General features: G+C 54.1%; 51 protein-coding genes (1 of these 51 running past the window's edge). 13 read left to right on the forward strand and 38 right to left on the reverse strand.

From position 1 onward, the window contains the following. From AC52W5_RS03505 to AC52W5_RS03580, 16 genes are all read right to left on the reverse strand, one after another. The coding region (locus tag AC52W5_RS03505; protein ID WP_495669996.1) for a hypothetical protein at positions 1-186 on the reverse strand (186 nt) is incomplete at its 3' end. Positions 187-305: 119 nt separating this feature from the next. Next, positions 306-1,157, reverse strand: a complete 852-nt coding sequence (locus AC52W5_RS03510; protein WP_107762637.1) for a formate/nitrite transporter family protein — start codon at positions 1,155-1,157, stop codon at positions 306-308. A 37-nt stretch (positions 1,158-1,194) separates the two neighbouring features. After that, positions 1,195-1,818: a hypothetical protein gene (locus tag AC52W5_RS03515; RefSeq protein ID WP_133669655.1), complete on the reverse strand. Its 624-nt coding sequence runs from the start codon at positions 1,816-1,818 to the stop codon at positions 1,195-1,197. Further along, positions 1,815-2,429, reverse strand: a complete 615-nt coding sequence (locus AC52W5_RS03520) for an SCO family protein (RefSeq protein ID WP_495669997.1) — start codon at positions 2,427-2,429, stop codon at positions 1,815-1,817. The genes AC52W5_RS03515 and AC52W5_RS03520 overlap by 4 nt, the downstream gene beginning before the upstream one ends. A gap of 30 nt (positions 2,430-2,459) precedes the next feature. Beyond that, on the reverse strand, positions 2,460-3,947 hold the full coding sequence (locus AC52W5_RS03525; protein WP_113067865.1) for a cbb3-type cytochrome c oxidase subunit I: 1,488 nt from the start codon (positions 3,945-3,947) through the stop codon (positions 2,460-2,462). 12 nt (positions 3,948-3,959) lie between these two features. After that, the gene (locus AC52W5_RS03530; protein WP_081363578.1) at positions 3,960-4,487 is read right to left on the reverse strand and encodes a cupredoxin domain-containing protein; all 528 of its coding nucleotides are present in this window, start codon (positions 4,485-4,487) and stop codon (positions 3,960-3,962) included. Positions 4,488-5,481: 994 nt separating this feature from the next. Continuing rightward, positions 5,482-7,368, reverse strand: a complete 1,887-nt coding sequence (locus tag AC52W5_RS03535) for an asparagine synthetase B family protein (RefSeq protein ID WP_495669998.1) — start codon at positions 7,366-7,368, stop codon at positions 5,482-5,484. Between the two features lie 129 nt (positions 7,369-7,497). Beyond that, positions 7,498-8,730 carry a pyridoxal-dependent decarboxylase, exosortase A system-associated gene (locus tag AC52W5_RS03540; protein WP_495669999.1) on the reverse strand — a complete coding sequence of 411 codons (1,233 nt, stop codon included), beginning with the start codon at positions 8,728-8,730 and terminating at the stop codon, positions 7,498-7,500. Next, positions 8,727-10,322 carry an acyl-CoA ligase (AMP-forming), exosortase A system-associated gene (locus AC52W5_RS03545; RefSeq protein ID WP_495670000.1) on the reverse strand — a complete coding sequence of 532 codons (1,596 nt, stop codon included), beginning with the start codon at positions 10,320-10,322 and terminating at the stop codon, positions 8,727-8,729. The genes AC52W5_RS03540 and AC52W5_RS03545 overlap by 4 nt, the downstream gene beginning before the upstream one ends. A 54-nt stretch (positions 10,323-10,376) precedes the next feature. Then, positions 10,377-11,726, reverse strand: a complete 1,350-nt coding sequence (prsR, locus tag AC52W5_RS03550; protein ID WP_495670001.1) for a PEP-CTERM-box response regulator transcription factor — start codon at positions 11,724-11,726, stop codon at positions 10,377-10,379. Between the two features lie 45 nt (positions 11,727-11,771). Further along, entirely contained in the window at positions 11,772-13,853 is a 2,082-nt protein-coding gene (prsK, locus tag AC52W5_RS03555) for an XrtA/PEP-CTERM system histidine kinase PrsK (RefSeq protein ID WP_495670002.1), read from the reverse strand. A 22-nt stretch (positions 13,854-13,875) separates the two neighbouring features. Then, positions 13,876-15,267, reverse strand: a complete 1,392-nt coding sequence (locus AC52W5_RS03560; RefSeq protein ID WP_495670003.1) for a TIGR03013 family XrtA/PEP-CTERM system glycosyltransferase — start codon at positions 15,265-15,267, stop codon at positions 13,876-13,878. A 528-nt stretch (positions 15,268-15,795) separates the two neighbouring features. After that, positions 15,796-16,461 carry a LuxR C-terminal-related transcriptional regulator gene (locus tag AC52W5_RS03565; protein WP_495670004.1) on the reverse strand — a complete coding sequence of 222 codons (666 nt, stop codon included), beginning with the start codon at positions 16,459-16,461 and terminating at the stop codon, positions 15,796-15,798. A 27-nt stretch (positions 16,462-16,488) separates the two neighbouring features. Next, positions 16,489-16,974: a response regulator gene (locus AC52W5_RS03570; RefSeq protein WP_074975067.1), complete on the reverse strand. Its 486-nt coding sequence runs from the start codon at positions 16,972-16,974 to the stop codon at positions 16,489-16,491. Between the two features lie 78 nt (positions 16,975-17,052). After that, positions 17,053-17,853 carry a S1 family peptidase gene (locus tag AC52W5_RS03575; RefSeq protein ID WP_495670034.1) on the reverse strand — a complete coding sequence of 267 codons (801 nt, stop codon included), beginning with the start codon at positions 17,851-17,853 and terminating at the stop codon, positions 17,053-17,055. A gap of 89 nt (positions 17,854-17,942) precedes the next feature. After that, positions 17,943-18,200 carry a DUF2024 family protein gene (locus AC52W5_RS03580; RefSeq protein WP_074708876.1) on the reverse strand — a complete coding sequence of 86 codons (258 nt, stop codon included), beginning with the start codon at positions 18,198-18,200 and terminating at the stop codon, positions 17,943-17,945. Positions 18,201-18,531: 331 nt separating this feature from the next. Here AC52W5_RS03580 and AC52W5_RS03585 point away from each other — a divergent pair, with 331 nt between their 5' ends. Continuing rightward, positions 18,532-20,211, forward strand: coding sequence for an OprO/OprP family phosphate-selective porin (locus AC52W5_RS03585; protein ID WP_074975066.1), 1,680 nt, complete (start codon positions 18,532-18,534; stop codon positions 20,209-20,211). A 98-nt stretch (positions 20,212-20,309) separates the two neighbouring features. On the opposite strand, the gene AC52W5_RS03590 is transcribed toward AC52W5_RS03585, so the two are convergent. Together AC52W5_RS03590 and AC52W5_RS03595 are read right to left on the reverse strand one after the other, a co-directional pair. Next, positions 20,310-23,522, reverse strand: coding sequence for a DUF748 domain-containing protein (locus AC52W5_RS03590; RefSeq protein ID WP_495670005.1), 3,213 nt, complete (start codon positions 23,520-23,522; stop codon positions 20,310-20,312). Positions 23,523-23,660: 138 nt separating this feature from the next. Then, positions 23,661-24,032: a DUF2784 domain-containing protein gene (locus AC52W5_RS03595; protein WP_495670006.1), complete on the reverse strand. Its 372-nt coding sequence runs from the start codon at positions 24,030-24,032 to the stop codon at positions 23,661-23,663. A 131-nt stretch (positions 24,033-24,163) separates the two neighbouring features. Here AC52W5_RS03595 and AC52W5_RS03600 point away from each other — a divergent pair, with 131 nt between their 5' ends. Then, complete coding sequence (locus tag AC52W5_RS03600; protein WP_074975063.1) at positions 24,164-25,141, forward strand: sulfite exporter TauE/SafE family protein; 978 nt, start codon at positions 24,164-24,166, stop codon at positions 25,139-25,141. A 68-nt stretch (positions 25,142-25,209) separates the two neighbouring features. Here AC52W5_RS03600 and AC52W5_RS03605 read toward each other — a convergent pair whose 3' ends face one another. From AC52W5_RS03605 to AC52W5_RS03620, 4 genes are all read right to left on the reverse strand, one after another. After that, complete coding sequence (locus AC52W5_RS03605) at positions 25,210-25,758, reverse strand: TlpA family protein disulfide reductase (RefSeq protein ID WP_495670007.1); 549 nt, start codon at positions 25,756-25,758, stop codon at positions 25,210-25,212. A 110-nt stretch (positions 25,759-25,868) separates the two neighbouring features. Further along, on the reverse strand, positions 25,869-27,839 hold the full coding sequence (gene dsbD, locus AC52W5_RS03610) for a protein-disulfide reductase DsbD (protein ID WP_495670008.1): 1,971 nt from the start codon (positions 27,837-27,839) through the stop codon (positions 25,869-25,871). Between the two features lie 15 nt (positions 27,840-27,854). After that, complete coding sequence (gene cutA / locus AC52W5_RS03615) at positions 27,855-28,220, reverse strand: divalent-cation tolerance protein CutA (RefSeq protein WP_133669669.1); 366 nt, start codon at positions 28,218-28,220, stop codon at positions 27,855-27,857. A 46-nt stretch (positions 28,221-28,266) separates the two neighbouring features. Further along, positions 28,267-29,163, reverse strand: coding sequence for an SDR family oxidoreductase (locus tag AC52W5_RS03620; protein ID WP_495670009.1), 897 nt, complete (start codon positions 29,161-29,163; stop codon positions 28,267-28,269). A 54-nt stretch (positions 29,164-29,217) separates the two neighbouring features. Here AC52W5_RS03620 and AC52W5_RS03625 point away from each other — a divergent pair, with 54 nt between their 5' ends. Then, complete coding sequence (locus AC52W5_RS03625) at positions 29,218-30,267, forward strand: CDP-6-deoxy-delta-3,4-glucoseen reductase (RefSeq protein WP_495670010.1); 1,050 nt, start codon at positions 29,218-29,220, stop codon at positions 30,265-30,267. Positions 30,268-30,348: 81 nt separating this feature from the next. Here AC52W5_RS03625 and AC52W5_RS03630 read toward each other — a convergent pair whose 3' ends face one another. The 4 genes from AC52W5_RS03630 to hemC form a co-directional block, all read right to left on the reverse strand. Continuing rightward, positions 30,349-31,587: a heme biosynthesis HemY N-terminal domain-containing protein gene (locus AC52W5_RS03630; RefSeq protein ID WP_495670011.1), complete on the reverse strand. Its 1,239-nt coding sequence runs from the start codon at positions 31,585-31,587 to the stop codon at positions 30,349-30,351. Continuing rightward, entirely contained in the window at positions 31,584-32,633 is a 1,050-nt protein-coding gene (locus AC52W5_RS03635; protein WP_495670012.1) for a uroporphyrinogen-III C-methyltransferase, read from the reverse strand. Before AC52W5_RS03635 ends, AC52W5_RS03630 begins: the two co-directional genes overlap by 4 nt. Before the next feature lie 61 nt (positions 32,634-32,694). Further along, the gene (locus AC52W5_RS03640) at positions 32,695-33,477 is read right to left on the reverse strand and encodes a uroporphyrinogen-III synthase (protein ID WP_495670013.1); all 783 of its coding nucleotides are present in this window, start codon (positions 33,475-33,477) and stop codon (positions 32,695-32,697) included. Next, complete coding sequence (gene hemC, locus AC52W5_RS03645; protein ID WP_074975054.1) at positions 33,474-34,439, reverse strand: hydroxymethylbilane synthase; 966 nt, start codon at positions 34,437-34,439, stop codon at positions 33,474-33,476. The genes AC52W5_RS03640 and hemC overlap by 4 nt, the downstream gene beginning before the upstream one ends. Positions 34,440-34,573: 134 nt before the next feature. Here hemC and ppc point away from each other — a divergent pair, with 134 nt between their 5' ends. Both ppc and miaB read left to right on the forward strand, forming a co-directional pair. Continuing rightward, positions 34,574-37,387: a phosphoenolpyruvate carboxylase gene (gene ppc / locus AC52W5_RS03650; RefSeq protein ID WP_495670035.1), complete on the forward strand. Its 2,814-nt coding sequence runs from the start codon at positions 34,574-34,576 to the stop codon at positions 37,385-37,387. Between the two features lie 78 nt (positions 37,388-37,465). Next, positions 37,466-38,818: a tRNA (N6-isopentenyl adenosine(37)-C2)-methylthiotransferase MiaB gene (gene miaB, locus AC52W5_RS03655; RefSeq protein WP_495670014.1), complete on the forward strand. Its 1,353-nt coding sequence runs from the start codon at positions 37,466-37,468 to the stop codon at positions 38,816-38,818. A gap of 45 nt (positions 38,819-38,863) precedes the next feature. On the opposite strand, the gene AC52W5_RS03660 is transcribed toward miaB, so the two are convergent. Together AC52W5_RS03660 and AC52W5_RS03665 are read right to left on the reverse strand one after the other, a co-directional pair. Further along, entirely contained in the window at positions 38,864-39,778 is a 915-nt protein-coding gene (locus tag AC52W5_RS03660; protein ID WP_495670015.1) for a GGDEF domain-containing response regulator, read from the reverse strand. Next, the gene (locus AC52W5_RS03665; protein ID WP_495670016.1) at positions 39,775-43,131 is read right to left on the reverse strand and encodes a response regulator; all 3,357 of its coding nucleotides are present in this window, start codon (positions 43,129-43,131) and stop codon (positions 39,775-39,777) included. The genes AC52W5_RS03660 and AC52W5_RS03665 overlap by 4 nt, the downstream gene beginning before the upstream one ends. A 349-nt stretch (positions 43,132-43,480) precedes the next feature. On the opposite strand from AC52W5_RS03665, the gene AC52W5_RS03670 reads away from it, so the two are divergent. From AC52W5_RS03670 to AC52W5_RS03700, 7 genes are all read left to right on the forward strand, one after another. Continuing rightward, positions 43,481-44,452 carry a PhoH family protein gene (locus tag AC52W5_RS03670; protein ID WP_074975049.1) on the forward strand — a complete coding sequence of 324 codons (972 nt, stop codon included), beginning with the start codon at positions 43,481-43,483 and terminating at the stop codon, positions 44,450-44,452. Next, on the forward strand, positions 44,436-44,996 hold the full coding sequence (gene ybeY / locus AC52W5_RS03675) for an rRNA maturation RNase YbeY (protein WP_495670017.1): 561 nt from the start codon (positions 44,436-44,438) through the stop codon (positions 44,994-44,996). The genes AC52W5_RS03670 and ybeY overlap by 17 nt, the downstream gene beginning before the upstream one ends. Positions 44,997-45,076: 80 nt before the next feature. Then, positions 45,077-45,913 (forward strand): CorC family transporter, encoded by an 837-nt coding sequence (locus tag AC52W5_RS03680; RefSeq protein WP_495670018.1) that lies wholly within the window; start codon positions 45,077-45,079, stop codon positions 45,911-45,913. Between the two features lie 58 nt (positions 45,914-45,971). Beyond that, positions 45,972-46,499, forward strand: a complete 528-nt coding sequence (locus AC52W5_RS03685; RefSeq protein ID WP_495670019.1) for an inorganic diphosphatase — start codon at positions 45,972-45,974, stop codon at positions 46,497-46,499. Positions 46,500-46,599: 100 nt separating this feature from the next. Then, positions 46,600-48,522, forward strand: a complete 1,923-nt coding sequence (locus tag AC52W5_RS03690) for an ATP-binding cassette domain-containing protein (RefSeq protein WP_495670020.1) — start codon at positions 46,600-46,602, stop codon at positions 48,520-48,522. 89 nt (positions 48,523-48,611) lie between these two features. Continuing rightward, on the forward strand, positions 48,612-48,941 hold the full coding sequence (locus AC52W5_RS03695) for a c-type cytochrome (RefSeq protein ID WP_107762605.1): 330 nt from the start codon (positions 48,612-48,614) through the stop codon (positions 48,939-48,941). 28 nt (positions 48,942-48,969) lie between these two features. After that, entirely contained in the window at positions 48,970-49,296 is a 327-nt protein-coding gene (locus AC52W5_RS03700) for a c-type cytochrome (protein ID WP_113067840.1), read from the forward strand. Between the two features lie 192 nt (positions 49,297-49,488). Here AC52W5_RS03700 and AC52W5_RS03705 read toward each other — a convergent pair whose 3' ends face one another. The 4 genes from AC52W5_RS03705 to AC52W5_RS03720 are packed head-to-tail and all read right to left on the reverse strand — an operon-like array spanning position 49,489 to position 52,390. Then, on the reverse strand, positions 49,489-49,917 hold the full coding sequence (locus tag AC52W5_RS03705; protein WP_495670036.1) for a DUF1841 family protein: 429 nt from the start codon (positions 49,915-49,917) through the stop codon (positions 49,489-49,491). Between the two features lie 8 nt (positions 49,918-49,925). Then, on the reverse strand, positions 49,926-50,573 hold the full coding sequence (gene nth / locus AC52W5_RS03710; protein ID WP_495670021.1) for an endonuclease III: 648 nt from the start codon (positions 50,571-50,573) through the stop codon (positions 49,926-49,928). 3 nt (positions 50,574-50,576) lie between these two features. Then, entirely contained in the window at positions 50,577-51,347 is a 771-nt protein-coding gene (rsxB, locus tag AC52W5_RS03715) for an electron transport complex subunit RsxB (RefSeq protein WP_495670022.1), read from the reverse strand. After that, positions 51,344-52,390, reverse strand: a complete 1,047-nt coding sequence (locus AC52W5_RS03720; RefSeq protein WP_495670037.1) for a quinone-dependent dihydroorotate dehydrogenase — start codon at positions 52,388-52,390, stop codon at positions 51,344-51,346. The genes rsxB and AC52W5_RS03720 overlap by 4 nt, the downstream gene beginning before the upstream one ends. Before the next feature lie 158 nt (positions 52,391-52,548). Here AC52W5_RS03720 and AC52W5_RS03725 point away from each other — a divergent pair, with 158 nt between their 5' ends. Further along, positions 52,549-53,484, forward strand: a complete 936-nt coding sequence (locus AC52W5_RS03725) for a tetratricopeptide repeat protein (protein ID WP_495670023.1) — start codon at positions 52,549-52,551, stop codon at positions 53,482-53,484. A 28-nt stretch (positions 53,485-53,512) separates the two neighbouring features. Here the strand turns inward: AC52W5_RS03725 and AC52W5_RS03730 are convergent, their stop codons facing one another. The 6 genes in view from AC52W5_RS03730 to pal are tightly spaced (at most 53 nt apart) and all read right to left on the reverse strand, a layout consistent with a single transcriptional unit that may run on beyond the window. Then, the gene (locus AC52W5_RS03730; protein ID WP_107762600.1) at positions 53,513-54,241 is read right to left on the reverse strand and encodes an arginyltransferase; all 729 of its coding nucleotides are present in this window, start codon (positions 54,239-54,241) and stop codon (positions 53,513-53,515) included. Further along, a complete protein-coding gene (gene aat, locus AC52W5_RS03735; protein WP_495670024.1) occupies positions 54,225-54,923 on the reverse strand; it encodes a leucyl/phenylalanyl-tRNA--protein transferase in 699 nt (232 codons plus the stop codon). The genes AC52W5_RS03730 and aat overlap by 17 nt, the downstream gene beginning before the upstream one ends. A gap of 37 nt (positions 54,924-54,960) precedes the next feature. Beyond that, entirely contained in the window at positions 54,961-55,659 is a 699-nt protein-coding gene (gene queC / locus AC52W5_RS03740; protein WP_495670025.1) for a 7-cyano-7-deazaguanine synthase QueC, read from the reverse strand. 53 nt (positions 55,660-55,712) lie between these two features. Next, positions 55,713-56,417 (reverse strand): 7-carboxy-7-deazaguanine synthase QueE, encoded by a 705-nt coding sequence (gene queE / locus AC52W5_RS03745; RefSeq protein WP_256210477.1) that lies wholly within the window; start codon positions 56,415-56,417, stop codon positions 55,713-55,715. Between the two features lie 46 nt (positions 56,418-56,463). Further along, positions 56,464-57,375, reverse strand: coding sequence for a tol-pal system protein YbgF (gene ybgF, locus AC52W5_RS03750; protein ID WP_495670026.1), 912 nt, complete (start codon positions 57,373-57,375; stop codon positions 56,464-56,466). Between the two features lie 2 nt (positions 57,376-57,377). Beyond that, a protein-coding gene (gene pal / locus AC52W5_RS03755) for a peptidoglycan-associated lipoprotein Pal (RefSeq protein ID WP_074975035.1) crosses the window boundary here: on the reverse strand, positions 57,378-57,671 show its 3' portion. Its footprint extends 231 nt past the window's final position; 294 of the gene's 525 nt are visible here — the last part of the coding sequence; the start codon falls outside the window, past its right edge; the stop codon is at positions 57,378-57,380.

Here is a 57,671-nt window from a genome sequence, read left to right on the forward strand (position 1 = left end):
AAAGTTGGCCCACGTGGCGCCCGCAAACAGCACCCCACACGCAAGCGTAACCAGCCTCAGCCAAGGCTTCATTAACATCTGCTTCTCTCCTTTACTCCGTAATGATGTTGTTGTGTCTGGATACCGCGTCACCGCATCCATTCCGATACGGCCTTCCCTCGCTACATATATCCATGTCTCAGCCAAAATCCCGCGCAATTCCCGGGCCAGACTAAAACAGCGCGTAGCCTAACTGGACAGATACCCTGTGTCAAGGAAATTGAACATCGCGACGCGAGGCGCCGCGATGTTTCAGGGATATTTCTTTAAGGCGCCGTGCGCGTCGCGCCGGTCACCGGCTTTTCTTCTGTGACAGCAGGATAAGGAGCAGACTTGTTGACATAATGCAACACCAAGCCCGTCAATACTGCACCCCCCACGATATTACCGAGCGTTACCGGAATCTGGTTCCAGAACAGCCATTGCCCGACAGTGATGTCAGCGCCGAGGAGAATAGCGGTGGGCATGACAAACATGTTTACGATGGAGTGCTCGAAGGCCAGGGCAAAAAAGGTTGAAACCGGCAACCAGATAGCGACCACCTTACCAGTAGCGGACGTGGAAATCATGCCCAGGATGGTACCCATCGCCACCATCCAGTTGCATAATATGCCTTTCACGAAGGCGGTCACCCAGCCGTTTGCGCCCGCGTGCTCATATACCAGTGTTTTGGAAATGGCCACAGCAATGATCTTTTCCCCAAGTGCACCATGCCCCTCGACAAACGCTTCGGTCAAGGCGATAGCGAGCAAGAAGCCGACAAAAACACAGCCGAAAAAATTCCCGATATATACCCAGGTCCAGTTGCGGAACAATTTATCGAGTGTGGTTTTACCCCGCAGCACGCCGACGGGCAGCACTGCGAAATTGCCTGTGGCAAGCTCCATGCCGAGCAATATGATCATGGCAAAACCGACCGGGAAGACGGCGCCTGAAACGAGTGCACCAACGTTTTCAGGAAGACCGGCGGAAACCTTGAACGCAAGAGCAGTGCCATACGCCAGAAGGGCGCCTGACATGAAGCCTTTGACCAACATCGTACCCACGTCTAGTCCCGCCTTTTTCTTGCTGGCAGCTTCCACCTCTTCCATGAGTTTCAATGGCGGATGATAGTCCATACTTTTCTCTCAATTCTCCTAACGGAATGTTTACGATTTATGCGAATGTTCTGCCTGGTCCGCTTTGATCGGGTTTATCCGGGCCAACACCGCCACCTACTAGCAAAGTCCCGAGCCACCAAAAGAAAAGCAGCACCGAAGCTATGACCATATACCACCCGGCATTCTCCTGATCATTCACCAGGTAACTGTTGCAGACACGCACAGGCGCAACAATATATAACCATCCGAGTACCGCCAGCATACTGAAAAAATTGGTCCAGACAAAGCCCCGGCCAATAAGGGTCAGGCGCCTCCAGGCCAAAACCAGAGGAAAGCCAACGAGAAATGGTAAGCTCAGGAATTTTGCCACTTCGGCCCATGGATCTGTCAGTGCTGCATCCAGCGCCCGAGGAAGCATCCAGTAACTTGAAGCAAACAAGGCCGCTATTACACAAGGCCAGGCGCCCCCGAACCGGATCAGGAGAGAGTCCTGCGTACGCCTAGGTACCAAGCGGGCAGCAATGATTCCGATTACTACAAGCAAAGGCATCTGCACCAGCATATGCCTGCTCATGGAGACTTCCAGCCAGTCTCGTGCAATAGGTGTGGCAAGGAGCAGGTAGAACACTCCAAGCACAAGCGCGCTTCTGCCGGGGTGATGAGATAGGGTTGCGATCATAGCAATGCTACGACTTGCTCGGCGAATGGAACCGCTTTATCGATATCGCTGATCAGCCTGAGTCTTCCATCCCGCCCAACGAGATGGAGAGCGGTGTTATGCTCGAATCCGCCGAACTGGTCCGGTATCACGATAATGCCGAACGCATCCAGCAGCGATTGAAGCTCCGCCTTGTCCTGTACTCTTGCGATACGCCAGATCTGGCCGTCGGCACCATAGGTTTCGCCATATTTCTTCAAATTGGCGGGATCGTCGTGCTCAGGATCAAAGCTGATGCTAAGCAGGGCAAAATCGCGTCCCAACGCCTCCTGCGGTATCAGGTCCCGAATCTGCTTGAAGATCATGCCCATGCTGCGGCACAAGGTGGTGCAGCGCGTGAAGATGAAGTCTACCGCAAGCAACTTGCCCTGGTAATCTTTCAGGTGAAAGATTTTTCCGTTCTGATCTTCAAGTGTAACATCTGGCAGCGCACGCGGGGAACGAAGTATTTCCACGCGCCTTGCCGTTTCGGCCGTAAATGCCGTGAACCCGTCAGTGCCCCACCAAAAAACCCATGTGCCCAGCGAAGTCACTAGCGCTGAAATAAGTACGCTGCGTTTTGCCAGGCTCATGGGTTATGTCACGTCCTTACCATGCAGGTATTATGTAGCCATACTTCGCGCAAGAGAGGCACGTTGATAATCGCGACTTGCCAGCCCCAACCGCGTAAGAAAGCGGAAAATGAATACTAGCACGGAAGCGATCAACAGCATTACGAAATATGAAGCAATTTTGTCGTAAGGCACCCATTCCGGAAGATGCTCCGCGTAACGGCGCGGCGCGCTGATTTTCCCCGAATAGAGGAAGCTCATGGTGAAGCCCATCGTGCCGATAACGAATCCCCAGAAAGCAGCGACGTCAAGGGCGCTATCCGGCGCATTCTCGTTCGGCTTGCCAAGGTAATACATAAACCCGAAGACCATCGCAACCATGCCGAGCAACAGATAGGTATGGAAGTGTCCGGGCACCCACAACGTGTTGTGCATGACATAGTTGACCGTGATGGTGCCGTCGATGAATGCGGGCATGGCTCCGACCGCCCAACCGAAGAGCGACACGAACAGCAGTCGTGAGCACATATCCCAGCGAATGCCCGAGCGGTACACGATCATCATGGCGCCATAACCCGTAACGATCAGAATCGGGAAGGTATTGAGATAACCGATGATGTGACCCATGATCAGGAACCACTTGGGAAAGGCATAATCCATCAAGAGGTGGTGCGGGAAGATGAACATGACCATGATTGTGGAAGCAGTCCAGGAGGCAAGAAACACCTTGTTCGACTTCCACGGGCGTTGCGTATAACGCGGCAAAATCTCGTAGACCGCAATCACCGCCATGTAGATAACTGCATTGATGAATACATGGCCAAAGAAATAGATCATACCCTTGGCCAGTAAGGCATCAATTTCGAAAGTCGGAACATAAAGATTTACCAGCATCATCACCAGAATGCTGGCACCAACCACCAGACCGACCAGGTTAACGATGGTGACCATGGTGCTGGCGACAACCGCTGGCGGAGGTGCATTGCCATCATCGGGGCCGAAAAGCTGGGGCCAGCCAAGTCCGCGACCCAGACCGCCATAGCGGCTGATTATTGCGCGAGCGATATCCAGATGCAGCAGGACGAAGCCAACGCCAATCACGAGTAAACCACCCATGAACAGGGCAGCAGCACCCGGGGTCCACATTCCCATCGAATTTCCAGGCAATGGAAAGAGGAATGTCCAGGCTGCATGAAAATCGCCCAGCAGGACGCTTGCCAGGATCATGACGACACCTGTCAGGAACAGGATCAGGTTAGCCATGAATATACCTGTCGACAGATCGACATATTGGCGCAGAAAATGCCACATGATCGCTGCTCCGGCCAGCGCGACGATACCCACCATTCCAGCGCCGTGCAACGTCATGATTTTATAAAACCAGAGTGCCCCGATTGAGATCATTTGCGCCTGCTCCATCCTCATGAGCAGACCGAAAAGCATCATCAGTAGCAATACTACACAGGAGATGACCAGATAGGCCAGCACCCCCGCCTTTGCTCCCTGATCGGGAACTGGGGTATAAGTATAAGTTGCCATGCTTATTCCTCTCTAAGATTTGCCAACTTTGATTTCGGTCATCATATTGTGGTGGGCAACACCGCAATACTCCATGCACAGCACCCGATACGTACCCTCCTTCGGGAAGGTGATGTGGATTACGTTGGTGTAGCCGGGCATTGCCTGGGTCTGAGCAATCAGGCGCAGGTCGGGATCATAAATACCGAAACCATGGTTTACGTCGGCGCTGGTGACACGTATCTCGACCGGCTGATTTGGCTCGACCTGATCGCGGTCCATTTCCCAGTACCACATATGACCGTTAACATTGATAACCTGGGCAGGACCGCTACTGGCCACCGCCTTGGGACTGTAAGGCAAGTCCATCAGGTTGTAGATCATTGCCGGGAAGAATACAAATGCCACTGCCCAGAATAATTTGGTGCGGAAACTGTATGCCCGCTTCACCAGCGGCCCGTATTCTTCCTCGCGTTTGCCGGAATTGATGGCGACGAACACAACACCAAAGGTGATCATCAGCATCAATACAAGGGAAACCTGCCACGCGGTTTCTTGCATTATATTCTCCTTCTTTCTGTATATTTCATTTTAATACCCAACCCAGTTAAAACATGGAATATCGGCCGACAGGAGGCCCGAGTGCATGCGATGATCATGGCGTGAGTGAAAATGTGCTTTTTTCAGGTGATTTTCCAGATTGCATGAGAATTCGCCCGGGAACACAGACAATCCCGCCAAAACGTTCACGCAGCCGCGATGCCTCCGAAACTATTCATACTCACCTTATTCTGACCAGGAAGCGACGTAGATTTGACATGCATCAGAATATCCTACCCAGTCAATACCGTCAGAAAAAAAGATAAAGAACCATTATCGAATAGCTGAGCCTGCAATCTCCACGCCTTTTACCTCTGACCCCGCACTTTTTACCGCTTGTCGTGGCCTATCATGCAGTTGTATGCAGGCGAAAAAAGCAGTATTTCCGAACTTCTTTCGCGACCATTGAACAGCTGACTTGAACTGTTCCACTCCTCTTGCCGGAAATAATCCTTTCCGATCCCACACTAACAATATCATACCCGCAATACCCATACTTGCTACGCTGGTATGCATATTGATTACTGCGTGAGGGCTGGAGTATGCTGGATGAAGAGTTCGATGTCAAGCGCGATATATAGACGGTTCAAATCCGTAACCATAGGAAATGTAGGGTTAAATTCTCTCGAAAGAGATCATGAGCAATGGCAGTTTCAATCGCTGCAGAAGTCTTTTCCGGCCCCTTGACGCGGCGTCCTTATGCTTTCAGCCATGCCGCCATGGCATAGTACTTTTCCACACAAAGCGGTGTCCGCGGAGCCAACAGTCAGGGCAAGGGATATTCAGGAGCGCCTACTCACTTATTCAGCACCTCCTGGGCCTGCAATCCTCCTGATGCCTGCGAATAGAGCTGATGGAAGTTCGCAAGCTCGGCATCCGGACTATGGTCGGAGGACGTACAGGAGAAGCGTTTCGTGCCTGGAAACCCAGCTGATCACTGTTACTTATCCGGTTCTCATGCCTGAGAATGTATTACACTTCGAGGGGAGTCCTGTCGCTGCCTGTACCATTGCTCCAGCATCATCAACACCCATACCATGGTACCGTGATATCCGGCGTGCTCCTCCAGGTGCTGCTGCAGCAGCTTCTCGATAAAGTCGCCGCGGATGACGTTTCGCGATTTGAGATCACTCAGACTGTCCCACGCCAGGTCCTGCAGGTTTTTGTGGGTTTGAAGCCACACCCCGAAAGGCAACCCGAAGCCATGTTTTTGCTTGGCAATAATATCGTCCGGCAAAAACCCTCGCAGCGCTTCCTTGAAGAAGTAGCGCAACTTCGTTCCCTTGAGCTTCAGGTGAGGCTCGAGCCGCAGGGAAAAAGCAACGATCTCATCGCTGATGAGCGGAAACGCCACATCCATTCCCGCCAACTCGCACGCCTTGGCTACCTTGGGCAAGTCGTTATCGGCGAGCGTGAATTTGCGGTCAAAGGCAAGCATTTGATTTATCAAACTTCCCGTGCCATTCTCATGGTAAATCTCGTCCAGCAGGCGCGCCGGATAACCCGGATTTACCGCATCGAGAAATTCAGGGGTAAAAATAGCTTTGCGCCCGTAGCGTTCGAGAAGATTATAAGTCTCGGTGCGCGCTGGCATGGGAATGGACGCCTGCTCGACATAACTGCGCGCCTTCCGTATCAGGGGAAGCGCACCAGGAAGACCAAAAACGATTGGCTCGATGAGTCCTTGGCGCAACAATAAGGGAGCCTGCTCATATAGCGAGAAAATGTATTGCTTGGCATAACGTACGTTACCGCCAAAAAGCTCATCGCCCCCATCTCCGCCGAGCATTCTGCTGAGGCCGTCGGATTTTGCCATCTGCGCGCAGTAGTAGGCGGGTAACGCGGAAGAGTTACCGAAAGGCTGGTCGAATACTGCTGCAACCTGGGGAATGGCGGAGACGATATCCTCCGGTGTAACGTAGTACTCCTGATGACGGGTACCGAAATGCTTGGCCGCGATCCGGGCATATCCCATTTCGTCATAACCCGTTGCATCGAAACCAATGGAATAGGTGCGTGCTGGCTGCCCGCTCACTTCCCCCAGTATCCCGGCAATCGTCGAACTGTCGGTTCCGCCACTGAGAAACGCTCCGGCTTCGTCATCGCCGATGGCGGTCCGCACGCTGGAATGCAAAACTTCCATAAATTCCTGCTTGAGTTCCTGGAAGGGACGTCTTTCATCTTCCCGAAACCGCATCTCCCAGTATTTTCCAGTCTCGATGCCGCCCTTACTGTAGACGAGATATTCGCCTGGCAGAAGGCGTTTCTGGCGCTGATAAATGGTGTCAGGACCAGGCACCATGTGAAAGTAAACGTAGTTATACAGACTCTGGGGGTCGATTTCCGACCTGATCGAAGGATGCAAGCGGATGGCATCCGTTGACGAGGCAAAAATCAGGCCCCCGGCTAAAGTCTGGTAGGAGAGTGGGTAAGTGCCCATGCGGTCTGTCGCCAGAACGACCTCATTCGCATGTTCATCGACAATACAGCATACAAATGCACCGGTCAGACTCTCGAAAATCTTTGTGCCTCTTCCGCCTCCTCCACTCCTTTCCCGCCAATTTTCAGCCAGCGTCTTCGCTATGCCTTCGCGTTGCGCCTGTTCATCCAGACGAGGTTCCAGAAAATTTCCCCGCCCCCACAACACGGCAAGAAGTCCATCCCTCTGATAAATGTGAGCGCGCCCGTCCGGAGCAGCGATTGCTAAAGCACTGTTCCCGCTCGCGCACGCGTGCAACTTACAATTGTCAAACCGTACGAGCGGGCTAGCCATTTGCCGGACCAGCGCCAGGTTTTCAGAAACAGAATGGCTATATCCCAGCCAGCCGCATAGTCCACTCACAGGAATTCTCCACCTTTTCTTGGCATTGTGCTTCTCGTTATCTGATGGGTTTTTTTGTGGATTATTTGCTTTTTGCCGTCCCCTTGGTCAAAAGGCATAACAGTCTCATGCATGACAGTGCTGAATCTGCTAGACCAGCACTTCCATGGGCGGCGGATGACTGAGAAACGCGGTAGGACTGGCGGTCAAGCCGTATGCGCCGGACTGGAATACGACGATAAGATCGCCTGCTTCTGCCCTGCTCATCTCCATGCGGTCGGCCAGAAGATCCAGCGGTGTGCAAAGCGGCCCCACCACCGAAACAACTTCCCTGTCGGTTCCCTGTACCCGATTTCCCACTACGACCGGATAATTCTTGCGTATCACCTGACCGAAATTGCCGGAAGCCGCCAGATGATGATGCAATCCGCCGTCCGTGACCAGAAATATCTGCCCTCTGGATTCCTTGCGTTCGAGCACCCGGCAAACGTAGATGCCGGCCTCCGCCACGAGGTACCGGCCGAGCTCGATTACGATGCGCGCCTCCGGCAGTGCTTGTCTCACTTCGGGCATGAGGCGCCGCAGATTCTCGCCAACCGCCGCTATATCCAACGCTTCATCCCCGGGAAAATAAGGCGTGCCGAAACCGCCGCCTATGTTCAGCATGCGGACTGGAACAGGAGCATGTTTCGCGAGTGTAATGCCCAACTGGAAGGTCTTTTCATGTGCTTCCTGCAGGGCTGCCACTCTCAGATTCTGGGAGCCGCTGAAAATATGAAACCCTTCGAAATCGAGTGCCAGTTTTCCCAATCGGGCCAGCATGCCGGGAACGCGTTCGGCATCCACTCCAAACTGCTTAGGACCACCACCCATTTTCATGCTGGATGATTTAAGTTCAAAATCCGGATTGACGCGAACGGCCACTTTCGGACGAATCCCAAGATAATCACCCAGGGTGGCGATTCGCTCCATTTCCTGTTCGGATTCCATGTTGAGAACGATGCCGGCGGCAATGGCGCAGGAAAGCTCGCTGTCCATCTTGCCCGGGCCGGCGAAGCTGATTTCGCCGGGTGGCATGGGAGTATCGAGCGCAATCTTCATTTCCCCGGCTGAAGCGACGTCTAACCCATCCACCAATCGAGCCATATACTGCACAACGGCCGGCATGGGATTGGCTTTCATCGCATAGTGCAAGTGAATTTCCGCAGGCAGATGCTGACGCAGGAGCTCCACGCGGTCCGTCAGTCTTTGTCGGTCATACACATAGAAAGGTGTCCTTCCTACGCGCTGCGCCAGGCGTGTGAGAGGCAACCCTCCCACCTGAAGGCAATCATCGTTTATGGAAAATTGAATGGACGCGTGTCTTGGCCGAGGATCCGTCATGCGCCGGGTTCCATGAAAATATTGTGCAATTCCTGTGCGAGACGCTTGCGATCGATCTTGCCATTGGGGTTGCGCGGCAAGCTACCCTCTCTGTACTCGATCCGGCTGGGCAGCATGAAGGCTGGAAGATGAGTCTTGCACGCAGCCAGCAACGCATCCTCGTCAGGCTTCAAACCCGCCCTGGGAGTCGCAATCAGGACAATAGCATGGCCCAGCACAGGGTGAGACACCCCCACCGCGGCGACTTCTCCCACCAGCTCCGTGCCATAAACGACTTCCTCGACCTCCGTCGGACTGACACGATAACCGGATGTCTTGATCATTTCATCGCGACGCCCGATAAAATAAAGAAAGCCTGCTTCATCCATGCGGACCGTATCTCCCGACCATACTGCCAGTTCGGGGATAGTCAGACCCGGCTCCCGGCAAGGAGCAGGTTTGAATCGCTCAGCGGTTTTTTCCTTGTCATTCCAATACCCCATGGAAACGAGAGGACCTCTATGCACCAGCTCGCCCGGTTCACCCGGAGCGCAAGGCGACCCGTCCTCCCGCACCACCAGCACCTCAGCATTGGGAATGGCCTTGCCGATGGAGTCCGGACGGGTATCGACTTCTTCGGGTGGAAGAAAGGTGGAGCGAAAGGCTTCGGTAAGCCCATACATGAGAAATACGGCGGCATGGGGCAGCATATTGCGCAACAGATCAAGCGTCGCGCGCGGCATCGCGCCGCCGGAATTGGTGATATAACGTAACGGAATATCCTTCGGCCAGCTTAATTGCGCCAGTTGAATCCACAGAGGGGGAACCGCAGCCAGCCCTGTAATCTTTTCTTCCTTCAACACATTGATGATATCGCGGGGGAGCAGATAGTTCATCAGAACACCGGTCGCTCCGACGCGAAACGCGGTAGTAAGCTGACTCAGTCCGTAATCGAAACTGAGGGGCAGCACAGACAGAATACGGTCGTCCGGAGTGTTCTTCAGATATTGCGATACGCTTGCCGCGCCCGCTACGAGATTGCGATGGGAAAGAACGACTCCTTTCGGCTTCCCTGTGCTTCCTGAGGTGTAGAGGATAGCAGCCATGTCAGCATCGGTGGCGCGGTGTGGAATTGTAAGCTCATCAGGGCTGCCGGCGGTGATAATGTCATTCCAGGATACGACAGTCAGACCGGCAACAGGCATGGCATCCTCTGTCTGATCGGTTACGATCACTGCATGGAGATCGTGGCATTGAAGCAGCACTTCGACAAGCAACCTCAGCCGCTCGGCCGAAGTCACGAGAATTCTTACGTTACAGTCCCGCAGGATGTAGGCCACCTGTTCGGGTTTCAAAAGCGGGTTGACTGGCACGAAGACGCCTCCCGCGGCCGCTGCCCCAAACAGACTCGTCACTGCCTCTATGCGTTTCTCAAGGTAGACGGCGACACGCTCGCCCCGATCCAGCCCCAGTGCCAGCAGACCTTCTCGCACCGCGCTGATTTCGTGCGCAAGATCAGCGTAACTCACCCTGTTTCGCCGGTAAACCAGCGCTTCCTTATCTGAAAAGCGACTGGCAGATTCGAAAACGAGATCCTGGATAAGGTGCGTCATTGGAAGCAAGCCTGTTGACTGTAATTTTGATGCGGAATGCGCGTCTGCATGGTATTACTTCAAACCGTGACGATTCATCAGATCATAAATAGTGGGACGACTGACGCCCAGCAATTCAGCCGCCTTCACCACGTTTCCGTCTACTCTCGCCAATGCTTTCATCAGTGCATTGCATTCTGCCCTGTCCCGTATCTGGCGAAGATTGATAGGCTCAGCTGCGCTTGTGTTGTACAGGCCCAGATCATCCGCACCGATTACCGAGCCCTCTGCCATAATGACTGCGCGCTTGATACAGTTCTCCATTTCACGCACGTTGCCAGGCCACGAATGACTTTCAATGGCAGCCAGCGCTTCCTGGCTGAAATTCAGAGAGGAACGTTTCTCCTGCATGCAAAACTTGTTCTTGAAATGATGGGCAAGCAGCGCGGCATCCCCCACCCGCTGCCGCAAGGGAGGAATGGTTATCACGATTTCACTCAAGCGGTAATACAGATCTTCGCGAAAACGTCCATCCTCGATCAGTTTCTTGAGATTCTGATGAGTGGCGCATACCACGCGCACGTCCACTGGTATTTCCTTCCGACCACCTATTCGCTCGATCACCCTTTCCTGCAAAAAACGGAGAAGCTTTGCCTGCAAGGACATGGGCAGATCGCCCACTTCGTCAAGAAAAAAAGTGCCTTCGTTCGCGAGTTCGATTTTTCCGGGCGTCTGCTTGACGGCTCCCGTATAAGCGCCCTTTTCATAGCCGAACAATTCACTTTCCAGCAACGACTCCGGGATGGCTGCACAATTAATGGCCATGAAGCGCTTCTCCCGCCTGGCGCTCAACTGATGCAGCGCCCGCGCCAGAATTTCCTTGCCGGTACCACTCTCGCCCAGCAGTATAACTGTAGCATCCGAGGGCGCAACTTTTTCCACGTTGCGGCATATCTTGCTCAAAACGGGATCGCGGGTTATGAGGCCGCTGATGGGAGAGTTCATCTGGGCCTGCAACAGGTTGCGATTCTCCTGCTGCAAAGCATAGAGATAGTATGCCCGTTCTATCACCAGACTCAGGATATTGGGATCAAAAGGCTTCTGATGAAAGTCATAAGCCCCTGCAGCGATAGCCTTGAGAGCATTTCCATGGTCCTGATTTCCGGTGAGGACAATTACCTTCGTATCCGGCACCAGTTCAAGTATCTGTTCTAGCGTAGCCAAGCCTTCCGAAGCGCCATCCGCATCGGGAGGAAGGCCCAGATCCATGGTAACAACGGCGGGCTCATGCCGTCTGACCAGAGCAAGCGCACTTTCGCGGTCGCTTGCCACCAACACTTCATAAGCATCAAAGCTCCAACGCAATTGACGTTGCAATCCAGGATCATCCTCGATCACTAACAAACTCTTCTTATCCTGACTCATTCAGTCCTCTTATTACCGGTATTACAGTCCCTCGAATTCATTAAATCAGCCGACCTTCTGAATGCTCGCAGTCCGCCCTTCATAAAGGGGCAGAATGATCCGGAAAATCGTACCATTCGAGGCACTGCTACTGACTTCCACCTCTCCGCCCAATTCGGAAACGTACTCCCTGCTTTCAAAAACCCCTATCCCCATGCCTGCCGACTTGGTCGATTCGAAAGGTTTGAACAGCTTTTCACGAATGAATTTCTCGCTCATGCCATGTCCTGTGTCTTTTATTTCTATTACGGCAAAATCATTCTTTCGCATTAGCCGAACCCATACTTGTCCATTGCGCGCAGTGGCTTCAATTGCATTTTGAATGAGATGGCCAACTACACGCTCCAGGCGGGCAACGTTTGCATATACGGAAAGACCAGGATCCAGTATCTCGAGAACAGGTTTGGGCTCGGTAATAGACTTGCTTTTCACCGCCTCCTGCAGCAACTCGGCAATAACGAGGGGGGCGGGATTCTCCGGCGAATCGCCACTGCTCAATTTTTCCAGGAGACGCCTCATCTTTTGCACCGAGAGATATACGGTTTCTATCATGTCCTGCTGAAATTCGGGATTTTTCCTGTGCTTCTCGGCATTCGAGAGCAAGAGGGACAACTGTGAAACGAGATTCTTGAGATCATGCACGACAAAAGTCGACATCCGGTTGAAAGACTCGAACTGGCGCGCAACCATCAGGGCATTCGCGGCCTCGTGCTGCGCCAGATAGCTTGCTGCCTGTTTCCCGGCGACCTTGAGCAGGTCGCTTACTTCCCAGTTCAACTTGACCTTGCTCCGCGGTTGGACCAGCACTACGAAGCCGAGCAATTTTCGATGCTGAATCAGCGGCACGACCAGCCATGCCCTGGAAATTGCGTGCAGCCATTGGGGCAGAGGGATTGCGTACTTCTCGGGACCTGCTGCGTATTCTCCCAGATCGATTACCCACTCCCTGTTTTCCAGAAATTGACAGAAGGGACCGCTTGATGGCTCCCCCCCGCCTACCGGCGGTATATTCAAATGCGTGACAGGTTCAAAGATTTCCGATTCCTTTCGGATCCACAAGCTTCCGCCCGGGCTTTCCACCAGTTGCGCCAGAGCCTGGATCACGCGCTCCTCCAGCCCATGCTCACCTTCAGCGAGAGTGCGGGTAAAATGCAGCCATTCTTCCCGATAGTCATAGTTGTAACTGAAAAAATGCTTACTGATGAAGACCCTGAGCCAGGAGCGCAGTGTTCCGGAGAATAGCACCGCCAGAAGAAGAACGATTGCGCCAAACAGGAAACTGACCTGCATGACAGTACCCCAGCTTCCTCCGAAAAATCGAAGGTAGTAACCGGTGGCAGCCATTGCCAGCAAATAAGCAGCGGCGCCGAACAATGCAGCCGAGTAGAAAAGAATTCGGCGCGACACGGCGATCCCCAGCGACCAGTCGGGATTGCGCGCAGCAGAAACCGCTATAAGCGGAACGACCAAGGCATTGATTATTCCACGTGCTGCCCATATCTCGGGATTGATCTGCTTGAGAAGCAAAGCATCACTGTAGAGGTAAAAATCGTAAGCAAAGATACCCCCGATGCCGAGACACGCAAACTTTATGCCCCATCGCTGTCGTAGAGGGGTGTTACGATAAACCTGCTCGACGAGGATCATGCCCAGTATGGCCATGGCAAGACTTCCGACAATATTGCTCGTGAAGTCAGTCGTTGCGTGGAACGCAAAGTCATCCTTCCCATGGGAATACACCGCCACAAAAAGACAACCGGTATATAGCAGCGTAATGGCCGTGAGAGCTGGGGAAGTTCTTGTGCCGGAGGAGTTTTTTTCCTGCTGGTGGAGTCCCAGCAGCACGATCAGAAAGCCTGTCCATCCAGCATTTCTGAGAATCTCCAGCATATCCGATGAGAGGGAAAGAGGAGCATTCTGGTTTGCCTGATAAGCAAAGAAAGCGGACCATAGTACCGAAAGCAGGCATGCGACAAGGAGCATCATGCCATGGAGCCGCCCTCGCCAGCTTGTAAGCAGGAGCGCAGCCAAGACCAGATACGCCATTCCAGCCATTGCATAGCTGGCGCTGGCTACCGTCGTCAGCATCTCGGGCTATAGTTCCTCGAAATCATCTTCCACCCTTGCCTAACAGGACAACCTCAATGGTTTCTATCAGGATAATGACATCAAGGAACAAACTGTGGTTCTTCACATAGTAGAGATCGTACTGAAGCTTTTCGATTGCGTCTTCTACTGAGGCTCCATATTGATAGCGAACTTGCGCCCATCCCGTTATTCCCGGTTTTACGCTGTGCCTGACGTTGTAATAGGGAACTTCCGCGATCAACTGGTTTACGAAATAAGGTCTCTCCGGACGTGGCCCGACGAAGCTCATATCTCCGTTAAGCACGTTGAATATCTGGGGAAGCTCATCGATCCTCAGTTTGCGGATAATTCTACCGACACGTGTCACTCGCGGATCATTTGTCAGCGCCCACTGCGGCTTCCCCCCCTTCTCGGCATCATTCCGCATGCTGCGAAATTTGACCACCATAAAGGTCTTACCGCCCTTTCCCACCCTTTCCTGGCGGTAAAAAACTGGCCTGCCATCCTCCAGAAGAATACAGAGGGCAGTGACAATCATGACGGGTAACGTAATAATCAACAGTATGCTGCTGGCAACCACATCAAAAACACGCTTGATAGCGGTTCGGAGGGGACTCTGATCGAATCCTCCGCCAAAAATCAGCCAACTCGGGTAAAGGGAATTGACGCGAATCTTGCCTTGTTCACGCTCGAAAAAAGCGGCTGAATCAGTAACCTTGACACCGTTCAGCTTGCATTCCAGCAAATCCTGTATCGGGAAGCATCCTCCTCTGCGTTCCTGGATCGCGATGATGATCTCCCTCACCTTGAGACGGTTTACAAGGGATATCAGGGAATCCACTCTGGGCAATACCGAGCCGGCCGGAACTTGCAACTCTTCATCGGGCAGGGGAACGAAACCGACGATCTTCAGGCCTCGATGCCTGGAACTATCTTTCGCCCGATCGACGAACTCTCTGGCCCTTCCGCCTATTCCCAGCACAATAGCCTGGGATTCGAGAAGCCGCAGGCTCGACCATTTAAGAAAAGCCGCACGCATCAGGAGAATGCCGGAAAAGGCAAGGAGCATTACCAGTCCCAATATACCTCGCCCGAGATAGAGATCGGGCACCAGATAGAATATCAGGGTCATGATCCCGAATCCGGCCAATAAGGATGGCATCAGGCGGAACAGAGTATCCTTCATATCCAGCCGCGAATCGAGCTGATACAGTCCCATCGCGGCCATGCACAGGATCATGACAAAAGCAAAGGTGGCAGCTTCCGGAAACAGGGAGGAGAGGGAAAATGGTTCAGCGTAGTTAAAAAAACGAAGGCCTGTTCCAAGATACACTACGAGCATCAGCGCGAATACTTCCGCGCCTATGAGCAGGACTACCGTTCTTGATATGTAATGATTAGAAATACGAAACAATTTTCACTCCTCATCCTGTGCCGCAATGAGCAAGGCAACTCGCGCCGCCTCTTTCAGCCGTCTCTTTCCTTTTGTCGAACCGAAGATCTGGCCGGGAGACTCAGGCCCGATACATGCGAAAAATTATCTGCCGGCTTAAACGCACTGCTTAAAGTACTACTGGGCCGCCCATCCAATTCGCCGGCAATTCTCCGATGCCAGTAGCGGCGTATCACGCCATTCCTGCGCTCATAAGCATTTAACTTCCTAGATTATATGAAACCTTCTTCGACGGAGTATCCGTTTTCCGAACTGGATACACTACATCATATCAATTTCTACAGCAGGGACAATTGGACTTTAGTACGTCGAGAGCGGAAAGTAGCGTTGTCCGGGGCGTTGCGGTCATTCCGCATAGAGCCCTGCGAAAACATGGAAAGGAGAAGTGGAACAGAAACCAGCAGGAACCAGAGGTAAAAAGAATATCGGGGTTGAAGTATTGGACGGACTATTGGCTATTGAGCGAAATCTGGCCGCGGAGTGAAACACTCAATGGCTCATTTTCGAGGAGTCCCCGGGGTAGATGGATCCTTTGACAATCAAAGCTAGTTTGAGGCGGTCGGCAATATCCAGCTTGCGAAAGACTTCCGTCAGGTGAGCTTTTACCGTCCGCTCCGTAATATCGAGCCGGCGAGCAATCTGCTTGTTCGTTTCACCGTTTCCCACAAGCGTTGCAATTTCATATTCACGTTGAGTCAAATTGGCAAGCAACTCTCCAACCGCCTGTTTGATTTTGGTCTTTTCCTGGGTGATGGTAACAAGCTCATTCAGCAGATGCCAGCTGAGCGTTCTTCGAATCCAGAGTTCGCCGCGCTGCACCGCTGCCACTACACTTTGTAGCTGCTCTCCGTCGATATCGCGCCGACAGACCCCCCTGACACCGGTTCTGAATAACGCCCACTCGGCCTCATCCGGAAGGGAGTGACTCAAGACTATCACCTTAGCCTCCGGATGCAATTTTATAAGCGCCGAAATTCCACCTGGAGCGCTCAATTGCGGCAAATCATAATCCAGCAGCAGGACTGAAGGCTTTAAACGAGCCAGTTCGACCTTGAGAGATTCAAGGTTGGTCGAGCAGAATATTGGGGACAGGGTGTGCACCCCCTGTTCCCAATGACACAGATCGTCCTGAGAAGCGCTAGCCAGCAGGATCAAGGAGTTCTCCCGGAAAAAAGCGAGTCATCAGTGCAGCACTCTATCCATTATCTTGCCCAACATCCCCCGTGTCACCCAGATCTCGCCACGGTCCACGACACGAACAGCCTTCAAAAAATAAAAAGGATCAGCCTCATGACTCAGACAGCCGCGCGCCCCATTCGCCAGAGCCTGGATGACCTGTTCCTCCTGAACCGATTTATCGGTCAGCAGTAACACGAGCGTTTCAGGACAGGTCCGATGTAAAGCTTCCAGCAGCGCGCATTCCCTTTCAATGGATAAATCGAGATTGACAAAAAGAATACGCGGCTTGAATTGGGTAATCCTGGCAACTACCTCTTCAGTTGATACAGGATTTTTATGAGGTTCAGGCTCATGGCCTGCAGGAATGTCGTCCCGGTCGGACATCACATCTGTCAACACCTCGATACCCGGTCCTCCCTGCAAAGACTGTTCCAGTTTCGCGCGCCTGCCGGCGTCAGTGTCTGCTATTGCCACGGTAACGGTTTGCATTGTTTCTCCTTCCAGTTACTTCTCAACTACCCAGAAATCAGTCGATATTGCAGATATGAGCAGTTTTCAATCACGTCTTTACTCCGGTTCGATGCGACGCAGCAGTTCCTGGATGTAGGTCGCAGGGATAGCATACGTTATGCCGCTCGGATTGCTGAGCGCCGCCTCCTTCTTCCCTTTTACGAATACCATGTTGATTACGCCATAGACCACCCCAGACTCGGGATCATAAAGCGGACTCCCGCTATTGCCCGGATACGCAGTGCCGTCGAGCTGAAAAACCGCATAAACGGGCTTTTGTAACTGGTTGATCATCTTCGCGTCGAGCTGCCGCGAATTATGCGCGGGCAAAATAATCGGCGTGATGGATGAAACCATGGCACGATGGGTAACCGGGTAAAATCCAAGAACCATCCCGATCGGGAAACCGGTGAAAACCAGATTCTGCCCTTCACGCACCTTGCGCGCATCTCCCAGTTCCATGGCTGGCAAAGCCGCGCCGGAAATTCTGAGCACCGCCAGATCGTGCTCCTTGTCGATTGCAGCAATATCGGCAGACCTGAGTTCGCCCTGTTTTCCCCTGCCGGTAATGACGGTATATGACTCATGATTGGCAACGTCCAGTCCCTCGGGAACAACATGGGCATTTGTAACCACATGGAGGCCATCATTCAATACAAAACCGGTTCCGAGGAAATTCAGAGCGGGCGAACGTGTCTTCTGGAAAGTACCCACCCCTACGATCGAGGGCTTGACACGTTCAATAGTCTTGACAAGGTCGCTACCCCAGAGCGGGGTAACGAACATGAGCGCCAAAACGCTGAAGCATTGAACAGAGCCGATGTAGAGAACCAGTAAGGCTTTGCGGATGTGCATCATCCCTCGAGTTGAATTCATTTACAACTTCAACCGATCCCCCTGAGACCTCCTCCAGTTTCTTCCTGGATTGCTCGCAGCGGCCCGCGGGCTCATCTGCATCCTTCCATCTTGTAGATGAAGTAGCCGTCCTTGCTGATTGCTTCCTCGACATTGGCAGGGGCCTTTTCGCTGTGGCAGAACCTGCACTCCCTGCTGCTAACCGTTGCATCGCCTTCGCCAACAGAAGTCAGCCACTGCTTCGCATACTCGATCGCTTTCTTGTCGTCTCTCGTGTTTGTAAACACGTCAAAGTGCATCGTGCGGCCATCCTTGGCTTTCACCCAAGTGTCATATACATGCATTTCCATAAGCTTTCCTCTTCGATGGTTTCAAGTCTTACCAGGGTTGGTAATTCAATAACAGCACATAGACTATCACGGCAAAAGAAAAAGTGAAATGTAGCGCATGCAGAGCCATTGTTTTTCTATGTCACTTCATTATATTGCCTCCTGTCCGCAGCCGCTTCCGGTTCAAAACAATGCGCGATTGACATGACGTCAAACACTTCTCAGGCGCGCTGACCTGGCCCGAAATCATCAGGTTTGTCATAAAACTGTGACAAAACTGCAATGAAACGGACATCTGCCGGAATTATTCTCCCCTCGGTTTTTATCAAACCTCCGAAAAGAGAATAAACCGATGAAATTACGCAAGCTTACACTGGCACTCGCTACCGCCCTGGGTTCAAGCTTATCGTCCGCAGCTTTCGCCCTTGATCTTTATGTCGATACCAAAACCGAGCAAATTTATGCGAAACCTGCACCCGGACGTCTGCATATCGGTTCTTTCGTAAGAGAAGAGGATTCTCCCGCAAAAACTGCCGGTAAAACCAGTAAAACTGCTGAAGCACCGATGGAAAATTCCGATGGTCGGATAGCTGAAGGGGCAGCCGAAAAAACGGATCCGGCAGAACTGATGGCAGCCCGTAGAGACATCGAAATGAAGGCAAAGATGCGGGAAGCGCGTCTCGTCAGCGATATGGCATCACTGGAAGAGCGGGTCAAGCAAACTGAAAAAACCAGGATGAAGTATGGACCTGGATTGCATTTTGAAAGTGCTGACGGCAACTTTACTGCCGAGGTCGACGGACGCCTGCAAGCTGACTCGCAATATAACATTACCAATGACGTCCTGCCGCCCGCGCCCAATGATCGTCCTTATGAACTGAACAGTGGAGCCAATATCCGGCGTGCCCGTCTCGGTGTGGAAGGCACGATGTTCAAAAAATGGGACTACAAGTTCGAGTTCGATTTCAGCCGCGGAAACGGATCGGTGGCATCGGGGATAACGGACGCATTCATCCGTTATAACTTCGATAGTCCGTTATCAGTAAAGGTAGGGTCGTTCAAGGAACCGTTCAGCCTGGAGGAAGCAACCAGCAACCGCTTTCTGACGTTCATCGAACGGAATATGGCGGTGAATACATTTCTCGATAATCCCAACGTCTACAAGACCGGGGTGGGCGTCAACTATGCCGTGCCCCGTTGGCAAACCGGTATCTCCTTCCAGACCGAGCCGGTGGGAAGCTGGTCCAGCGCCTCGACGTCAGTCAATCCCAATGGCAACAACAGTCGCAATAATGGCTCGGGCGACACCAGCTGGGAAGGAGTCGGCCGTATTTCCGGCAGGCCCTGGATGGAGAGCGAGACCAAGTTCTGGCATGTAGGAGCGTCAGCAGCGTATACTCGGGTCAACACCCAATACGAAGGGGATGGCGACTTCGCCAATGGCGGAATGAGCTTCGCATCTTTTCCCGGCGCCAACGTTGACCGAACCAACGTGCTAAACACCGGCAACCTGAGTTTCGGCAATAAGAACGACCTGAACTCGCGTCGGGTGGAAAGCTATACTCGTTGGGGCACAGAAACTGCCTTGGTCTATGGTCCGTTCTCTGCGCAGGGAGAGTATCTGCAAACCCATATAAATGGCCATGGCTACAGCGGGGAATCGTTGTTCGGCTTCTACGGTTACTTAAGCTATTTCCTGACCGGAGAATCTCGTGTCTACCACGTCAAGAATGGCGCATGGAACAGAATAAAGCCTTTCCAGAATTTTCAGCTCGCCGGCCCGGGCTGGGGAGCCTGGGAAATTGCCGCGGGATACGATTACATGAATATGAATGACGGAGCCATCAGGGGTGGAAAGGCGAATCTCATCAAGTTCGGTCTGAACTGGTACCCTCATTCCAATATTCGTGTCATGACCAATTATGTCCATGTTCTCGATATAAATACTGCGGGCGTGGCGGACCGCCGCAGCGCCGGATTTAACAATGCCAACCTTGATATGTGGCTGACACGCTTTCAGGTGGATTTTTAAGGCTACCAGGAAATACAGTGGCGCAATAGCGTGAGCGGCAGAAGCGGACATTTCCGTAACTGATCGGAGCGGAAATGCCCGCTTCTGCCGGGCGGGGCTTACCTGAGCGAGAACTCCACGCGGTTATCCGGCTTCTCACGGTTCGTTCCTGCTTCAACTTTCGGCGAAAGTACGAAAATTCGAGCGTCAGGGATTTTCCCATGCTCGATCAGCCAGTCGCGTGCGCTCATCGCCCGGCTTTCGGCAAGCCCCTGTAGTTCTGCATCACCTGCGTCGATATTGGCAAGCATCAGCTTCTCCATCTCCTCCGCAGGCAGGCTTTTTGACAGCCCGATGAAGTTTTTCGGCTTCTCGAACTTGGCATCCTTGTAAACCTGCTCCAGGTATTTTTCATATTCCTCCGGCGTCAGGGTTACATCATCCAGAGAATCGTAAGATTTTCCCTTTTTGATATCCACTGACAATTTCTCCGCCTTGATTTTGCGTTCAAGTACACGCCGCTTCAAAGGCTCCGGATCACTCGAAGCATCGGCATGACCGATGATTTCGAGATTGAGTGCTGGCCGATCTGTCAGTGCCTGGGCTAACTTCTGGAGTTTTTCTTCTGCCTCTGGCGGAATCTTTACCTCACCCGCGGGAAAATTGATCTCCGATAATTCTTCTCCCCCGAAAAGCGATCCGAGCACCGTGAAAGGCGCCGTGGCTGCCTTGGTCAACAAGTTGAGGATTGCCTTGACGATTATCCCCCCCAGGCTGAATTTCGGATCGTTGATGGAACCGCTTACAGGGAGACGAACATCTATTTCTCCCCGTCGGTTTTTTAGCAGTGCCAATGCAAGGTTGACCGGAATCGATAGTGCATCCGGACTTTCGATTTTCTCACCGAAAGTCAATTGATCAAGGAAGATGCTGTTTTCCGCTGTTAACTCGCCGTGTTCGACATGATAGTGGACGTCGACCGATAGTTTGCCTTTCTCGATTGCGTATCCAATATATTTCCCGGAATAGGGGCTGAATGTAGGCATATCGATACCTTTGGCCGAGGCCGTAATATCAAGGTAGAGTTCTCTGCCGAAGGCATCGACCGACCCGCTGATTTTCAATGGCGCCGTTTTATCTACCGCGCCGCGAATATCCACTTCCCCGGCTTTCCGGGGATGGAGGGGTCCTATGCGTCCTGCCAAGTCGGTCAAGTAGGCGCGATAGTTGGGTTGGATGAACTGATCCTGGAAATTGACGTGTCCTCCTTGCATCACGATACGGCCTATGCGGACAGGGAGACTCTTGCGCGGGGGCGGCTGCGAAGGAACAGGCGCAGGTGATATCTCAGCAGGTGTGCCCGCCGGTTCCGACTCGGGCCTCGATTCTGGCTCAGGCGTCGTTGCCGGCGCAGCAGCAGCCTGTGAGGGAGAAACCGCTGTTTCCTCCTGCCGCACTATATATTTGAGATTCAACTCGCCTCGGGGAGTAACGACGACATGGGCAAAAAAGTCAGTAAGCGTAATCGAAGCGGCGTTGATGTTGAGAGGTTCATTGGCAAACTCGATACCCTTGATATCGACACTTCGCCAACGCATGAGGTTGGTGGCGTCCGCCTTGTCCAGCATGTTGAAATTAGTGAGCCTCCCATCCCCGCGCACCGCCACTTTTAACGACGATGCCTTTTCTCCCCGTGTCCGCTCAGGTCGCTTCTGTCCCTTGCCGCCATCGGCTTTGATCTTGCCGCGGAAGGACAACGCTCCGCGCGAGAACAGCACATTCAACCGGTCTCCGGCCCAGCCTTGCAATGCAACAAGGTCGACATCCTTGGCATCGACTGCCAGATCTGCTACGACCGGCGCCCAGGCAAGGGATCCTTTTGTTTCCAGGCTGCCTGTTTTGTTAACTTCCGCCTTGAGCTCGAGCTGGGAGGGCGCTGCGCCGCTGAAGTCGATCTGGTTAACTGTCAGATCAAGAGCATTGACCACCATGGGGGCTACGTCCGGCAAAGTGGTATCTTCAAAGCGCAGTCCGGCATCCGCCAGCCTGAAGCTTCCGAGTTTTACCGTCCATGGCTTACCTGTGGCCGCTTTGGGAGAAGGAGGAGTAGAGGATTGGGATGCCTTTTCCGCCTTGTTTATCGGAGTAAAAAGCTTGGCAAGATCGAGCCGCCCGTCTTTATGGCGTTGCAATGAGGCATTGAAGCGATCCAGGGTTGCAGCGCCGAGACTGACATTCTTCTGTCCGGTATCGACCACGATCTCATCCAGCGTTAGCTTTGGCAGGTTGAGTGTGGGTTCAGTGCTGCCTTCTGGCGACACCGCAATTTCCGTCAAGACTACGGCAACTCGCGAGGGCTTCACTGCATTCAGGTTTATTTCAGTCAATTGAACGTTGAATTCGCCCAGCGTGGCGGCATAGGGCGCCTCCACCGAATGATTCTCCACTTTCAGCTTCTTTAAGGCGGCATTGCCTGTGAGAACCAAGGCAGGCGATTGGCCGTCGACCTGGGTAAACGTCAACAAGAGCTCGCTGTCAAAATACCCGGAGAGAAGGCGAATGCCGACTGGAATGGGGGAATACTCGTCTATCCGTGTCAGATCCACATCGCTCAACCTGATCTCAAGTGTCGCTTCACGATTTGTGGTGAAAGGCCGCAGCTTCCCGGTGAGATTGAACGGAGCGCCGTTCACCCTGGCGCTGAAGCGCGGTTCCACCCATGTTTCCTCCGCGCTTTCGAAATTGGCGATGAAAGGTACACCGATTTGAATGTCGGATATCTCCTGCTGACTTTTTTTCACATGGTCGACGAATTCGAAGCGGCCGTCTTCGATAACAATATTCCGTACCGAGAACATGCTCTTGCCGTGCTCTTCCTCCTCTTCTTTCGGCCGTTTCATGAAGTCTTCTATCAGGTCGGTGATATTGAACTGCTGCTGCCCTTCACGAACGAGACGCATAGTGGGCCCTTTGAGCGAAACCGAACTGATCACGGGCGCGCGATGAGCAATAGAGGCAATACTCAGGTCGAGGTAAAGTTCATCAAAGGAAAAAAGATTCTTGTCTGCGTCTGCGCTTGTCTCTTTTTCGCCTATTCGAAAACCACGCACTGTCAACTCCAGCGTATAGGGCTGAATGTCGATCGACTGTACAGTAACGGGGCGGTGCAGAACATCCGATAAAACAGCTTCCAGCTTCGCCTTGGCATATCCGGGCAACCAGAAATAGCCGAGCAGACCAAACAGGATGATTATCCCGGCGAAAACACCCAGACCGATTCTGAAACGACGGTGGCTGATGAAGCGATGCAAGAACGTTGTGAGGGAAGACATGAATGAGAGTTTTCGGAAAGTAGCTGCCCGGTGCGCAAAAGGTAAAAGGGTATAGAGGCTTCAACCTCCCATGTACATGAACTTCTTTCTATGCATGACTTTACGCCGTGCAGAAAAGCCGGTCAATTATGACTGGAATCATCGCGATGAGCGGCGCGGCTGCGGCGGAATGAGTCGGAAAGTAATGACCACCAGGAGCGCAAACAATACATAAGCTACCAGAAACACCCATTCCGGAAGATCATGGAAGAGGATGAGGTGCAGCCAGCGCTCGATGAAACCGGTTTCGGTTGCCCTCCCACGCAACGCGTCTTCCAGCCATGTCAGCGGACATACCACGCCAAGAAGGAACTCGGCGGTAACGTACAGGATAGCGGCAAGGTGGGTAAGCCGGAATCTTCGATTTCGCACAAAGCTCACCCCTATCCAGTTACCCACCCAGATCAGGGGCAAACCGCCGACGACAAACAACACGAACAGAAAATGAATGACTAGGATGATATCGGCCATCTGTCGAACAGGTTTGTGGACTGATCCGCTCCCGAAAATAACAAAAGAATAAACATATTCTATTAGGTTATTTCTGGATATTTACGCCTGTCGGTATAGTGTGGCGCTTATAGAAGAGACAGGAATAAGGTATGAAGATTCGCAACCTGGATCTGTCAGGCAACCCGATCAATATCGAACATCAGCAATTGGGAATTCCTCCCGTCGAGGAACCGGTCTCCCATCCCGGCACTCACCCGCTCCTTCACGCGGCGGCCTGGTTTGCCGTCGCAGTGTTGATCGTATTGACCCTTTTTCTGGCAGGTCGTTTTTTTATTTCCAATAACTGGTTCGGGGGCTGGCAGATCATTGGCGAAACCCTGAGCAGCAGCATTTTCTGGAATGCTGCGATAGTCGGGTTCTTCGCCCAGGTCGTGGATGGCGCGTTGGGAATGGCTTATGGGGTGACAGCCACCACTTTCCTGCTTGCTTCGGGCGCCACACCCGGGGTTGCGAGTGCCAGCGTTCATATCGCCGAGATTTTTACCACCGGCGTTTCCGGCATTTCGCATGTCAAGTTCGGCAACGTGAACAAGGATTTGTTTGTCCGGTTGCTCGTACCCGGCATCCTTGGCGGTATCCTGGGGGCAGTGCTGGTGACGCAGGTCGATGGGGCCCTGTTCAAGCCCTATGTTTCCGCGTATCTGTTGCTGCTGGGAATTTACATTCTGAGCAAAGCGTTCCGGTCTTTGCGCCTGCGCAAGAATCCGCCGAAGCATGTGGGAAAGCTCGCCCTGTTTGGCGGATTCGTCGATGCGGCAGGAGGCGGCGGATGGGGGCCGGTGGTAACATCTACGCTGGTCAGTACGGGAAACGATCCGCGCACGACTATCGGCTCGGTCAATTTCGCTGAATTCTTCCTGACGCTGACCGGCGCCGCCGTTTTCACCTTGCTGATGGAAACCAATACATGGCCCATCATCGCGGGACTGGTCTTTGGGGGTTTGTTCGCCGCGCCGTTTGCGGCAGTTCTGTGCAAAAAGCTGCACGCGAAGACCCTGCTCATACTGGTGGGCACGCTGATCATTATAACCAGTCTTTATAACCTGTACAGGGCGCTCGGAGGCTAGGGCAGAAGCCGGAGGAATACGATCGAAATGCAATCTTCCCCGCCTGCGAGGGATTGTTCAGCGGTTCCCTAAAGTAAAGGTCCGATCATGGATTCGAGCTTGCTCTCACTCAGGCGACCGAGTTTGCTACCAATCATTTTACCGTTCCGGTCAATCACGACGGTAAAAGGCAGCGCACCCTGGATGTTGCCCGCGGCACCCGCGATCTGCATCGCTTTCATATCCCCCACTAGGACCGGATAATTGATGCCCATTTCCTTGCTGAATGCTGCCGCCCTTTCTTTCTGATCCACCGCAATGCCTACGAAGACCAGTCCCTTATCACGAAACTTGTCCTGAAAGGAGATAAACTCGGGTATTTCCTCGCGGCATGGCGCGCACCAGCTCGCCCAGAAGTTCACCACCATGACTTTCCCCCGCCACTGGGAAACAGGCTGGATATTTCCCTCGAGATCAGGAAAACTCGCCGCCAGTATCGCTTCGGCACCTTTAGTAGCCACAGCGGCATCAGGAGCGCCCATATCCTTGCTCGCCAACTGGCCGCGCAATAAGACTCCTGCTGCCACCGCAAGTATGGCAACGCCCGTGTACAACAATACCTGTCGCAATTTTGTCATTGTTATTCCTAAGAAAAATAAGCTTCAAATCCTGATCCGCGACCGCGACTCACGAGCCAGGCTTGCCTGTTCGCACTCCGGATCAATCAAATTGCGCCGCTGGGGGGAGGCTAGATCAGCACCGCGTTGAGTATTTTCAGAAAAGCCTGCGTGTCCTGATAGCCGATGATTTTGACGTTGGGAACTTGACGCCCCTCTTTGTCCATGAAGAGAATGGCGGGAGGCCCGAATAGCTTGAAGCGCTTGAGAAGCTCCATGTCCTCAGGCGTACCTGCTGTCACATCAACCTGCAGCAGCACAACGTCCTTCAATCGCGTCTGGACAGCTGCGTCGGTGAAGGTGAAACGCTCCATTTCCTTGCAGGAGATGCACCAGTCTGCATAAAAATCCAGCATTACGTATTTGTTTCTCGACTGGAGGATCTGCTGATTCAGCTCCGCCACCGACTGCACTCTCTGGAACGGCAAATGCTCGTTTGAGTTGATACCGTCCTTTTTTACCCCTTCCATGTCAGCCGCTGAAATATTCAGCCTTGAAAGAGGCTGCAGGATATCGCGGCTGCCGGAAAACACGCCGATGAGCAAGGCGATGCCCGTTAGCAGGGCAATCATGCCCACCCCCTTGAGGAATTTTTGAAAACCGGAAGCACCTGGGCGGAGCGGGTCAACCGCATGCAGGTAAATGGCCGAGACGATCAACAGGGCGGCCCACAGCAGCATATGCACCACGGCAGGAATCACCGGCGATATCAGCCATATTGCCACCCCGAGCAGCAATACCCCGAACGACTGCTTGACCCCTTCCATCCACGCACCTGCTTTCGGCAACAGGGCCCCGGCGGAGGCGCCCAGCAACAGCAAGGGCAGGCCCATGCCCAGCGCCATGGCAAAGAGCGCCGAGCCCCCGAGCACCACATCGCGGGTCTGGCTGATATACAGCAACGCGCCTGCAAGAGGCGCCGCTACGCACGGCCCGACAATCAGAGCGGACAAGGCGCCCATGCCGAACACACTGGTCAGGTGTCCCCCTTTGAGATGCCCGGCTTCTTCCGAAATCTTGCCCTGAAAAAAAGTAGGAAGCTGCAGCTCATAGAATCCGAACATGGAAAATGCGAGCGTTACAAAGATCAGCGCGAACGCGCCAAGTACCCATGCGTTCTGAAGGGTTGCCGACAGCATTGCTCCGGAGAGTCCCGCTGCCACCCCGGCGATAGCGTAGGTAATGGCCATTCCGAGCACATACGCCAGCGCAAGGATGAATCCGCGCTGCTTGGTAACATGCTGCCCCCCCTTGGCGATAATGCCCGACAGGATAGGGAACATGGGAAATACACAGGGAGTAAAGGAGAGAAGCAGGCCGATACCGAAGAAGCCGGTAAGAATCAGCCAGAAGTTGCCGGTCTGGAACATCCTCTCGATTTCGACCGATTCCGTCTCGACGGTGGCCGAACCGCCATTCGACCGAAACAACTCGTCAGCGGCATCAGCCCGTACCCCAGCGGTATCTGTTGCGGCGGATGCATCAGTGCTCACTGCATTGGCAACCGCGCCAGCCGCTGCCTTTGCAACCGGCAGCGTCAGGTCGATTACCTTGCTTATGGGCGCATAACAGACACCGATGGGCTCGTTGCAACCCTGATAAGTGGCAACAAGAGTCAGTTTATCAGCCGATGGGGCGTCCCGCTTCAGGGAAATCAGCGCTTCAAACGGCTCGTGAAAAACCTCGACCTCACCAAAGGTTACATCGCTTTTCATCTTTCCCTGTGGCAGGGAAATGTTTTCGACGGTGGTTCCGGGAGTCTGTGGCTTGAACGCAACTTTATCCTTGTAAAGATAATAGTTCTTCGCCGGCTCGAACTGCGCCACCAGCGTATTTGCGTCCCGTACCTTAACCTTCAGCTTGAAAGCCTCGTCTGGCGGCAACAATTCCTGCTCCTGCTCCTCCTGATCCTGATTGAAGGTCGAGCGCAGTTGCTGCAAGCCTGAAAGAAATCCGGAAGTTTTTCCTTCTTCCGCAAAAACGCTTGTGCTGAAAAAGCAGAGAAGCAGCAGGAAATATCGGCTATATCGGTTCAGGGGCATGACACCAGATTCTCTTCAATTTTTATCCGGACTCGACGTTTCGCCGGAAATCCAATGCAGATACGCGGGCAATCCGCTGCTTATTGGGACAGCAATGATTTCAGGGAGTTCGTAAGGGTGCATGGACTTTATCAGGCGCTCCACCGAGGAATAATGCTGCGCAACCGTTTTAATAAAGACCGGGACCTCGACCCCGCTTTCCATTCTGCCTTGCCAGCGGTAGATGGAAGTACACTCTCCCTGTATGTTGACGCATGCGGCCAACCGCTCTTCGATCAGCTTGTGCGCCAGCGAGGCTGCCTGCGTCTTGTCGGGGAGGCCGGTAATGACGAGTATGTATCCCGTTTCACGATCGGTGTGGGGTTGGAGCGGTTGGGGCATTTGCTTGCTCCCATCTAAAATGGGCCTATTTTACCTGCTTTACAGTCTATCTTGCTGTGCGCAGGCACTCTGCGACCGTGGGATAGCGCAGGTGTACGCGCAACTCCTGCTTGATCCGCATATTGGTCAGCCTTCGCGACTCCTGCATGAATGAGAGCATGCCGGGTGCGATACGGCCTTCTGCTTCGGCACGGGGAACGCGTGAAGGACGCGGCAAAGCAAAACGGTCCGCTACCAGATCAAAATATTCCCCCATTTTCAGGTTTGAATCATCGCACGCATGGTAGACCCTCCCTGGTCGCGCATATCGGAGCGCAGCAACAACGATGCGCGCTAAATCGTCGGCATGAATATGATTGGTATAACCGTCGTCTTCCGACGCCAGCACTGGCGTCCCCTCACGCAGGCGTGCGAGCGGTAGGCGATCGCCGGCATAAATCCCGGGAACACGAAGAATCGAAACACTCACGCCATTGCGCAGGCCCCAGTTGCGGACACGTCTTTCCGCATCCACCCTGCGCACTGCACGTTCCGTCAGCGGGTTGATCGCGCGCGTCTCGTTTACCAGAGCCCCCTTGCAATCCCCATATACCCCGCTGGTACTGATGTAGATAAAACGTTGTGGTAACATTGTGCGCTTCATTTTTGGCCGCCTTGTTGTCAAGGCCGCCAGGAGATGCGCGGTACGGGTGTCGGTACGACCTCGGACAGGCGGCGGAGCAAGATGTAAAACGGCATCTGCCGCGCCTGCCAGTTTGTCAAGACTGTCGGGTATGTCAAGATCACCGGACACGGGCGTAATCCCCAGCGAACGCAGCGAAGCACATTGCTCAGGCTTCCTGTACAGGCCCAGCACACGGTAATGCGTTAGCAGCAGGGGAGCCGCACGCAGGGCGATATCACCGCAACCCACGATCAAGAGTGTTCGCTTTATCGTTTTCATGTTACTTGCCGACATTCCATTTTTATTTTTGCTGGATCATTCGTAATCGTAATCATGTCCCATCAAATTACCATCCAGCCGAGCGGGCACAGCTTTTTCGCCCAGCCCGGCGAGACTATTCTCCAGGCCGCGCTCCGGGAAGGTTTTCCACTTCCCTACGGCTGCCGCAATGGCGCTTGCGGGACCTGCAAGGGCAAAATCATACAGGGAACAGTGGATTTCGGCAGCTATAACGAGAGCGCGTTGACGGAAACGGAAAAACAGGCCGGAATGGCACTGTTTTGCCGAGCTGTACCCCTCTCTGAACTCGTCATTGAATGCCGCGAAATCAGCGCCATAAAGGACATCAAGATCAAAACCCTTCCGTGCCGGGTGCAAAAGCTCGAACGGGTCGCACCCGATGTGATGATCATCTCCCTCAAGCTTCCCGCCAACGAACGGCTGCAATTTCTGGCGGGACAGTATATCGACATCCTGATGAAAAACGGCAAGCGCCGCAGTTTTTCACTGGCCAACGCTCCCCATGACGATGAGCTGCTTCAGTTGCATGTGCGTAATTATCCGGGCGGAGCGTTCGCCGAGCATGTGTTCACGCAGATGAAGGAGAGGGATATTCTCCGCTTTGAAGGACCGCTCGGCACGTTCTTCCTGCGCGAAGACTCGGATAAACCCATCATCTTTGTCGCCAGCGGCACAGGGTTTGCACCGGTCAAGAGCATCCTCGAGCACGTATTTCAAGGGCGCAATCCCCGCGGCCACGAGCGGCAGATGGTGCTCTATTGGGGAAACCGCACCAGGGGTGACTTGTATACGCCGGAATTGCCAGGAAGCTGGCAGCAGCAACATGACAACTTTACTTTTATCCCTGTGCTATCAGAGCCGCTGCCATCTGACAACTGGAACGGAAGGACAGGCCTGGTACATCAGGCCGTGCTGCAGGACTTCGACGATCTCAGCGGCTATCAGGTGTATGCTTGCGGCACGCCGGCAATGGTCGAGGCTGCTCACAGGGATTTCACGCGCTTGCGCGGCCTTCCGGAAGAAGAATTCTTTTCGGACGCATTCACCACCTCAACCACTTCAGCAAGTCCGGCAAAAGCGTGACGTTTTCTTCCTTGCGCCTCTCTCTTCCTAGCTCTCCAAAGCGGCCTCGGGAATGGAATCAAAGCTGAACGGTTTCCGGCGCTATTCAATCCGCATTATTCGGCCATTTTCGGTCATTGCGGCTGTTTCCAGGTGCCTTACAGCCAGTTCCAATCCCTTGCCGTAGTGTTCCCTTGCCAGTTCGGGCTGCCCGAGCTTTTCATTCAGCCGCCCCAACGCGAGGTGCGCCGCATATCCCGATTTGACCGACAGGCTCGCTTCAAGATAACTCTCAGCCTTGCCCCACAGTTCCGCCTGGACGCAGAGCTTTCCCAGAACAAGCAGCAGGGATGCATCACTGGGATGCACTTCAAGCCATGCCTCGGCACGTTCTATCTGCCGCAAGGGATCGCTGCCGATGCATTCCGCATAGAGCTTTGCCAATTCCGAATCCCATTGGCTCTCCAGGCTCTGCTCGACCAGATGATGAACCATGGCGCAGTCTCCTGTTGCAGAAAACCCGCGCGCGGCAACAGCAGCGACTTTGCCATCCTTTCTTTCCGACGGAGACAGACCCTCCCAATACTCCCTCAGCCTCCCCGGATTCAACATTCTGCTTCTGAGATTCTCTATATGTGCTCTGCACCTCAGTTGTTTTATGAGGCTGGCCTCAGGACCATCGCGCTGTTCCAGTTGGCTGAGCAGTTCCAGCACGGCATCCCAGTTTCCGACGTTCTGCTGGGCTTCCAGCTCCAGCTTCAGCGCACCCGTATGCCGGCGCAACTCGCCGGAGGGCAGGCGGTGCAGCAGTTCGAGCGCTTCTTCGGGCCGATGTTCGTCCAGAAGCAATTCAGCCTGTGTCATCAACCGTAATGCCACTTCTTGCGGCGCACTGGTTTCGGCCTGGGCAATGAACTCGTCCCGGCGGGAATAATTTCGCAATCCATGGGCCGAGCGCGCGGCAACGATGGCATTGATGGCGCTGAAAGCAGCGGAGTCCTCCATTTTTAGGGCGGCGGCCGCGGATTTCTCCGCCTTCGCATAACGCCGCTCGAAAAACGCCTTGAGGCCGTCCAGCGTTCCTTCCAGGGCTTTTTCCCGACGCCTGCGAGTGCGAAATTCACTCAGCTCGGCAGGCAGCCGGGCGGTAAATACAATAAGCCGCATTCCCAGGTAACCCATCGAAATGACGACTAGCAGCAATAGCACCAGCAGATTGAGCGACAGCTCTATACGATAAGGTTGGGCAACAATCAGCACGTAGCCGCTGTTATAGGTGGCAGCGATGGTAACCGCCACGGCAATCATGAACAGGGCCAGAAGCCAGAGCGCCCCCTTCACCTGTTTCCCCGGTCACGCGTCAACCTGTAGTTACGAACTGCATCGAGACTTGCCGAGATGCGGGGCAACTCGGCGCCGATATCAGTCTCGCCCAATTGCTGCAATGCTTCCCGGAAATCGACGACGGGTTGTGCTTGAGTGTCGTAATAACGCCTGATCTGCTCCCTGGACGCATCGAGGTCAGCCTTGAAGCTGGATCCGTTGTGCGCAAGCAGCGCATACCGCGCGGATAACAGCCGCAACTTCAAATTCTCGCGCAGGAAATACGCTTGCGATGGCGACAGCAGGGCGATATCCGGAGTGTCCATATGCTGTATCCGCACCAGCCGTTTGAAATCCTCCCATACTTGATGCAGAAAGCGCAGCCATACATTTTCGGAGGCGGGAACGGGAGATGGGGGCGAGGCACTCTCAGGGGGTCGAAACTCCATCGCCAGGGGCAGCGTATCGACGGAGGCGACAAGATTATCCAGGCGCATGCTGATTTCTGCGGTGTCGACATACGGCACCGACTTCAGCAGATCCATATCCTTTGCAATGGTTTTTCGCAAGGAAGCCAGTTGCGGGCGCTCTGTGCGCTGAAGCCGGCTATCCGCCTCCTGCATTGCGATCAGTGCGGCTTTGACGTTGCTTGCCAGTTGCAGTTGCTGGTTGGCGATAAGCAGCAACTGCTCCACTTCTTCCAGCATTGCTTCATCGCGGCTTCGCGTAAGTTCCTGGTAAAGCGCTTCCAGGGCAACCTGCTGGCTCTGCGATTCAGCCAGTCTGTCTTCAAGGAGGTCGAGCTTTGTTTCCGCACGGCGTCCCGCTTCGACTGCATCAGCTGCAGTATTGCGCGCTTCCTTGCCTGAAGTATCTGCTTCGGCCAGCCGTCTTGCCAGCTCATGCCGCAGCCCTGCGATTTCACTGCGCGTGTCGTACCATTGCCAGGCGAAAACCAGGATCAGAATCAAAGCAAAAACCAGCAGGGGATTGGCGCGCGCAAGCCATCTCGCCCCCGTTTTCTGTGGTCGATCGATATCAGCAGGCTGAGTTTCCACGCTCATGATTGCGTAGGAGCAAAATTGTGTTGTCGCTCTTCGCGGTTTTCACCTTTACCGTCACCTTTCACCCGATGTGCCCGGAAAAATAATCCTGCAAACCCGCAACCAACCCGTCGTCTCCGGCAGCGGTAACAATCACGCGGTTAAATCCCAGTTTCCGTGCCACCCCCGCGATACGTTCATGGGAAACGAACAAGGGTGTGTTTTCAAGCCATGTTCTGCCTGAGTCGCCCACCATCTCCTGTAAATTGCGCAACCCTTCACTGCTGGTGACGGTAACCGCGTTCATCTCACCACGCGTCCAGGCTGCGAGAAGCGGCGCAATTTCCGCTTCCGGCCGTATCCGGCGGTAGCACGCCGCGTATTCGACAAAAGCACCGCGTTTCCTCAGCGTTTCCCCCAGCAGTTCGCGCCCGTTGTCGCCCCGAAAAATGATGATTCGCTTGCCCGCTACATGGATACGATCCAATTCTGCCATATCGAGCAAGGCTTCGCTGTCGAATCGCACCGCAGGCACGATTACTCCGCTCACCCCGAATCGTTGCAGCGTTCTGGCAGTGCCCTGACCGACTGTCGCAATTTTGAGATCGAACGGCAATGCGCGTTTCGCACATATGACGCTCATCGCCTTATTGACGGCGTTGGGACTGACAAAAATCGCCAGATAGAATTCGTCCAGGTGCTCGATCAATTCGAGCAATGGACGCGGGTCGGAGATATCCTGAATCTCCAGGACCGGAAACAGGTAGGGTTCTCCGCCTGCTGCTCGTATTTTCCCAGCAAGCTCCCCCGCCTGATGGGAAGGACGCGTGACCAGGATATGGAGCCCGGTCAGCGGCTTGCTCACGGATGGCTCACGGGTTCAACCGCTTTCGATTCCAGCGCTACCAGAATCTCTTCCGCACCCTTTGCCTTCAGGTTCTTTGCCAGTTGCGCTCCCATCGAGGCGCCATCATCGGGATTCCCGTTCAATTCATCGCTTATCATACATATTCCATCCTGGCTGGCGACAAATCCGCGCAGCCTCAGCACGTCTCCGCTGATTTCGGCAAACCCCCCCAATGGCACTTCGCAACTGCCCCCCAGGGCGCGACTCATGGCACGCTCGGCTTCGACGCAGCGCGCAGTGGGAATATGATGCAGCGGTTCCATGAGCTTGATCAAATCCGAGCGATCTGCACGGCACTCAATACCCAAAGCGCCTTGCCCTACTGCGGGCAGGCTGAGATCGGGGCTTAGCAGCGCCGTGATGCGATCCGCAAGTCCCAGTCGTTTCAATCCCGCTGCCGCCAGAATGATCGCCGCGAATCGGCCCTCATCCAGCTTGCGCAAACGCGTCTGGACGTTGCCTCGCAGCGGCTGCACCTGCAAATGAGGAAAGCGCGCGCGCAACTGGCTTTCACGCCGAAGACTGGAAGTGCCCACCACGCTCCCCGGCGGAAGCGCATCCAGCGTCGCGTACTTGTTGGAGACAAAGGCATCCCGCGGATCTTCACGCTCCGTGATCGCTGCCAGCGCGAATCCGGTCGGCATATCCATCGGCACATCCTTCATCGAATGCACGGCGATATCGGCCCGCCCCTCCTCCAGCGCCTGTTCCAGTTCTTTGATGAACAAACCTTTTCCGCCGATTTTGGATAGCGTCACATCAAGAATCTGATCGCCCCGGGTCGTCATTCCGGATATTTGAAATTCCGTTTGCGGGTATAATTCTGCCAGGCGATCCCGGATGAAATTGGCCTGCCACAGGGCAAGAGCACTTTCCCGTGTCGCGATAACTATTTTATTGGGTGTGGATGAATTAGGCATTCCTATTAAAATAAACAAAAGTTTGTAAATCCTGCTGGCACTTATTTTACCATGGCGGACGTCAAAGCCGGACTGAAGTACTGAACTGAAGTACTTAGGGCATGAGTTCGCATCTTCCAGAGAAGAGGTTGTTTATGGGATCGGTCGCCTCCCAAAGCGAAAGTATGGATACTAATCCTAATCACATCGATGACAAGGAGCCGAAGGATGACCCTCTGCGAGAGGACATCCGTCTGCTCGGGCGCATGCTGGGCGATACCCTGCGTGAACAGGAGGGCGAACCTACTTTTGATTTGGTGGAAAATATCCGGCAAACCGCAATTCGGTTTCGCCGCGACCAGGATCCGAAGGCGCGACAGGAACTGGACCGGTTGCTCAACCAGTTGAGCAACAAGGCTACCGAAGCGGTGGTTCGCGCGTTCAGCCAGTTCTCGCAGCTATCGAACATAGCCGAGGATATGCATCACAATCGCCGGCGGCGCAGCTATCTTTTAGCCCGGTCTCAACCGCAGGCGGGCAGTGTGGCGCGCGCGCTCGACCTGGTTTTATCCAACGACACAAGCAGCGCGGCCCTTGGTGGGTTCTTTGCCAAAGCCCTCGTTTCGCCAGTACTGACGGCCCATCCGACGGAAGTGCAGCGAAGAAGCATACTTGATTGCCAGTTGGGGATTGCTCGACTGTTGAACGAGCGCGATCGGGTGCAGCTCACTCCGGATGAACTGAGCAAGAACGAAGAGGGGTTGCGAACCGCCATTCAGATATTATGGCAGACTCGCATGCTGCGCTCGGCACGCCTGTCCGTATATGACGAAATCAAAAATGGCCTAGCCTATTATCACTACACTTTTCTTACAGAAGTGCCGCATCTGTATGCGGAAATCGAAGATCTGCTCGAACGCCGGATGGGCGATAAAGCCCCCCGTGTTCCTCCGTTTCTTCGTATTGGCAGCTGGATAGGCGGCGATCGCGACGGCAATCCCTTCGTTACTCATGAGGTACTGCTGCACGCCGCCGAGCGGCAATCCGCTCTGGCACTGGATTTTTACATGGGTGAGGTCCACCAGATCGGCCGCCGGTTAAGCCTGACTGATCGCCTGGTCGACGTGGACGATGCCCTGGCGGCGCTGGCTGCGGCTTCCCCCGACCGGGCGCCGAGTCGTGCTGATGAGCCTTATCGACGCGCCCTGATCGGTATTTACGCGCGCCTTGCTGCAACCAGCATGGGGCTTGGTCATGCAATCAGGCAACGGCGTCCGGTCGGTCCGGCGGAGCCTTACACTGACAGCATGGAACTCGTTCGCGATCTCGATATCGTCATCCATTCGCTCGAACGGCATAAATCGGAGTTACTGGCGCGGGGTGATCTGCGCCACCTGCGGCGGGCGGCTGAGGTATTCGGTTTTCATCTCGCGCCGCTGGATATGCGCCAGCACAGCCACATTCATGAGCAGGTCGTGGCCGAACTGTTCGAGCGTGGCGCCAGCCTGAAAGGCTATTCAGACCTGCCGGAAGCGGAACGCGTGCGCTGCCTCCTGACTGAGATCAGCAGCCCGCGCCTCCTGCGCTCGCCTTACCTCGACTATTCGGAGCTTGCCGAGGGTGAATTGCATATCGTGGAGACGGCGGCCGAAATTCATCGGCGCTTCGGTCCAGCAGCATTACCCAATTACGTCATTTCCAAGGCGGACGGCATATCCGACATCCTGGAAGTTGCGCTGCTGTTGAAGGAGGTAGGGCTGCTTCGGGCAGGAGAAAAGCCGCATCTGCATGTCAATATTGTTCCGTTGTTCGAAACCATCGCCGACCTGCGTGGCTGTCCCCGCATCATGGACGAGCTGTTCTCGATACCCTATTACCGCAAGCTGGTGGATTCGCGCAATGACGTTCAGGAGGTGATGCTCGGCTACTCCGATAGCAACAAGGATGGCGGATTCCTCGCGGCCAACTGGGAGCTCTACAAGGCCGAAACCGAACTCACGAAGGTCTTTGCCAAGCACAAAGTCGAGCTGCGGCTGTTTCATGGACGCGGCGGCACGGTTGGCCGCGGCGGGGGTCCCAGCTATCAGGCAATACTGGCGCAGCCGCCGGGCAGCGTCAACGGGCAGATACGCATCACCGAGCAGGGCGAAGTCATCGGCAGCAAATATTCCGATCCGGAGATCGGGCGACGTAATCTGGAAACGCTGGTCGCAGCAACCATCGAGGCGACGCTGCTGAGCCATGATACGCTCGGGCAGTGCGCAGATGAATATTATGGGGTCATGGAAGTGCTGGCAGGCGATGCCCTGCGGGCTTATCGCAGCCTGGTATATGAAACGCCTGGATTTAACCGGTATTTTCAGGAATCGACCCCGATAAAGGAAATTGCGGGGCTCAATATCGGCAGCCGCCCTCCCTCCCGCAAAAAATCCGATCTGATAGAAGATCTGCGCGCCATTCCATGGACGTTCAGTTGGGGTGTCAACCGCGCGATGATTACCGGCTGGTATGGTTTTGGCACGGCCGTGGAAATGTTCGTGCAGCGCGAGGGCAGGGGCGACAACGGACTGGGACTCCTGCAGAAAATGTATCAGGCCTGGCCGTTCCTCCAGACATTGCTGTCGAACATGGACATGGTACTGGCCAAAACTGACATGGGTATTGCTTCGCGCTACGCTGAACTGGTTACGGATGTGGAACTGCGGCGCGAAGTTTTCGGTCGGATACAAAAAGAGTGGGAACTTAGCGTGAAATGGCTTTTTGCCGTGACCGGCCGAACTGAGCTATTGCAGGATAATCCCACGCTTGCGCGCAGCATTCGCAACCGTACCCCTTATATCGATCCGCTCAATCACTTGCAAGTGGAGCTGTTGCGCCGTTACCGGTCCGGGGATGCCACAGATGCGGTAACACGCGCCATACAGCTTACTATCAATGGAGTTGCCGCCGGACTGAGGAACAGCGGGTAACTTCAGGCAGAGCGATACTGCCCGGGCACTTCCAAGTGCTTCGGCTCATCATGATTTACTGAAACAGTAAGTAAGGTCGTGGCAAAAAAACTTTACATCAAAACATTTGGCTGCCAGATGAACGAGTATGACTCGGAAAAAATGGCGGACGTGCTGCGTGATGCGGAGCACATGGAAAAAACGGATAATCCCGCTGAAGCGGACGTAATTCTTTTCAATACCTGCTCGGTGCGGGAGAAAGCGCAGGAAAAGGTGTTTCATGACCTTGGACGCGTAAGACATCTCAAGGCGGCCAATCCCGGTCTGCTGATAGGCGTGGGCGGATGCGTGGCCAGCCAGGAGGGAGCGGAGATCGTCAAACGCGCCCCCTATGTAGACCTGGTGTTTGGTCCGCAGACGCTGCACCGGCTGCCGCAGATGATTTCGACGCGTCAGATTACGGGCCGGCCGCAGGTGGATATCTCCTTTCCCGAGATCGAGAAATTCGATCATCTGCCGCCGGCGCGCACGGAGGGCGTGACCGCCTTCGTATCCATCATGGAAGGGTGCAGCAAGTATTGCAGCTTTTGCGTGGTTCCTTATACGCGCGGTGAGGAAATTTCACGTCCGCTCGACGATATCCTGACGGAAATCGCGAGTCTGGCAGATCTCGGTGTCAAGGAAGTAACCCTGCTGGGGCAAAACGTCAACGCCTATCGCGGCAGAATGCAATATGCGGAAGAGGGCGAATTAGCCGACTTTGCGCTGTTGCTGGAATATCTCCATGAAATCCCGGGTATCGAACGCATCCGTTATACCACCTCTCACCCCAGGGAATTCACACCCCGCCTCATTGAGGCTTACAAGACTTCTCCCAAGCTGGTAAGTCACGTGCATTTGCCGGTTCAGTCCGGTTCGGATCGCATCCTGGCGGCGATGAAGCGAGGCTACACTTCGCTGGAATACAAATCGATCATTCGGCGGTTGCGTGCTGCCCGACCGGATATTTCGATTACCTCTGATTTCATTGTCGGATTTCCGGGAGAAACCGAAGCAGACTTTGAGGCAACGATGAAACTGATCGAAGCGGTGAACTTCGATGGTTCCTTCAGCTTTATTTACAGTTCCCGTCCGGGGACCCCGGCAGCCGGACTGGAAGATACGACCCCTCATCAGATCAAGCTGGAGCGGTTGCAGCGGTTGCAGGAAAAAGTGGAGCTTCAGGCGCAAGAAATTAGCGTCAGGATGGTGGGAACGATACAGCGCGTTCTGGTGGAAGGTTCCTCCAGAAAAGATTCCGGCGAATTAAGCGGGCGCACCGATAACAACCGCGTAGTCAATTTTCCCGGGCATCCCGAAATGATAGGAAAATTTGCAGATCTGAAAATCACCACGGCCCTGTCCCACACTCTACGCGGCCAGATCGTAAGAGCCGATATGGCGCTCCAGTAGAGCCCGGTCGATAGCGGTTTCCGGAGAGTCGGAGGCGACAACTTTTCAGCGCCATGTCCTGAGTCTTGATTCGGTCGTCAGCTTTGACAATTCAACCCGATTACGCCCGGCCTCTTTTGCTTGATAGAGAGCTTGATCGGCGGCTGTGATAAGCTCACCTGTATCATCGACCTGTCCGCAACTCGTCGCGATACCTATGCTCACAGTCATGTCAATTTGTCCTGCACGGCTGTTGACAGGCGCGCTGCTGATGGAGCTACAGATTCTTTCGCCCAGGGCCATGGCCTCGCTCCAGTCACAACCCGATGCTGTAATGAGAAATTCCTCGCCTCCATAGCGTCCGATCCGGTCATAACCCCGCAATACACCTGACATGCGCCGGGCTGCCTCCTGCAGTACTTCGTCACCGGTTGGATGCCCATAGGTATCGTTGATTCGCTTGAAGTGATCGAGATCCGCAATCATCACGCTCGTGCAGGTATCCTGACGTGCTCCCCGCTTCAACTCCTTCTGCAGATAATCCATGATGGAGGCTCGGTTCCATACGCCCGTCAGATAATCACGCGTGGCTTGGATATGTAGCTTTTGATGCAGGCCAAGGATTCGTTCAGCGACCCGTAGCCGGGTTGCCAGTTGTTCTTCATCGAACGGTTTGGTAATGAAATCATCCGCCCCTGCGTCCATGCCTTCGAGATAGCTGCCCTTGCTGTCCAGCGCCGTAAGAAGGATGATGTAGGTATATTGCAGGCCAGGTTCGCTGCGGATCATTCTGCATAATTGCAGACCATCGATATCAGGCATCATCCAGTCGGAGATGAGCAGCGGATATTCGTCCTTTTGCCAGGCCTCCCAAGCTTTACGCCCGTCCTCTACTGCCGTTATGGTATGCCCCAGTTTCCTCAGGGTAGCGGCAAACAACAGGCGCGAGGTAGTGTCGTCTTCGGCAATGAGTATCTTCATGATCGGGTTGCATCCGGCAGCGATACGCAATGGGGATCTGACTGGGTAATTTCACGCTGCACGCGTCCAAATTCCATTTCAATTTGTTCCATCAAAGTGACCGCTCCAGTCATGTCGCCGGCTTTGCCTGCAAGCTCCAGCTTTTGAGCCATATCCGCCATGGAATGCGCACCGATATTGGCGCTGGCGCCTTTGATGGCATGAGCAGTCTTGTACAGAAGTTCCATGTTTCTTCCCGCCAGGGCCTCCTTCAGGGCATCGATGCGTTCTGCCCCATCGCGCAGGAACGATGTGAATATCTGGGTAAGCAAGGATGGATCCGTCGCTTCCGCGAGCGATCGAAGTCTCGCAACGACTTCCGCACTCAATGCAGAGGATGCGGAAGACATCGAAAGGGATGAAGAAACGGGCAGGGAGGAAGAGACTGTCGGTGGAGAATGATCCGGGATGCTGTCTGGCATCGCCTTTTCATGCCTTGCCGTGGGAGGTGTTTCATTTTTCTGCCCCTGTTCCCTGCCCGGCATCCAGCGCTTTAAGGCTGCCGCAAAGTCCTCCAGCTTTACCGGTTTGCTGATGTAATCGTCCATGCCCGCGCGCAGGCAACGTTCTCGATCACCCTGCATGGCCTGTGCCGTTACCGCAATGACGGGAAGCCGTGATTTGCTGTCGAGCCGGCTGCGAATTGCGGCAGTGGCTTCAAAACCATCCATCTCTGGCATCTCGCAATCCATAAACACCATATCATAGAGGAATGCATCCACCATCTCCATGGCTTCCCGGCCATTAGCGGCAACATCCACCAGACAGCCCAGATTGCGCAATATCATCGCTCCCACGATCTGATTGGTAGCATTATCCTCAGCAATCAGTACGCGTGTACCGGCAAACAGACAATTCGCGCCATCGGCGGCCTGCATCTCGGGATTTGCCGGGAAGAAAGGCTGACTGACGAGATTTATAGTTCGTTGATGGCGGTGCGCGTTCCAGATACTTACCAGAGTCGACAGCAATTCCGATTGCCGCACCGGCTTGACCAGATAAGCGGCGAAGCCGATCTTCTGAAGCCGCTCTCTGATATCGCCTTCCTGTCCTGACGAACTGAGCATCACCAAATGAATATCATGCAGCAATGGATCCGCCTTGATAGTCCGGCCCAGCATTTCTCCGTCCATATCCGGCATCTGATGATCGAGGATCGCAATCCTGTAGGGATCGCCGGAGGCGTGAGATGTATGCAGGGCCCGCAAGGATTCTGCCCCGGACGCGCAGCTGCCGATACGCATCCTCCAGCTGCGGAGCTGCTCTTGCAGTACCAGGCGATTAGCTGAGTTATCGTCCACGATCAGCACCCGAACATGTGTCAGGTCCGCGTGTAGACCCACATCCGTCGGCCAATCTTTCTGCAAGCCCAAAGGTAGCGTAAACCAGAACGTTGATCCAGCGCCCACCCGGCTCTTCGCAGCGATGGTACCCCCCATCAGCTGGACCAGCTGCTTGCTGATAGCCAATCCCAGGCCTGTCCCCCCATAACGCCGCGTGGTAGAGGCATCTGCCTGCGTGAATTTGTCAAAGATACTTTGCAGCTTATCTGGCGCGATTCCCGGTCCGCTATCTTCGATGCTGATGCGGAGTGATACTTCATCTTCACTGAGAGCATCGACTTCTACATCGATGAGTACATGGCCCTTGTCTGTAAACTTGATTGCATTGTTGGTCAAGTTTATCAGTACCTGGCGAATGCGCCCCAGGTCGCCGAATACATAACGCGGCACATTCGGCAGGTAACGTACTATTACATTCACATTTGCCTTTCTTGCCGGCTGCATGGCAACCATGCTGGCCACTTCTTCCACGGCCTGAAGCAGATCAAAAGGAACCGGTGAAATAACGAGTTTACCGGCCTCGATTTTGGAAAAATCGAGAATGTCATTGATTATGGAAAGCAGCGTCTCGCCACTCGCGCGCGCCAGTCCCGCCAGCTCGCGCTGTGATGCAGTTAGCGCAGTGTTCAAAAGCAGCCCGACTGCGCCGAGCACACCATTCATCGGGGTGCGGATCTCGTGGCTCATATTTGCCAGAAATTCGCCTTTGGCCCGGCTGGCAGCCTCCGCTGCCTTTCGGGCATTATGGAGCTCTTTCTCGATATTCTTCCTGGCGGTGATATCCTGGCCCGAAAAGTAGAATTCCCGCACATCCTCTGCGGCGGCTATATTCCATAAGACCCAGCGGAAGGAGCCATCCTTGCAGCGCATCTGGCTTTCAAAGGAAACATTGCTACCCATGACGAGCTTGTCCAGCTCTACCGCGGTATCTGCGCGTGAACCGGAGAAAACGAGGTCCATAAAAGGCTTGGACAGCAGTTCTTCCTCCGAATAGCCAAAAACTTTGGTCCAGGCCGTGTTCATTCGCTTGAAACGATTATCGAACCCGGAAATCGCAAGAAAGTTGAGAGACTGATTAAAATAGCGATCACGTTCAGCCTGAGCTACGATGAAGGCGCGGGAAAGGCTGCCTATCTCGTCGTTCGAGTCAATGTAGAAACCGGGTGAGCTGCTCGCCTCTCCGATATTCCTGGCTTTATCTTCGAGCCATGCAAGATTTTGTACCTTCCGACGCACGACACGATACGAAAAGGCGAACCAGGCCATGAGAAAGGCAAGCATGAAAAACACGCCGGATATGTAGAGATTGGCGCGGTTTTTAGCAAGGGCCATGGTATTGCGGGTACGCTTGTCGAGCAATTCATGAAACTCGTTCAACAAACGTATGATCTCAGCCTTGGCCGTATGGTAGCTCTCATCATGCAGCAGGCTGCTGGCCAATGCGGCGTCGGGAGCGCCCTTCACGTTGAATTCTCCGGTCGAATCCTGAAATAGCCCTTTCATTGCATTGAATGCCTTGTACTCTCGCTCCGTCAGCTGGTTTGAGCGACTCTCGGCTTTCGTAAGTTTTGCAAGCTCAGCCGCCGTAAATCCGAGTTTCTTTATTTGCGATCTCAAGGAAATCCTGCGCCCCGGCGCGGACTCCGGGTTCAAATGACCGAGGATCAGATCCCAGTGGCCGCGCTCGTAATGCAGCGGGCGTTCCTTGTCGCCGTTGCGGATGGCCAATATATCGAAGTAGATTTGCTCAAACTTTGGGTTGCCTGTGGCGACATAGGCACGAGCCGTGCGCGTCAGGTCGTCGGAAGATTGTCGCAACTCATCCACGGCAAGGAAGGCGGCATAGCGCACGTTTTCGGCATCATTCAATTTCCGGAGCTCGAAGAAACGAAGTACAACAAACAGGGTAAGCAGGGAAACAAGCACCCCGGTTACGAGGTAAAAAATATAACTCATTTTCCGAATTGTCATCGATCTCCTTTCGCATCATTCGTTCCGGCTGGAATTGCCAACTACGGCCCCCGAATGGGGTGGGCTTGCGCATCAAAGGGGACGGGGCTTTTTAGCCGAGTCTAATTCGAATCCCAAAAAGATTCACAGACCATTGCAGTCAGCATCTGAAGCAAGATCTTCTTTCCGCACGCTTGGCACCATCCCCTCACCTCGCCGCCTTCTCTTTCCCCATTTCCTTGCCGGAGCGGAGGAGCCAGCCAATAGGAAAAGCGATTTCGACCTTTTCTGAATAGGATGAGTTGCAAAGAAGGTCGGTCGCTGCCAGAATTAAGACCTCACCTCCATATTGTGTCGCTTTACCGCGCCATTGAAGCCCAAACCTGTAGAAATTTCCTTTTCCCCCGCTGACAACCAGCGTCTGGCGAACCTGTGTGGCGTGCTGGACGAAAACCTCAGGCAGATCGAGACGGTGCTTGATGTCGCGATTGCAAGGCGGGGAGAACATTTCAGTATCCGCGGGAAACCCGCCCAGGCTTCACTTGCCGCGGAAGCTCTGCAGAACTTCTACGATCAGGCACACCATCATTTCGGCATCGAACAGATTCAATTAGGCCTGATCGAGGCGATGAATCCCCATCACCTGAAAAAACAGGGGCCAGATGACAAGGAAATAACGGAGCCCGCCCTGTATACGCGGCGCAGCGATTTGCGCGGGCGCACACCTCGTCAAGTGGAGTATCTGCACCAGATCCAGACACATGACATTACCTTTTCCATCGGCCCCGCAGGCACCGGGAAAACGTACCTTGCGGTTGCAAGCGCAGTGGATGCGCTCGAGCGGGATATCGTGGCGCGTATCATCCTGGTGCGGCCGGCGGTGGAAGCAGGCGAACGCCTGGGTTTTTTACCGGGCGATCTGGTGCAGAAAGTGGACCCTTATTTGCGTCCCCTTTACGATGCGCTCTACGATCTGATGGGGTTCGATAAAACCAGCAAACAGTTTGAACGGAACGCAATCGAGGTGGCGCCGCTCGCGTTCATGCGCGGACGAACGCTGAACCAGTCTTTCATCATTCTGGACGAAGCACAGAATACCACGCCCGAACAGATGAAAATGTTCCTGACTCGCATCGGTTTTGGCTCCAAGGCTGTGGTGACAGGGGACGTCACGCAGATTGACCTTGCAAAACATCAGAAAAGCGGTCTGGTGGAAGCCCAGCAGGTCCTTGAAAAAGTACGGGGGATCGCGTTTACACGATTCGATGCGGAGGATGTGGTGCGGCATCCATTGGTGCAAAGAATTGTCAACGCATATGAGAAATATGAAAGAAAGGAGTAGTTCCCCCGGCACTCCTGGGAGCGGGGAGTACGCCAGTCCGAAACCGGCGAAATTGAAAATGACTGTCCAGTATGCGACTTCCACACGAGCGCCGCTTCCTCCCAGAGCCTTGCTTCGTAAATGGGTCAAAGCGGCTCTGGTGCATGATGCGGAAATTGCATTGCGCATCGTGGACGAAGCGGAAGGTCACCGCCTCAACCGAGATTTTCGCAACAAGGATTATGCAACCAATGTCCTGACTTTCGTTTACGGTAATGCGCACGCTGCTCCGGATGTTCCGCCGGGGGAAAAGCAAGATGCTCACCCTCTGGCTGGCGATATCGTACTTTGTGCGCCGGTAGTGGAAAATGAAGCAGGTCAGCAGCAAAAGGAGCTGATTGCGCATTACGCGCACCTGACAGTGCATGGGGTCCTGCATCTGCAGGGCTATGATCATCAGGAAGAGGCGGAAGCCGAAAAAATGGAGGAAATGGAAACACGGATTCTTGCACGGCTGGGATATGAAGATCCGTATGCGGGATATTCACCAGCCGAAAGCTGTTGATGCCGCAGTGCGAGCACAGCTGATAGCTGTGAGTGAGATTTCAATGAATACAATTTTTATGGCTATGTCAACTTTTACATATGGATGACCCTCCCCAACCTGGCTGGCTGGAGCGTATAAGCAGCATGCTCCTGCGTGAGCCAGGAAATCGGGCCGAATTGATGGCCCTGCTGCATGCCGCGTACGAACGCAATTTATTCGATTCCGATGCGTTGAGCATGATAGAAGGTGTAATACAGGTATCAGAGATCCAGGCACGCGACATCATGGTTCCCCGCTCGCAGATGGATGTCATCGACATCAGCGACCCGCCCGAGAAATTCATCCCCGACGTCATCGAGAAAGCGCATTCGCGTTTTCCGGTTACCGAAAATGACAAAAACAATGTTATTGGTATATTGCTGGCAAAGGACCTGCTGCGGTATTACGCGGCAGAGGAAGAGTTTGACGTGCGCGACATGTTGCGGCCGGTAGTATTCATTCCTGAATCCAAGCGCCTCAATGTCCTGCTTCGCGACTTTCGTACCAATCGCAATCACATCGCAATCGTCGTGGACGAGTATGGAGGCGTTGCAGGATTGCTGACGATCGAAGACGTGCTGGAGCAGATTGTTGGCGATATCGAGGACGAACATGATTTCGATGAGGTGGAAGACAATATTGTGCAGACGCCAAGCGGCCATTACCGGGTCAAGGCGATTACCGAGATCGCGGATTTCAATGAAAGGCTTGGAACGGAATTAAACGAATCCGACTATGATACGATTGGAGGTCTGGTACTGCACGAATTTGGACGTCTGCCGAAACGGGGCGAATCAGTGATTGTCGGAGGTTTCAAGTTCACCGTGCTTCGCGCGGACAGCCGCAGATTGCATACGCTGCTGGTGGAAAGAAGCAACGGCCAGGTCGAGCAATAGGATGCGCCAGGGTTTAAAAAAAATGGTTGAGATCAGACCGGGCAGGAATAAGCCAGGAATGCAGGACAACCTTGAAGCAAGCAGTACCAACCCGGACCCACACCCGGCCACCGAGATGCAGCGCGAGCCGCCGCTGGTGGAAGTGGTTATCGAAGTTCCTCGCGGCAGCTTTATCAAACGCGGCTCCACCGGAAAAGTGGATTTTATCTCACCCCTCCCGTGCCCGTTCAACTATGGCTCACTCCCGGACTACCTCGGTCTCGATGGCGATCTCTTGGATGCACTGGTGCTCGGTCCCCGTTTGCCCGCTGGCACCCGCGTACAGGCAAAGGCCTGGGGCGCCATTCGCATGGTGGATCACGGCATGCTGGACGACAAGCTGATCTGTAGTGACTTGCCGCCGGACCTGTTGCAGCGCCAGAAAGTACTGAGATTTTTTCGGTTTTATGCAAAATGCAAAGGATTACTCAATGTGGTGCGAGGCCGCTTAGGACGAAACGCGTGCGAAGGGTGGCGTGATGCGGCTCAGACGATAGCACGGGCACGCCCGCGTGGAAGCTCCTCGCGAACACCCTCACCCAGCTGATCGCAGCTCTCTTGCTGATTTTGCCAAGCCGGTATGAACGTGGCAGAATTGCGCCCCTTATAAATTACCCTGTTTGCCATTTTTCCCCTTATTTCCCCTTATGCCCCTGCTCACGCTTGAAAAAACGAGTCTGGCCTTCGGCCATCATGCCTTGCTCGATCAGGTGGATCTACAGCTTGATTCCGGTGAGCGCATCGGGCTTATCGGTCGGAACGGCGGGGGCAAGTCGAGCCTGCTGCGCGTGCTGGCAAGTGAAGCCCAGCCTGACGATGGCAGAGTGTGGTATGCGCCGGGACTGAAACTGGCTTATGTCGCGCAAGAACCGGAACTGGACGCCAATCTCACCGTGTTTCAGGAAGTATCCAAGGGACTGGGTTCGGTCAGCCAGGTGCTGATCCAGTACCATGAAGCATCTCACCTCCTGGGCGATAGTGCAGATGACACAGACGCTCTTCTGTTGCGCCTGGAGAAACTGCAGGCCGAGCTGGAAGCCCAGGATGGCTGGCGTATCCAGGCAAGAGTGGAAACGGCTATTGATAAACTTGACCTTCCTACCGATGCGCCAGTCGGACAGCTTTCTGGTGGACAGAAAAAAAGGGTAGCGCTGGCGCGTGCGCTGGTGATATCGCCTGAGGTGCTGTTGCTGGATGAACCCACCAACCATCTGGATTTTCTTGCAATCGAATGGCTGGAAGGATTACTCAAGGATTTTGGGGGAAGCGTCGTATTCGTCACCCACGACCGTCGCTTCCTCAGTAATGTGACGACGCGCATCATTGAACTCGACCGAGGCAAGCTGACGAGCTTTCCGGGAGATTTCTCCGAATACCAGCAGAAGAAGATGGAAATGCTCGAAATCGAGGCAACCCATAACCAGAAGTTCGATAAGGTGCTGGCGCAGGAAGAAGTATGGATACGCAAGGGGGTGCAGGCACGCTGCACGCGCAACGAAGGCCGGGTACGACGGCTCGAAGCACTGCGACAGCAGCGAGCTGTCCGGCGCGAGCAGGCGGGAAAGGTTAGCTTAAGCCTGGAAGAAGGCATTAAATCCGGGCGGATGGTGGCTGAACTGGAGCATGTCAGCAAAAGCTATGGGAGCAAAGCGATAATCAAGGATTTTTCATGCCGGGTCATGCGTGGAGACCGCGTGGGACTGCTCGGGCCTAACGGCGCAGGAAAATCCACGCTGCTCAAGCTGATACTGGGCGAATTGCAGCCCGACAGTGGTAGTATCCGGCTGGGCACGAAAGTAGCCGTTGCCTATTTCGATCAGATGCGCGAGCAACTCGATGAAGAAGAAACGCTGATCGATACGATCAGTCAAGGTTCGGACTTTATCGATATTGGGGGTGCCAGAAAGCATGTCATCAGCTACCTGGAAGATTTCCTGTTCGCTCCGCAGCGGGCACGCTCGCCAGTGAGATCGCTCTCCGGCGGCGAACGCAACCGATTGTTGCTGGCGAGATTGTTCACCCGCCCCGCGAACGTACTGGTTCTGGACGAGCCAACCAACGATCTTGATATCGAGACACTGGAACTACTCGAAGCGCTGCTGCAAAGCTACTCGGGGACTCTGTTCCTGGTAAGCCACGATCGCGAATTTCTCGACAACGTGGTAACCCAGGTAATAGCCTTCGAAGGGGACGGCATATTGCGGGAATATGTTGGCGGTTATGAAGATTGGGTGCGCGCCAGAAATTTCCAGAAGGTGGCGGTCAAACAATCGGCTCCCAAACCATCTCAACCGGTGCCCCTTAAAGCACAGGGATCCACACCTTCCGTCAAACTGGGTTATAAGGAAGCCCGCGAACTTGAGGAATTGCCTGGAAAAATCGAACTCCTGGAGAAGGAGCAGGCACAAGTTACCCATCAGCTATGTTTGCCGGATATTTACCGCGATTCCCCGGAAAAAGCTGACGCGTTACAGCGGCGCTTTACCGCGATTGAAGAGGAGTTGACGGACTGTCTTAACCGATGGGAGGAACTCGAAGCAAAAAGCTCTGCCGCAGGACAGAAAAAATAACGGTAAGTTCCCGTTATACTGGCGTTTTATTCATTGACCAGAAATGGTACATCGTTTAGAGTCGCTCTTTTTGTAAAGAGGGACTGATAATGAAAAGACCTGCAATAGTCAGTTTACTTGCATGCGGATTGCTTCTCGCGCTGGCGGGCACGGCCCAGGCGGCGGGCAATCCCGAGGCAGGGAAGCAGAAAAACACCATGTGCATCGGCTGTCATGGAATAGAAGGGTACCGGACATCCTATCCCACCGTATATCACGTGCCGAGACTCGGCGGTCAGCATGCCGAATACCTCGTAAAGGCCCTGCAAGCATACAAGACGGGCGCACGTAACCACCCCAGCATGAAGGGGATAGCAGCCACGCTGTCTCAACAGGATATGGAAGATCTGGCCGCGTACTATGCCGGCGCTGGCAAATAACAACCACTGACCAAGCAAGGAAAGCCTCATGAAACATCTTATTATTGGCGCTGCAAGCGCAGCCTTAATGCTGATTTCCGGCCAGGGAATGGCAACGGATATAGAAGCGGGAAAGAAAAAAGCGGCCGAGGTGTGCGCCGCCTGTCACGGTCCGGACGGTAATAGTCCTGCCCCGGCGTTTCCGATACTGGCCGGACAACATGCGAGTTACCTCGCAAAAACCCTGAATGAATATAAATCGGGCGTTCGGCAAGACCCGGTGATGGCGGGCATGGCAGCAGCCCTGAGCAAGGAAGACATCGAAAACGTGGCTGCTTACTTTGCTACCCAGAAAGGCCTCCAGACGAAATACTGATTGGAACCTCTGATAAAGTCCCGCGCGAGTGCTTCGATGCGCTCCGCGGAGAACTGTTCAGGGGACTTCGTTCAGAACCTTCGGGTGAAGAAGGACACGAACAGGAAAATCTCGGGAAAGAGGCTTTCTTCCCACCTGCCTGCCTGACACTCGAATAACCCGCCGAAGCATCCGGCAACATCGCTTCGAATATCAAATTCCCCGTCTATCCAGGCATTCGAAATAAACCATGACGTCATACGTGTTCTGGTTTCGTTGTGCCTGCCAGATCATTTCCGCCAGGCATTCCATGGCTTGGTGCATGGCTGTATGCTCGTTGCCGGTTTTCTTCAGCAGCCGCTCGAATCGCACGCGGATTCCTGCCGGTTGATCTATTGAAAGCTGCTCCTTGATCGCAATATGCATTCCCATGTGCAGAAATGGGTTGGTTTCGCCCATTTCAGGCAGATAATCCTTATCCTGATAATGCTCCACATCATCAAGCAGTGCATGGTATTCCGGGTGCTGCAAAATCACCTCAAGCGCCATATCCTCCATCGCGCTGAGCATTTCCCGTTGCTTGTATTTGCGCCAGGTCTCGAAAAAAAATTGACGCGCCTGGTCTCTGGAAGGATTGAATATCAAATTTTTTAACGAGGAGTATCCTCAAAGTTTTTTGACTCGTATTCACACAGGTCGTTTATCAGGCAGATCGCGCACTTCGGTTTTCTTGCCACGCAGGTGTAGCGTCCATGCAAGATCAACCAGTGGTGAGCGTCATGCCGGAATTCTCTGGGGACGCACTTGAGGAGCTTTGACTCCACCTCCAGCACGTTCTTTCCCCTTGCAATTCCAGTACGATTGGCCACGCGGAAAATATGTGTATCCACCGCAATAGTGGGCTGACCAAAGGCAGTATTCAATAACACATTTGCGGTCTTGCGGCCCACGCCGGGCAGTTTTTCCAGCTGCTCCCGCGTTTCGGGCACTTTTCCGCCATACTGATCAACGAGTATGCGGCATGTTGCAAGGATGTTCCTTGCTTTCGTTTTGTACAACCCGATGCTCTTGATGTATTCCCTCAACGCTTCTTCCCCCATTGCAAGTATTGCCTCGGGTGTATTGGCCTTGGGAAAGAGCTTCCGGATGGCAAGGTTCACGCTTTTGTCGGTCGCCTGGGCGGAGAGCGCCACTGCTATCAGCAGTTCAAATGGGGAGTTGTACTCCAGCTCAGTGGTAGGATGAGGATTAGCGGCCCTGAAGCGGGTAAAAATCTCACGACGTATGCTTGAATTCATGAATCAGCGGGAAGAAATGTCTGACGTTCTGTCACTCCAGCCCTCCTTTTCCGATATTCCGGGCGATGCCTGTGCCCTGGTAGCCCTTGCGCGCTCCAGCGCCGCCTGAACGGTGACTTTTTTCAGACTGGGCGCCGATGATAAACGCACCACGGTGGCTGTTGCTTCGGTTCTTTTTGCCAGCCTTTCCTCCCTTCCCTGTTTATCGCGTTCCAGCCGCTGCAACCGCAACTGGTAGCGCGCGCGTGCGCGATCAGCTGCTTTCTTTTTTTCCACCCTTTCCACCTTCTCCACTTCGTAGTCTTGATGGTCCGGTTCAATCCACGAAACGTTGACGCCGATCTCGGTGCTCGCAGAACGCTCCTTTGGAAGAACCATCTGGATACAGTCTACCGGACAGGGTTCGAGACATAACGAGCAGCCGGTGCACTCCCCGGAAATAACCGTATGCATCTGTCTTGCCGCCCCTACAATCGCATCCACCGGGCAGGCTTGTATGCATAAGGTACAGCCTATGCATGCTTGCTCATCAATCAATGCCACTTCTTTCGGTTTGAATACGCCATGAGCTGCATCCAAAGGAAGGGACTCTATCCTCAGCAGCCGAGCCAGTTGATGGATGCCGTCTTCTCCACCTGGGGGACACTGGTTGATCTGTGCCCGCCCCTCTGCAATTGCTTCGGCGTAAGGCCGGCAACCCGAAAATCCGCACTGGCGACACTGGGTTTGCGGAAGAATGGCATCAATTTCCTCTGCCAGAGAAACTTCTTTCATGCGGCACCCGCAACATCCGCGCGCCTCCCATCTGCCTTGCACAACACTTGTGCAATCTCACGTACCAGATGGGGGCCGCGATAAACGAGACCGCTATATATCTGTATCAGGCTGGCGCCAGCCTCGATTTTTTCGGTAGCACCTGCCGTATCCATGATGCCCCCCACTCCGATAATGGGCAGAGCCCCTTGCAGGGCATGGTGAAGGCGCGCGATGACTGACGTCGCGCGTTTTGCAAGCGGCGTACCGCTCAATCCGCCAGCTTCCCGCGCATGGGGAAGTGTTTCTACACCTGCCCGGGAGAGAGTGGTATTGGTGGCAATAACACCGTCAATCCGATGCTTCATCAACAGTGCGGCGATGGAATCGATTTCCGGCAACTCGAGGTCAGGAGCGATTTTCACCACGAGCGGGGTGTATTTTCCATGTTCGTCGGCCAGACGCTGCTGATTCAGTTTCAGCGTGGCGAGCAGGGAATCCAGTTCGGTAGCCTGTTGCAGTTGTCGCAGATTAGGGGTATTTGGAGAAGAAATGTTGACAGTGATATAACTGGCATAGCGATAGGCCTTGCGCAGGCATGTCAGATAGTCATCCACCGCCTTCTCTACCGGCGTGTCGAAGTTTTTCCCGATGTTGATCCCCAGAACACCTTTGTAGCTCATCGTCTTCACGTTTGCGATAAGACGCTCTATACCGTTATTATTGAAGCCCATACGGTTGATAATGGCATTGGCCTGGGGAATGCGAAACAATCGCGGCCTTGGATTTCCTGGCTGTGGCCGGGGCGTGACCGTGCCAATTTCGATAAATCCGAATCCAAGAGCTGCCAGCGCGTCTATATGTTCGCCATTCTTGTCCAGTCCCGCTGCCAGTCCGACAGGATTGGGGAAAGTCAGCCCCATTATGCCGCGGGACTGGCAGGGTACGGAATGCGCATGGTAGAACCCCAGCCGATGTGCTGCCTCCATCGCATTGAAGGCAATACGATGCGCTGTTTCGGGTTCGAGGGCAAATACCAGCGGGCGGAGCAATGAGTAGAGCATCATTCATTTTACCATTGCCGCCAGGGTGAACGCTTGTTACCTGATCCGGTCTATACCGGGTCTGTGATCTGTGATAACAGGCGGGCTTCAGAGGCCATGCCCTCATATTGAAGACATACCCGGAATATCGGTTGCATCAGTCTTGAACAGGAGCATTCATGAAGTTGCAGCACCTTTCTTTGATTCTGGTTCTCATTTTATTTTCGGGAACTGCTCGCGCCGCCACATTATGGGACAAGCTCAACGATGAGGTGGAAACATTTTATCAGCAGGGAGACTATAAAGGAGCGGCGGTAGCGGCGAAGAAAGCGCTGCAGGCAGCAGAACAGGGATTGGAGCCGGATCATCCGGATATTGCTACCAGCCTCAACAGCCTTGCCATGATCTATAGTGCCCAGGGACACTACAAGGAGGCGGAACCGCTTCTCAAGCGTGCGCAGGCAATTTTTGAAAAATCATCGGGCGCAGAAAGTCCGGAAGTGGCCGCAACGCTGAATAACCTGGCCATGCTGTACCGGAACAAAGGGGATGATGCGGAGGCCGAGGCGCTTTACAAGCGTGCGCTGGCGATCGATGAGAAAGCATTCGGGGGGGAGCATCCCAACGTCGCTGCAAGCCTGAACAATCTGGCACAGTTATATCAGGCGCAAGGACAATATCCTGAGGCCGAACCCCTCCTCAAACGGGCAGTGGCAATATTGGAAAAAACGGGAGGGCCGCACCATCCCAACCTCGCCATGAGTCTCAACAATCTCGCCTTGCTTTACAATGCTCAGAAGCAGTATGCGAAAGCTGAACCTTTATACAAGCGTGTATTTGCAATCACGAAAAGAGCTTTCGGACCGAATCATCCCAACGTCGCCTTGAGTTTGAATAATCTCGGCGGACTGTATAAAGACCAGGGTAAATACCCTCACGCTGAACCGCTGTTTCGCCGTGCGCTGCTCATCTCCGAAGAAACGCTCGGCCCGGATCACCCGAATGTTGCAACGAGCCTGGAAAACCTGGCGCAACTGTATCGGGAGATTGGTTATACCCACAAGGCTGAGCCGCTGGCTAAACGAGCAGCGGCTATCCGGGCGGCGAAGCGGTGAATTTCAGGGGAAGCTGCAGGAAGGATAATCAGATATTTTCCAGCGGCTCCCATTGGCCGTTGATCAAGGCTTGCAATGGCCTGAATGCCGCTTTGTACGCCATTTTTCGGCTATCCTTGATCCAGTAGCCGAGGTAAAGATAAGGGAGCTTCAATTCGCGGCACTGGTGCACTTGCCACAGGATATTATAGGTACCAAAACTCGCGCCCGGCACATCCGGGTCGAAAAAGGTGTAGACCGACGATATTCCATCAGGCAGCTCATCAATGATGCTGACCATCCGTAAAATACCGTTTTCCCGGAATTCCACCAGTTTCGAATCGACGTTGCTGGGCAGCAGAAAATGCCGGTACTGCTCGCGGCTGTCCCGATCCATGCCGCCCCCCGAGTGGCGTTGAGCTTGATAACGAAGATACAATGCGTAGTGATCGGGGTGATAATATAAATCGTGCTGAGTCGCAACCAGGTGCCGATGTCGCTCCCAGGAACGGCGCTGGCTTCGGCGGAGGGTCAGACTGTCAACTACCACACGCACCGGAAGGCAGGCGCGGCAATTGTCGCAGAAAGGACGATAGGTAAAAGCCCCGCTGCGACGAAAACCAGCCTGTACGAGGCCGCCATAAACAATGGTGTCGATCAGGTGACTGGGAGTCGCTACCTGCGAGCGTGCCAGCTGCTCAGGGAGATAGCTGCATGGATAAGACGCGGTAGTGTAGAACTGTAGCGTGGATGCGGGAAGATCATTCAACTTGCTCATGATCGAAACACCATTTTTCGCCTCGTTCCGCATAGTTTACCAATTCTTTCAATCTTTGACTAAATTCCTTGCGAGGGATTTCACGCGCACCAAGGGACGCAAGATGAGCAGTTTTCATCTGGCAATCGATCATTTCAAATCCCCATCGCTCCAATTGCCGCACCAGATGCACAAATGCGATTTTGGAAGCATCGGAAACGCGTGAGAACATGGATTCACCGAAGAATACGCGTCCCAGCGCAACGCCATATAGTCCTCCCACCAATTTGCCGTCCATCCAGGTTTCCACGGAATGGGCGAAGCCCATTTCATGCAACGCGGTATAGGCGAAAATCATTTCATCCTGTATCCAGGTTCCGCAACCGTCTCGCCGCGGTGCAGCGCAAGCCTGCATGACCTGGATGAAATCCCTGTCGATGCGGATTTCATAATTGCCCTTTCGCAGTGATTTTTGCAACGAACGGGATACTTTAAGCTCGCCCGGAAACAGCACCATGCGAGGATCGGGGCTCCACCAGAGAATGGGGTCCCCATCGTTGAACCATGGAAAAATTCCATGGCGGTATGCCTCGATAAGCCGATGCGGCGAAAGATCACCTCCTACTGCCAGCAGGCCATTGGGCTGAATGAGCGCGGTGTGCAGCGGAGGGAAAGGTGAATCAGACGAGAGCCACGGAATCATGAAACAAGCAAGGCGTTGAATACCTTCTGTTTGAGCATCAGAGAGCAGTTGCCTGCCGGAAGCCTGCGTGATAGCGCGTTACGTCAGGGACATTCGCCGATTCGAAGCCTGCCCGTCGCAACCGGCAGGAATCGCATACGCCGCAGGCCAGCCCGGCATCGTCCGCCTGATAGCAGGAAACGGTCATGCTGTAGTCAACACTCAGCAAGCATCCCCTCTTTATGATCTCCGCCTTCGACAAGTTCATGAGAGGCGCGTGGATAGTCAGGCGCGCTCCTTCAGTCCCTGTTTTTGTCGCGAGATTCGCCATCGTCTCGAAGGCTTCGATGTACTCAGGACGGCAATCTGGGTAGCCAGAATAGTCAACGGCGTTAACCCCGATGAAAATATCCCCGCTCCCAAGCACTTCGGCCCAGGCCAGCGCAAGGGAAAGCATGATGGTATTACGCGCGGGTACGTAAGTGCTGGGGATGCCTGGCGTAATCCCGCCAGTCGGAATTTCACGCTCTTTATCGATAAGCGCGGAGCCGCCAAATGTGGAAAGATCCACTTCAATGACTTTATAGGCGGCGGCACCCAAGGAGTGGGCAAGATTTTTTGCCGCCGCGAGTTCCGAGCCATGGCGTTGGCCGTAGCTCACACTCAAGGCATAACACTCATATCCTTGCTGGCGAGCAATAGCAAGGGCGGTGGCCGAATCCAGACCACCTGATAGCAGCACGACTGCCTTAACCATAAAGTTGTAAAAAACGAGTCACGACACAGCCTGTTTTACCCCGTTAGTACCCGTTATCGTCCCGGCCCCTCCCCCCACAGCAATTTGTGCAACTGAACCTGCATGCGTACCGGCAGCCGATCCCGCAAGATCCATTCCGCAAGGACAGTCGGGTCCAGTCTGCCATGGACCGGAGAAAACAATACAGGACAAATACGGTCCAACCGATGCTTACCCATCATCTCGACCGCCCACCGGTAGTCGCCTTCGTCACAGAGCACAAACTTTACCTCATCATGGATCGTAAGGTGCTGAATGTTGCTCCAGAGATTTTTTTCCACCTCTGCGGAACCGGGCGTCTTGAGGTCCAGGATCCTGGACACGCGCTCATCCACGCCGGATATATCCAGCGCACCGCTGGTTTCCAGTGATACCGAATAACCCGCATCACACAGCAATCGAAGGAAAGCCAGGGACTCTTTTTGAGCCAGAGGCTCGCCCCCTGTTACGGTAACATGACGCGCCCCATGCCTTGCCACCTCCGAGAGAATAGCGGCAAGGGACATGCGTTCGCCCTCATGGAATGCATACGCAGTATCACAGTAGCCGCAACGCAGGGGACAACCGGTGAGTCGCACGAAAACAGTGGGTAGTCCCACACGACTGGTTTCTCCCTGCAGTGATAGAAAAATCTCGTTGACCCGCAAGCTTGACGTTTCCGCGGAAGATGTAATCTTCCTGGACAGATGTGGGAAATGCGGGGATAGGGTCTGAACCATATACAGGACGGAAGCCGGCAGGAAAATGTCCTGCCGGCACACACCGCTACTTGATACTGATTAACCGCCGTTTGGCTTTGTCTGCTGCGTCGCTGCCGGGATATCTGACGATGACGCTTTCCAGAGTTGTCCGGGCGGCATCTTTTTTATTCAGCTCCAACTGGCTGCTGGCTATATTCAGCATCGCATCCGGTACCTTGGGGCTATCCGGATAGGTTTTGATCAGCGCTTCCTGTGCGGCAACGGCATTCTTGAACTCGCGCAATGCATAAAAGGAATTTCCGATCCAGTAGTGGGCGCTGGCAGCAAAACTTGATTCGGGATAAGACCTGAGAAAGCTGTTGAAGCTGGATATGGCCTCCTTGTACTTGCCTGTCTTGAACAGATCGTATCCGCTCTCATAGGCCCGGCCAGCGGAGCCCTCGGCGACAGGATTCCTGTTGGCAGGCGTACTGTATTCGGACGAAACTGCAGCAGCCGAGGCAGGAGCAGATGCAGTTCCTTTCGCTCCCTGACCGGAATTCAGACCTGCATTGGAATCAATGGCGGAGCTGGATGCTGCGGGGGAGGATACGTCCGACCTGGACGCCCCTGCCCCATCGGCTCCTTCCGCCTGCTCCAGCCGCCTGAGGCGGTTATCGAGATCAACGTAGAAATCCCGCTGCCGTTTCTGCGCCAGTTCATTTTCATTGACCAGCACCTCTATCTGGCCCCGTAACCTGTTCAGATCGAGCCGCAGGCTTTCTATCTGGCTGTGAAGCTCCAGCAATGGCCGGCTACCGAGATCTTCTTCGAGTCTGCCAACACGAGATTCCAACGTTTGTCCCTGATTCCGCAGTTCACCCATCGAAGCCTGCTGCGCGACCATACGGCGCGGCGCCCTGTCATCATCGAAGGTTCTCGCATGAACTGAACCACAGACAATCAGAACCGACAGCAGGAAAGCGCGCGGGAGCATGGTTATTCACCCTGATAACGGATATCCACCCGGCGGTTTTCAGCCCATGCAGCCTCGTCATGACCCATTGCATGGGGCTTTTCCTCGCCCAGGCTCACAGCCTCGATCTGCCCCTCCTGGGCACCTGATAGCGTCATTGCATACTTGACCGCATCCGCGCGGCGCTGACCCAACGCCAGGTTATACTCGCGGCTGCCGCGCTCGTCCGTGTGCCCCTGCAGCAACACCCTGGAATTGGGATGCTCACGCAGGTACTTCGCATGTGCCGCGACCAGAGACCTGAATTGATCCTTTAC

Source organism: Nitrosospira sp. CT, from assembly GCF_059489795.1.

Excerpts from the sequence above, each read along its gene's own strand:
- AC52W5_RS03510 (WP_107762637.1), bottom strand. The coding sequence starts at position 1,157 with ATGGACTATCATCCGCCATTGAAACTCATGGAAGAGGTGGAAGCTGCC.
- AC52W5_RS03515 (WP_133669655.1), bottom strand. The coding sequence starts at position 1,818 with ATGATCGCAACCCTATCTCATCACCCCGGCAGAAGCGCGCTTGTGCTT.
- AC52W5_RS03520 (WP_495669997.1), bottom strand. The coding sequence starts at position 2,429 with ATGAGCCTGGCAAAACGCAGCGTACTTATTTCAGCGCTAGTGACTTCG.
- AC52W5_RS03525 (WP_113067865.1), bottom strand. The coding sequence starts at position 3,947 with ATGGCAACTTATACTTATACCCCAGTTCCCGATCAGGGAGCAAAGGCG.
- AC52W5_RS03530 (WP_081363578.1), bottom strand. The coding sequence starts at position 4,487 with ATGCAAGAAACCGCGTGGCAGGTTTCCCTTGTATTGATGCTGATGATC.
- AC52W5_RS03540 (WP_495669999.1), bottom strand. The coding sequence starts at position 8,730 with ATGACGGATCCTCGGCCAAGACACGCGTCCATTCAATTTTCCATAAAC.
- AC52W5_RS03545 (WP_495670000.1), bottom strand. The coding sequence starts at position 10,322 with ATGACGCACCTTATCCAGGATCTCGTTTTCGAATCTGCCAGTCGCTTT.
- prsR (WP_495670001.1), bottom strand. The coding sequence starts at position 11,726 with ATGAGTCAGGATAAGAAGAGTTTGTTAGTGATCGAGGATGATCCTGGA.
- prsK (WP_495670002.1), bottom strand. The coding sequence starts at position 13,853 with ATGCTGACGACGGTAGCCAGCGCCAGCTATGCAATGGCTGGAATGGCG.
- AC52W5_RS03570 (WP_074975067.1), bottom strand. The coding sequence starts at position 16,974 with ATGCAAACCGTTACCGTGGCAATAGCAGACACTGACGCCGGCAGGCGC.
- AC52W5_RS03575 (WP_495670034.1), bottom strand. The coding sequence starts at position 17,853 with ATGATGCACATCCGCAAAGCCTTACTGGTTCTCTACATCGGCTCTGTT.
- AC52W5_RS03580 (WP_074708876.1), bottom strand. The coding sequence starts at position 18,200 with ATGGAAATGCATGTATATGACACTTGGGTGAAAGCCAAGGATGGCCGC.
- AC52W5_RS03585 (WP_074975066.1), top strand. The coding sequence starts at position 18,532 with ATGAAATTACGCAAGCTTACACTGGCACTCGCTACCGCCCTGGGTTCA.
- AC52W5_RS03590 (WP_495670005.1), bottom strand. The coding sequence starts at position 23,522 with ATGTCTTCCCTCACAACGTTCTTGCATCGCTTCATCAGCCACCGTCGT.
- AC52W5_RS03595 (WP_495670006.1), bottom strand. The coding sequence starts at position 24,032 with ATGGCCGATATCATCCTAGTCATTCATTTTCTGTTCGTGTTGTTTGTC.
- AC52W5_RS03600 (WP_074975063.1), top strand. The coding sequence starts at position 24,164 with ATGAAGATTCGCAACCTGGATCTGTCAGGCAACCCGATCAATATCGAA.
- AC52W5_RS03605 (WP_495670007.1), bottom strand. The coding sequence starts at position 25,758 with ATGACAAAATTGCGACAGGTATTGTTGTACACGGGCGTTGCCATACTT.
- dsbD (WP_495670008.1), bottom strand. The coding sequence starts at position 27,839 with ATGCCCCTGAACCGATATAGCCGATATTTCCTGCTGCTTCTCTGCTTT.
- cutA (WP_133669669.1), bottom strand. The coding sequence starts at position 28,220 with ATGCCCCAACCGCTCCAACCCCACACCGATCGTGAAACGGGATACATA.
- AC52W5_RS03620 (WP_495670009.1), bottom strand. The coding sequence starts at position 29,163 with ATGAAAACGATAAAGCGAACACTCTTGATCGTGGGTTGCGGTGATATC.
- AC52W5_RS03625 (WP_495670010.1), top strand. The coding sequence starts at position 29,218 with ATGTCCCATCAAATTACCATCCAGCCGAGCGGGCACAGCTTTTTCGCC.
- AC52W5_RS03635 (WP_495670012.1), bottom strand. The coding sequence starts at position 32,633 with ATGAGCGTGGAAACTCAGCCTGCTGATATCGATCGACCACAGAAAACG.
- hemC (WP_074975054.1), bottom strand. The coding sequence starts at position 34,439 with ATGCCTAATTCATCCACACCCAATAAAATAGTTATCGCGACACGGGAA.
- ppc (WP_495670035.1), top strand. The coding sequence starts at position 34,574 with ATGGGATCGGTCGCCTCCCAAAGCGAAAGTATGGATACTAATCCTAAT.
- AC52W5_RS03660 (WP_495670015.1), bottom strand. The coding sequence starts at position 39,778 with ATGAAGATACTCATTGCCGAAGACGACACTACCTCGCGCCTGTTGTTT.
- AC52W5_RS03665 (WP_495670016.1), bottom strand. The coding sequence starts at position 43,131 with ATGACAATTCGGAAAATGAGTTATATTTTTTACCTCGTAACCGGGGTG.
- ybeY (WP_495670017.1), top strand. The coding sequence starts at position 44,436 with ATGAAAGAAAGGAGTAGTTCCCCCGGCACTCCTGGGAGCGGGGAGTAC.
- AC52W5_RS03680 (WP_495670018.1), top strand. The coding sequence starts at position 45,077 with ATGGATGACCCTCCCCAACCTGGCTGGCTGGAGCGTATAAGCAGCATG.
- AC52W5_RS03685 (WP_495670019.1), top strand. The coding sequence starts at position 45,972 with ATGCAGGACAACCTTGAAGCAAGCAGTACCAACCCGGACCCACACCCG.
- AC52W5_RS03690 (WP_495670020.1), top strand. The coding sequence starts at position 46,600 with ATGCCCCTGCTCACGCTTGAAAAAACGAGTCTGGCCTTCGGCCATCAT.
- AC52W5_RS03695 (WP_107762605.1), top strand. The coding sequence starts at position 48,612 with ATGAAAAGACCTGCAATAGTCAGTTTACTTGCATGCGGATTGCTTCTC.
- AC52W5_RS03700 (WP_113067840.1), top strand. The coding sequence starts at position 48,970 with ATGAAACATCTTATTATTGGCGCTGCAAGCGCAGCCTTAATGCTGATT.
- nth (WP_495670021.1), bottom strand. The coding sequence starts at position 50,573 with ATGAATTCAAGCATACGTCGTGAGATTTTTACCCGCTTCAGGGCCGCT.
- rsxB (WP_495670022.1), bottom strand. The coding sequence starts at position 51,347 with ATGAAAGAAGTTTCTCTGGCAGAGGAAATTGATGCCATTCTTCCGCAA.
- AC52W5_RS03720 (WP_495670037.1), bottom strand. The coding sequence starts at position 52,390 with ATGCTCTACTCATTGCTCCGCCCGCTGGTATTTGCCCTCGAACCCGAA.
- AC52W5_RS03725 (WP_495670023.1), top strand. The coding sequence starts at position 52,549 with ATGAAGTTGCAGCACCTTTCTTTGATTCTGGTTCTCATTTTATTTTCG.
- AC52W5_RS03730 (WP_107762600.1), bottom strand. The coding sequence starts at position 54,241 with ATGAGCAAGTTGAATGATCTTCCCGCATCCACGCTACAGTTCTACACT.
- aat (WP_495670024.1), bottom strand. The coding sequence starts at position 54,923 with ATGATTCCGTGGCTCTCGTCTGATTCACCTTTCCCTCCGCTGCACACC.
- queC (WP_495670025.1), bottom strand. The coding sequence starts at position 55,659 with ATGGTTAAGGCAGTCGTGCTGCTATCAGGTGGTCTGGATTCGGCCACC.
- queE (WP_256210477.1), bottom strand. The coding sequence starts at position 56,417 with ATGGTTCAGACCCTATCCCCGCATTTCCCACATCTGTCCAGGAAGATT.
- ybgF (WP_495670026.1), bottom strand. The coding sequence starts at position 57,375 with ATGCTCCCGCGCGCTTTCCTGCTGTCGGTTCTGATTGTCTGTGGTTCA.